Origin of the sequence: Vibrio sp. 10N.261.52.C2, from assembly GCF_041471425.1 — a bacterium.
GTDB lineage: Bacteria > Pseudomonadota > Gammaproteobacteria > Enterobacterales > Vibrionaceae > Vibrio > Vibrio crassostreae_C.
In genome coordinates this window covers 1-57671 of the sequence record NZ_JBFROH010000030.1, presented here as the reverse complement: position 1 = coordinate 57671, position 57671 = coordinate 1, and the positions used below count along the sequence as shown (strand labels likewise).

The following is a 57671-nucleotide window of genomic DNA, read 5'->3' as shown; positions in this document are numbered from 1 at the left end:
GCAACAACAGTTGCACTGATGCCTGCAGCACTAGCGATTGGCGTAGCACCACTAACAGCCGTTGCTTCTTTTGCTGCGGTAAGTGCGCTGTTCGTACTTCCAACTTACCCTACGCTACTAGCAGCGGTTGAGATGGATGACACAGGCTCAACGCGTATCGGTAACTACGTATTCAACCACCCATTCTTCATTCCAGGTGTGGTAACAATCAGTACTGCGGTAGCACTCGGCTTCGCATTCGGCGGTCTGTTTATCTAACATTCGCTGGTGATTGAACATTTAAAAGGAAGCTTCGGCTTCCTTTTTTGTTTTCTGCTCAATGTGTTATTTGATACGCATCAAATAACCATTATAAACTTTAAAAACCGCCTAAAAATAAAGTTTGAATAAAATTCCAAGATTATTCTGCCTAATCATAAACAACACCTACCAAATCAATCTCCTTCCACTTCCAGTTAATCCAAAACGAATATTAATCCAAGCTAACTAACCAAAAAACCTTGACGATTTTCTGCCATTTTTCAGCCCTTTTATTAGCCATTATTTTTGTGAACAGCACCAAACTTAAATACCGGAGTAAGGAATAAAATAACCGCAGCTAAATTAAATCTAACTTCATTTGGATTAGTAAATATAAAAACAACCTTAATTTAAAGTCAGCAACTTTATATCGTTGAGTGCTTTATAAGTGTCCGTGTATTTACAATCTATAAATCATTAGTCGCTAATTCACATCACTTCTATTTAAGATGATGTAAGGAGATAGCCATGACAACTCAAACGATACCAAGCGAGAAAAAAAAGGGCGGCTTCTTTGCCAACTTTAAATTCCCTTCTGCCTACACCATTCTATTTATTCTGATTGCGTTCGTCGCACTGCTTACCTGGATTGTTCCAGCAGGCCAATACGACCGTGCAATGAATGAAGAGCTAGGCCGAGAAGTACCCGTAACCGGAACCTATCAAGCGGTAGAAGGTAACCCTCAAGGCGTGATTGATGTACTGCTCGCGCCTATTGACGGCTTCTATGACCACAATAGCTATGAAGCGGCGGCTATCGACGTTTCGCTGTTCATCTTAATCATTGGTGGCTTCTTAGGGCTAGTAACCAAAACGGGTGCCATTGATGCCGGTATCGAGCGCGTCACCGCCCGCTTAGAAGGGCGAGAAGAGTTGATGATACCAATACTGATGGCGCTATTTGCCGCAGGTGGTACCGTCTACGGCATGGCGGAAGAATCACTGCCCTTCTATACATTGCTAGTGCCGGTAATGATGGCAGCTCGCTTTGACCCTCTTGTTGCCGCTGCGACCGTACTGCTTGGTGCAGGTATTGGGGTGCTGGGTTCAACGATTAACCCATTCGCAACCGTGATCGCTGCCAACGCCTCTGGTATTCCATTTACAGACGGTATCGTGTTGCGCATTGCGATGTTGATTATTGGTTGGGGTATTTGTGTTGTCTACGTAATGCGTTACGCAAGAATGGTTCAAGCCGATCCAACAACATCAATTGTCTACGACAAATACGAAGAGAACAAAGCGCACTTCTTAGGTAATGCGAGCGGCGAAAAACTTGAATTCACCGCGACTCGCAAACTGATTCTGACCATTTTTGGTGGCTCGTTCGCTGTAATGATTTATGGTGTATCCGTTGCTGGATGGTGGATGGCTGAGATCTCAGCGATGTTCTTAGCAGCAACCATCATCGTTGGTATTGTGGCTCGCATGAGCGAAGAAGAGTTTACCACCAGCTTCATTGATGGTGCCCGCGACCTACTTGGCGTTGCGCTCATCATAGGTATTGCACGTGGTATCGTAGTGGTGATGGACCGCGGTATGATCACCGATACCATTCTCTTCTCAGCAGAACAGATGGTAACGGGGCTTTCTTCGGTTATCTTCATTAACGTGATGTTCTTCTTAGAGATTCTACTGTCGTTCTTAGTGCCATCGACCTCTGGCTTAGCGGTACTGACCATGCCAATCATGGCACCACTGGCCGACTTTGCTGGCGTAGGTCGTGACTTGGTTATCACTGCGTACCAATCTGCATCTGGCTTGGTGAACCTAATCACCCCAACCTCCGCGGTGGTGATGGGTGGTTTGGCGATTGCTCGTGTCCCTTACGTGCGCTGGGTTAAATGGGTGATGCCACTAGTCGGTATATTGATGGTGTTCTGCATTGTTGTACTGAGTATTGGTGCGCTGATCTAACTAACAGCACTTCACTCCTTTCTCATCCAAAGCCGCTTCTCACAGCGGCTTTTTTATTGTTCCCTCTCAATGTAACCCTCTGCCACTGAAACAGCTCCTCAAAGCCATACACGCGATATTCAAGGTTCTTCTGTTCGTAGCCAAGCTCAACCAAACTCAAAGCACTCGCAATAGAAGAATCAATCCTACTTTTAAACATCTAATTTTCTTGATGAAATAACACTCTATTTTCAACCATGATGTTTAAACAAATAGTTAGTCACTTATTAGCGTTAATTATATTTAAAGTAATTAATAACCTAATAAACAGACGAGGATTAATGCCCTTTTCTATCAAAAAACACACTTAAACAGCCGATTTTAAAATGTGATCGCAACAGCTTTATTCGCATTTACTTTGTTAATAAACAATTAATTCCACATCCAAAATTAAATATCTAAATAAAAACACTGCATACTTCCAAGCTAAGTACACTCTTATCAATAAAACTATTCTGCATATAATCTCTCGTAAATTAGATTCTAGTAAGTTTCGTCAAAAAAGCGTGCATAAAGTTCCCTAACTGCTAACTATTTAGAATGTATTATTCATAACTGAAAGTGCATAAAGTTTGTTAAAACCCTTAATTTTAAAGGGCTGCGGGATAAAAAACGATTTGTGATAGATCTCTAAGAATACCTGACTAGCAGGCGTAATATTAATTCCAGACAAGAGATATGAATAAATAATTCATTCTTCTCAACTGAAAATAAATAATTACTCTTAGCGATAAAAGTAATTCAAATATATAAGAGAGAGACGATCATGAGTAAGTTCTATGTAGGTTCTGAAATAGGTCAATTACGCCGCGTTCTAGTTCACCGTCCAAGACGCGCACTGACTCACCTAACACCCTCTAACTGTCACGATTTACTATTTGATGACGTACTGGCTGTTGAACGTGCTGGTAAAGAGCATGACGCATTTACTCAAACGCTGCGTGATCAAGGTGTTGAAGTTCTTCTTCTTACTGACCTACTAGCAGACACGCTAGCAGTGCCAGAAGCGAAAGATTGGCTTTTGAATCATCAAGTTTCTGATTACCGCTTAGGCAAAACCTTTGCTAACGATGTGCGCTGCTACTTGGGCGACTTACCAAACCTAGAACTAGCAAAAATCCTAACGGGTGGTCTGTCTTACGCTGAGATGCCAATGAAATCATCTTCAATGATGCAAGGCATGCACGCACCAACCGACTTCATTATCGAACCGCTACCAAACCACCTATTTACTCGTGACACATCTTGCTGGGTATACGGTGGCGTATCCATCAACCCGATGGCGAAACCTGCTCGTCAACGTGAAACCAACCACGTTCGCGCTATTTACCGCTGGCACCCAACATTTGCTGGCCAAGACTTCATTAAGTACTTCGGCGATGAAGAAAACATCAGCTACGACAACTCAACCATTGAAGGCGGTGACGTTCTTGTAATCGGTCGCGGTACGGTTCTTATCGGTATGTCTGAGCGTACAACAGCACAAGGTGTTGAGCACTTAGCATCTAGCCTATTCAAACACGGTCAAGCGAAACAAGTTATCGCAATGCAGCTACCAAAACACCGCTCTTGCATGCACTTAGACACCGTTATGACGCACATGAACGAAGATACGTTCTCTGTTTACCCGGAAGTGGTGAGTAAAGACGTACAGTGCTGGAACCTAACTGGTGATGAGTCTGGCGCAGTGAAAGTGAAAGAAGAAGGCTACTTCGTAACAGCTATCGAAAAAGCACTTGGCGTAGACAAGCTAAACCTAATCACGACCGGTGGTGACAACTTCCATGCAGAACGTGAACAGTGGAACGATGCAAACAACGTTCTAACGGTTAAACCTGGCGTTGTGATTGGCTACGAAGGCAACACCTACACCAATGAAAAATACGATAAAGCAGGCATCACAGTTCTTCCTATCCCTGGAGATGAACTTGGCCGCGGTCGCGGTGGCGCACGCTGCATGAGCTGCCCAATTGAGCGTGATGGTATCTAATCACTAAGACGAAAACGGCCAAGTTGAATGATCTTAAATAATCTCAGCTTGGCCAAAATGAGAGAACACAATTATGACTAAGCAAACTGTTGTTGTTGCACTCGGCGGTAATGCCCTACTTCGTCGCGGTGAGCCGTTAGAAGCCGATGTTCAACGCCGTAATATTGAAACAGCGGTTAAAACCATCTCTGAAATCGCGAAAGTGTACAACGTGGTTCTAGTACATGGTAATGGCCCACAAGTTGGTTTACTGGCTCTGCAAGGTTTGGAATACAAAAAAGTAAACCCGTATCCGCTAGATGTATTGGGCAGTGAGACTCAAGGCATGATCGGCTACATGCTGATGCAAGAGTTCAAGAACTATCTACCTAACCGCAACATCTCGTGCATGTTGACGCAAATGACCGTTGATCCAAACGATCCTGCATTCGCCGATCCAACGAAGCCGATTGGCCCGATCTACGAAGAAGCGGAAGCGCGTGAATTGGCGGAGAAATTCCACTGGATCGTCAAACCAGATGGCCAACACTTCCGTCGCGTTGTGCCAAGCCCACGCCCTACTGGCATTGTTGAGCACGAAGCGATCACCCAACTTATCGATGCAGGCCACCTAGTGATTTGTACTGGCGGCGGTGGCATCCCAGTGAAAAAAGAGAACGGCAAATTAGTGGGTGTTGAAGCGGTTATCGACAAAGACATGTCAGCGGCTTTCTTAGCGAAACAACTGGATGCGGATGCACTGCTTATTTTGACCGACGCGGACGCTGTTTACCTTGATTGGGGCAAACCGACTCAACACGCACTGCGCAGCACCACACCAAGTGAACTGGCGAAATTCGAATTTGATGCAGGCTCTATGGGACCAAAAATTGAAGCATCGTGCGAATTCATTCAGCAAGGCGGCAAAGTCGTCGGTATTGGTGCACTCGAAGATGGTTTGCAAATCCTGCAAGGCTTGGCAGGCACCAACATCACCAAAGATTAATCTACTCGCGAGCTTTTCAAACCTTGCGAGAAAACTGAATCGCCGTTTGAACTGAAATTAATACACAAAAATTGAATCGCGCTTTCTTGAATTTTCTTTCCCTGTAACAAGAAAGCGCCTAAATCTAAGAAGGAATACATCATGGCTTTTAACCTACGCAATCGTAACTTCCTAAAGCTACTAGATTTCACTCCACGCGAAATTCAACACTTGTTAGATCTTTCTATGGAGCTAAAAAAAGCGAAGTACAACGGTTACGAACAGCCAACACTGACTGGCAAAAACATTGCGCTTATCTTTGAGAAAACCTCAACTCGTACTCGCTGTGCATTCGAAGTAGCGGCATTCGACCAAGGCGCTCGCGTGTCTTACTTAGGCCCATCTGGCTCTCAAATTGGCCACAAAGAATCAATGAAAGATACCGCTCGCGTTCTTGGCCGTATGTACGATGGCATTGAATACCGCGGCTTCGGTCAAGAAATCGTTGAAGAGCTCGGCGCTTACGCTGGAGTTCCAGTATGGAATGGTCTGACTGACGAATTCCACCCTACACAAATTCTTGCTGACTTCCTAACCATGACGGAATACGGCCGTGGTAAACAACTGCATGAAATCAGCTTTGCTTACCTAGGTGATGCTCGCAACAACATGGGTAACTCTCTAATGGTTGGCGCTGCGAAAATGGGTATGGACATTCGCCTTGTTGCTCCAAAACAATTCTGGCCACAAGAAGAGCTACTGGCTCAATGTCGTGAAATCGCAGAGCACACAGGTGGCAAAATTACACTGACTGAAGATGTTCAAGAAGGCGTGCAAGGTTGTGACTTCCTGTACACCGACGTTTGGGTATCTATGGGCGAAGCGAAAGAAGCATGGGCTGAGCGTATCAACCTAATGATGCCTTACCAAGTGAACATGGAAATGCTGAAAGCAACGGGTAACCCACATGTGAAATTCATGCACTGTCTGCCAGCTTTCCATGGCGAAGATACCACGGTAGGCAAACAACTTGCGGCTGAATATCCACAGCTAAAAGACGGTGTGGAAGTGACTGATGAGGTAGTTGAGTCTGAATACTCTATCGTGTTCGATGAAGCTGAAAACCGCATGCACACCATCAAAGCAGTAATGGTTGCAACACTAGGCAGTTAATTACCTAAACAGCTAAGAATCGAAACAACTAAGAAGTTAAGCACTCACTTGTTCGCGAGACATTGACAAGTTAAGTGTAATGACAGGGAAATGCGGGCGGCGAACTTGGGATTTAGCCCTTGGATAAAGCCCGCATTTTTTTTCATGTACTTGAGGGCATTATCGCCCCAAAAACCCTGAGATTTTCTGTTTCAACAAGGGCTTAAATCAAAGCAAAATGTAGAGGTTATTTCGCATAAAAATCCATTAAATGAATACTTTACAGAAAGTATTGCATGCCGTTTTTATCTGAGTATAATCCTCCGCAATTTGTCTTAAGAGAGCAAAAAATGAACTGCAATTCTGTCGCACATGATTGTCAAACTACACGCCAAAGAGTGGCGGTGGTGTCATTTTTATTTTGCTCTATTGATCGTTTCGAAGCCTCCTATTTTTAGGGGGCTTTTTTTTGTCCGCAATTTGACTGTATGCATAGAAGGAAGACCCGTTATGTCGCATTCGTTATTTAACAAGCACATCATCTCCATACCTGAGCTCACTCGTAATGAACTGGAGCTTATCGTCGACACAGCAGCAAGACTCAAGGCCGAGCCAAACCCAGAGTTGCTGAAAAATAAAGTCGTTGCGAGCTGCTTCTTTGAGCCTTCAACTCGAACTCGCCTTTCATTTGAGACCGCCGTCCAGCGCCTTGGTGGCACGGTCATTGGCTTTGATAATGGCGGTAACACCTCACTGGCGAAGAAAGGCGAAACACTTGCCGATTCAGTGCAGGTTATTTCATCCTACGTCGATGCCTTTGTAATGCGTCACCCACAAGAAGGGGCAGCACGTTTAGCGTCTGAATTTTCTAACGGTGTGCCGGTAGTAAACGGCGGCGACGGTGCTAACCAGCACCCGACGCAAACCTTGCTGGACCTGTTCTCGATTTACGAAACACAAGGCACGCTCGATAACCTCAATGTGGCGTTCGTCGGCGACCTAAAATATGGCCGTACCGTGCACTCATTGACCCAAGCACTATCGAAATTCAATAACGTGCGTTTCTTCTTTATCGCGCCAGAAGTCTTAGAGATGCCAGATTACATCTGTGAAGAATTGGAAGAGATGGGCATCCAATACAGCACTCACAGCAGCATTGAAGAAGTCGTGCCGGAACTGGATGTTCTGTACATGACTCGCGTGCAGAAAGAGCGCTTTGATGCGTCGGAATACGCACACATGAAATCGGCTTACATCCTCACCGCCGATACATTGAAAGACGCTCGTCAAAACATGAAGGTACTTCACCCGCTGCCACGCGTCGACGAAATCACCACCGACGTTGATAAAACGCCACACGCTTACTACTTCGAACAAGCTGAAAACGGTGTATACGCTCGCGAAGCCCTATTGGCCCTAGTTCTTAACGACACTTTATAAGCAGGAGAAACAGTCATGGTTAAACAAACTCAGCTACAAGTAGAAGCGATCCGTAACGGCAGCGTGATTGACCACATCCCTGCTCACCTTGGTATCAAAATCCTTAAACTGTTTAAGCTACACAAGACAGAACAGCGCATCACTATGGGCTTAAACCTGCCATCATCGGCACTTGGCCATAAAGATCTAATCAAGATTGAGAACATCTTCCTGACCAAGGAACAAGCAAACCAATTGGCTCTTTATGCTCCGCAGGCAACGGTCAATCAGATTGAAGAGTATAAAGTGGTTAACAAGCTAACCCTTGTGCTGCCAGAGCAAATCCACAGTGTCTACTCTTGCCCGAATAGCAACTGTATTTCGCACGGTGAACCTGTCGAAAGCAGCTTTAAAGTGCAGCTAAAACAGGAAAACGTGCAGCTAAAATGTCACTACTGTGAAAAAGTATTCTCTCGCGAGATCATGAGTGAAATTCGCTAACCCTTAGCGCCATTATCACGGTCTCCAAAGCACCCTAATACCGATGGATATTTATGCCAAACTTGGAATAAATATCCATTCAACAAAAGAATAAAACTCCAAAATAAAAGCAATTAACTAGAATTTTATTTGGTGATCCCCTTCAAAAAGATAACTATCCTTTAGTGGTAGACTCAATGGGTAGACGATCATACATCACGCATACCTTCCCTCTTTATTTCGGGATTCATCGGTAAGCCCTATTTAACAATCGTACTCTACGGCTTTGGGAGTACGCTCGGCGCTATGGACAAGCGATAACCACATGTTGACCTTAAGGAGTTGTTCATGAACCCAATCACTGAGCACGGTTGCTTGTATTCAGCTGAAGATAAAACACTGACTGCAGCGTGCAAACGCTTACTACAACAACAAAGCTTCTCGACCCAAAATCAACTGCGAGAGAAACTCGTCGATATTGGCTATACCGGTATCAGCCAATCGACCGTATCTCGTATTTTGTCACAGCTTGGTGTTGTCAAAATTCAGAATGCTTGCGGTAAAAAGGTTTACTGCATCACGGTTGAAAGTGCACCGGTTCGTGTCGATGCATCCATCTCATCGCAAATCGAATTCATCACTCATAACCAAGCGATGGTCATCGTAAAAACTCATCCAGGTTGTGCACAACTAGTCGCAAGATTAGTTGATATCGACCCACACACTGAGATTATCGGCACCGTTGGCGGTAATGATACCGTGCTTATCATTCCAAAAGATACGATGAATATTGATGCTTGCGAACAAGTCGTAAAAGCACGCTTGGGTGTTGCTTAAATGTCCCTTTTACAAGGGCAAGTCACTCAAGTTGAATTGCAGCTCCCCGCTCGATTACCCAATAAAATCGCTATCCCGCCTTAGGGGATATTTGTTTGCCGATGAAACTAATAGCAAACTATTACGGTCTGATTGAGTTAAGATACCTTCAACTCCATTTTGATGACTAAATAGTATGCGACGACTTGCCACATTACTTTTTGTTTGTGTTTCCCTATTCACCCAGCCTGCGTGGGCGCTATTTGGGAACGACAACGCCGAGCCAAGCTTCGGAGGCAATAACAATGGTTTTGTCCCTGTAGACCAAGCTTTCCCTTTCAATTACTACCAGCAAGACGACAAAGTCCTTCTCGACTGGCAAGTAAAAGAGGGCTACTACCTCTATCAACATAGCCTCTCGTTCACTGGCCAAAATCTCGCTATCGGCAATGTTGAAATGGAAGATGGCCAACCACACCAAGATGAATTCTTCGGTGAGGTGAGCATTTATACTCAGCCGTTATTCGTGCAAGTTCCGCTACAGAGTTACCAAAATGGCTCACAGCTGATCGTTAAGTATCAAGGTTGTGCAGATGCTGGTTTCTGCTACCCACCAGAAACTCGAGTAATCGACATTGAACCGTTTACTTCGACAAGTCCTGGGGATATAAAAAGCAGTGATGTGCAAAACAGTGGTGATGCCCAAAACAGCAGTGCCTCACAAGGTTCATCTGCTGCAGCTGGTGAAGCGGACAATTCAGTACAACCCTCTTCTCCTACAGCTGACACAGCAAGTAATACCACTCAACAAACCAATGCTCCCGTTTCAAAAGAAGCAGGCTTAGCCGATAAGCTAGGTGACAGTTGGTGGACTCCATTATTATTCTTAGCACTCGGTGTTGGCTTAGCCTTTACGCCGTGTGTTCTGCCTATGTATCCGATTCTAACGGGTATCGTATTGGGTGGCGGCAAGCTCAGCCAAGGTCGTGCGCTGATGTTGTCGTTCATCTACGTGCAAGGCATGGCGTTAACCTACACCTTATTAGGTTTAGTGGTTGCTTCAGCAGGCATGCAGTTCCAAGCGGCCATGCAACACCCTTACGTACTGATCGCGCTGAGTGTTCTGTTCGTGACGTTGGCGATGTCGATGTTCGGCGTTTATAACCTACAACTTCCAAGCAGCATCCAAACTTGGCTTAACAATCAAAGTAACAAACAACAAGGTGGCAATACTTTGGGCGTGTTCGCGATGGGCGCTATCTCGGGCTTGGTGTGTTCACCTTGTACCACAGCGCCACTGTCCGGTGCGCTGCTGTATGTCGCTCAAAGTGGTGACCTATTAACGGGTGCGATTGCTCTGTATGCGTTAGCGATCGGTATGGGTATCCCACTGATCTTAGTTGCGGTATTTGGTAATAAGCTGCTGCCAAAAGCAGGCAGCTGGATGGACAAGGTGAAGATCGTATTCGGCTTTATCTTGCTGGCAGCACCTATCTTCCTGTTAGAGCGCATCATTCCTGAATTGTGGGCAACCGTGCTTTGGTCTGGCCTTGGCTTCATCGCCTTTGGTTGGCTGTACCATAGCAAGAATGCACTGCCATTCGGCGGCTGGAAGCAGAGTGCGGTAGGCATCATCGCGATGCTTGGCTTGTTTGCTTCGGCACAGCCTGCATTGAACTATTGGTTTGCGGAGAAGAGCGTAACGGTAGAACAACAGCACATCCAATTTGCACGCATCAACACGGTTGAAGAGCTAGAAATCCAGCTCATCGAAGCGAAGAAACTCGGTAAGCCTGTGATGCTCGACTTCTACGCCGATTGGTGTGTGGCGTGTAAAGAGTTCGAGAAGTACACCTTCCATCAAGCTGATGTGGAAAACAAGCTTTCTGACTTTGTACTGCTACAAGCCGATGTAACGAGAAACATGCCTCAAGACATTGAACTGCTTAAACAATTACAGGTACTTGGCTTACCGACGATTGAGTTCTGGGATGGCGAGGGTAACCATGTTCCAAATGCTCGTGTAACCGGTTTTATGCCTGCCGATGTATTCTTAAAACACATGCAAAACCACCAGCTATAACGGCAATATTCACCGGAATATCTGCCTAAACGAAAGCCGCACCGCCCCTCCGTAACGAGATGGCAGTGCGGCTTTTTTGCTATTCAGAGTAACGCTTTCTTATTCCGGGGATAAAAGTCGATATGGTTCAGACTTTTAATGCATAGATATTGTCCACATACTCAATCAGGATGATAATAAATATTAACTAAATTGTTAAAAGTATGAACGTCATGGACTCGACCTATACCATCATCATTGCTGATGACCACCCTCTCTTTCGCAACGCCCTGTTTCAGTCAGTTCATATGGCGATCAGTGGTGCGAACCTGCTTGAGGCCGATTCTCTCGATGCCTTACTGACTCTGCTAAAGAAAGAAGGCGAGCCGGATCTATTACTGCTCGATCTGAAAATGCCGGGCGCCAATGGCATGTCAGGCTTAATTCAACTGCGCGCTGAATACCCAGATCTACCGATTGTGGTGGTTTCTGCCAGTGAAGATGCCAGCGTGGTCACTCAGGTGAAGAGCCACGGTGCGTTTGGCTTTATTCCTAAGTCGAGTGATATGCGTGAGTTGGTGAGTGCACTGAATCAAGTGCTGAATGGCGACCCGTTCTTCCCTGAAGGGCTTATCACCAATAATGCAGCGTGTAGCGACCTTGCAGAAAAGATTTCCACACTGACGCCTCAGCAATACAAGGTATTAGGGATGCTTTCTGACGGCTTGCTTAACAAGCAAATCGCGTATGAATTGAATGTTTCGGAAGCGACCATCAAAGCACATATGACGGCCATCTTCCGTAAACTGGATGTGAAAAATCGTACTCAAGCGGTTATCTTGCTACAAGAAGTCCACAATTAAGCTTCACTGATATCCTCTTCTAAAGTCGTCTTAGGTAAACATAAACCCAACCTGACGACTTTATGATCATCTATCTCTGCAACCACCCAAGTGATGTCATGCCACTCAAAGCTATCACCCAATACAGAGTGTGCGCCAAGCTCTTGAGCAACCAATTGTTTTAGCGTCATTTCTCGCTCTTCTTCCGAGCCAAGTTCAATACCATAACAATCACTCACTGCCGCAACTGATAGCTCAACATCCAAGAAGAAGTCACCAAAGAATCGTGCCGCCTCTTCTGCTAGAGGCGCCTCACTGAACAACGAACTTAAGCTGTCCAAATCTTTGTCTTGACCAAGCACACATAAGATATCGTTCGCCTCTAACACGGTGCTGCCTGATGGGTGAAGCAAGGCATCCTTTCTAAACAGTGCAGTAATTCGCGTTCCTTCCGGCATAGACAAACGCTTTAGTGGTTCGCCCACACACCACTTCTCTTCTTTCAGCTTGTAGACAAATATCTCCCACTCACTAGCAGGGTAAATTTCAATGCCAGTACGAGAAATCGGTGTTGGCGTCGGTGGTAAAGTCACTTGAGCCAATCTCGCGACTTTCATCAAGCTGCCGCCTTGAACAATCAGCGACACCATAACCACGAAGAACGCGATGTTGAAGTAAAGCTGAGCATTAGGCAGGCCAGCCATCATCGGGAACACCGCCAGAATGATCGGTACCGCGCCGCGTAGACCGACCCAAGAAACAAACCAACGTTCCTTGGTGGTAAAGCTTCTGAACGGCAGCAAACCCAACCAAACCGACAGCGGACGAGCAAACAAAATCATACCGAAGGCCAGTGCCAGCGCAGGCAGAGCAATGTCCATCAACGTTGATGGCGTCACCAATAAACCCAATACCAAGAACATAACGATCTGGCTTAGCCACGTCATGCCATCAAGAACATTAAGAATCGAGTGTCGCGAGCGCGTCGGACGATTACCAATGAACAAGCCCACTAGGTAAATCGATAAAATGCCGCTGCCGCCAAGCATGTTAGAGAACGCAAACAGAGCTACGCCCCCACTGAGTACCAGAATGGAATAAAGGCCATCAGCCAATTGTACTCGATTGATTAAGCTCCATAGAACCCAGCCGCCGCCAATACCAACAAGAGTACCGATACCAAACTGCATCGCAAAACTTTGCAGTAGGAAGTTCATTTCCATCTCAGCGTCAGGGTTACCTAACAGCGCAATTAAGGTCACCGTCAGGAAGACCGCCATTGGGTCGTTAGTGCCCGATTCGATCTCTAGGGTTGAGCCAACACGCTCATTGAGACTCTGTCCTTTCAGCAAAGAGAATACCGCTGCCGCATCGGTTGAACCAACAATCGCCCCGACCAAGATGCCCTGCATTAATGACAAGTCAAACAGCCAAGCCGCCATTAATCCGGTTAAGGTTGCTGTACATGCGACACCTATCGTCGCCAGCGAGAGCGAAGGCCAGAAAGCGACCTTGAAGCTCGCCACCTTGGTTCGCATACCGCCATCCAACAGAATCACGGCAAGCGCAAGGTTACTCACCAAGTAGGTCAGTGAGTAATCATCGAAATGAATATTACCGGGTCCATCTTCACCCGCTAACATACCAACGAATAAAAAGATCAAAAGAATCGGAACGCCCAATCGTGAGGACACTTGTGAGAAAAGCACACTGATGGCGATGAGCACCGCACCAGTTAAAAATAAGTGGTTGATAGTTATTGCGTCCAATTCGTTCCCCCAAAGAATAAAACTCAAGATATAAGCATGTTGATCTTCTGCCGTTTAGCAAGGCACGGTCGGTGAAAGTGCCGTTGTTACTATAACAAACTTATGTTTCGCTTCGTGTCATAAGCAGGGCTAAATACCGTTTCTCGGTCATTTAGTTGTTAAATTTTATGACTCGCAGTCTAATTCATCCCTTTTTGTTAGACCTTTGGCTAATTTAACAACATTGTAACATCACATTTTTCTATGGTTATGTCTCCTAGCTCCCATATTTCAGTACATTAGCGCTAATACCATCCCGACTAAAGTTGCACAGATCCCTTGACTTATCCTTGCTACATTCTAAATCGTAACATTACGTTAACACGCTATTTTACAAAACGGTTTCACAAAAACAGTTTCTACGAAAACGGAATAAAGGAGAAGGCAATGGCGTTCGAATCTACGGAACATGCTCAAGCCTACTGGAAGGAAAACTTGGGAATTATGGGAACACTGCTCGCGGTCTGGTTTGCGGTGTCTTACGGCGCTGGCATCTTATTTGTGGATGCCCTCAATACCGTTCAGTTTGGCGGGTTCAAGCTAGGATTTTGGTTCGCTCAGCAAGGTTCGATATACACCTTCGTGGCGCTGATATTTATTTACGTTGTCCGCATGAATGCGCTCGACAAAAAATACAACGTACAGGAAGACTAGAGGCTAGAACATGGATATTCAAACTTGGACGTTTATTCTCGTCGGTATTACTTTCGCGGTATATATCGGCATCGCAATCTGGGCTCGTGCAGGGTCTACTAGTGAGTTCTACGTTGCTGGCGGTGGTGTACACCCAGTAGCAAACGGCATGGCGACCGCCGCTGACTGGATGTCGGCAGCATCATTCATCTCAATGGCAGGTATCATCTCATTCGTTGGTTACGACGGTGCGGTTTACCTAATGGGTTGGACAGGTGGTTATGTACTACTTGCGCTATGTTTAGCACCTTACCTACGTAAGTTCGGTCAGTTTACGGTTCCTGATTTCATCGGTGAGCGTTACTACTCGAAAACGGCACGTATGGTAGCGGTATTCTGTGCAATCTTCGTATCGTTTACGTACGTTGCAGGCCAGATGCGTGGTGTGGGCGTTGTATTCTCTCGTTTCCTAGAAGTTGATATTAACCTAGGCATCATCATTGGTATGGGTATTGTGTTCTTCTACGCAGTACTAGGTGGCATGAAAGGCATCACTTATACGCAGGTAGCTCAATTCTGTGTCCTCATTTTCGCCTTCCTTGTTCCAGCAATCTTTACCTCAATCATGATGACAGGTAACCCACTTCCACAAGTTGGTATGGGCTCTACGCTATCAGGCACAGATGTTTACCTTCTTGATAAACTGGATGGACTGACCGAAGAACTCGGATTTACCGCCTATACCGAAGGTAACAAGAGCATGGTAGATGTATTCTTCATCTGTGCGGCTCTAATGGTCGGTACTGCGGGTCTTCCACACGTAATCATTCGTTTCTTCACGGTACCAAAAGTACGTGATGCTCGTATCTCAGCGGGTTGGGCACTACTGTTCATCTCATTGCTATACACAACAGCACCAGGCGTTGCAGCATTCGCTCGTGTAAACATGATCGAAACAATCAACGGCCCTGACATGCAAGGTGTCGCTGCAGCGGACGCACCAAGCTGGTACAAAAACTGGGAAAGCACTGGCCTAGTAGGTTGGGAAGATAAGAACGGCGATGGCAAAATGTTCTACTCGGGCGATGAGCGCAACGAGATGAAGATTAACCGTGACATCATCGTACTGGCTTCTCCAGAGCTAGCGAAACTACCAAACTGGGTTGTAGCACTGCTTGCAGCCGGTGGCCTAGCAGCCGCACTATCAACAGCCGCGGGTCTACTATTGGTCATCTCAACGTCGATTTCACATGACTTGTTGAAGAAAGGCTTCAGACCAAACATGACCGACAAGCAGGAGCTGTTAGCCGCTCGTCTGGCAGCCATGGTCGCGATTGTCGGTGCCGGTTACTTAGGTATTAACCCACCAGGCTTTGTAGCACAGGTAGTAGCGTTTGCCTTCGGCTTAGCCGCAGCATCCTTCTTCCCAGCGATTATCCTAGGTATCTTCTACAAGAAGATGAACAAGGAAGGCGCAATTGCAGGTATGTTGTCAGGTATTGCCTTCACAGCAAGCTACATCATCTACTTCAAGTTCATTAACCCAGCAGCAAGCACACCTGAAAACTGGTGGTTTGGTATCAGCCCAGAAGGCATCGGTACGCTAGGTATGTGTCTAAACTTCGTAGTATCGATTGCTGTAAACAAAGTAACTGCTGAAGTACCACAAGATGTACAAGATATGGTTGAGAACATCCGTTACCCGAAAGGTGCAGGTGAAGCTCACGACCACTAAGCACGACCATTAAACAAAGATGTTTAGCAAAAAATGAATCAGTACTTACATTGTAGGGATTAGGTACTGACTCCAGAAAGCCGATACTTCGTGTATCGGCTTTTTCTTTTTCTGCTCACTTTATAAAAAGATAAACAAAGGGTTGTTTTTAAAATTTTATTTGATAATAATTATCATTAACATCCAATAAAGAGATGCAAATGATGATGAAAGAGCAGCAGGTTCTCTATTCGAGATTTTACAAAGCACAGGATCGCTTTGCTTCATTAGAACAAGTTCAAGGCCATGAGCCGTTTGTAATTCGAGAGTATATCGAGTGTGCACTGACGCTTTCGGCTTACTATGAAAAGCATGCCGCTCAAGAAAACATCTTGTTGTGCGAGCTGTATCTACGCCAAGTTTTCTTTCATTTGATTGAAGCGATTGAGTCTCCTCAGCGCAGTTTCGCCTTTCGTCATATCTGCCTAGACTCTATTCACTCACCACTATTTTATTTGAAGCGCCACTACTGCCAGCAACCTCAAGGCCAAGCGCGTTTTTTGAATCTCAGCCAAACACTAAAACAAGTCCAAGCCCCACTTGGCTAACAAGGATAGAACATGACCCTACAATTTCGGATTGAAAAAGACAGCATGGGCGAAGTGAAAGTCCCTGCCGATGCGCTATACCAAGCACAAACTCAGCGTGCAGCGGATAACTTCGCGTTTAGCTCTCACAAGATGCCGACCAGTTTTATTCAAGCACTGGCGTTAATTAAACAGGCAGCGGCAGATACCAATGCTCAGTTAGGTCTACTGGAAGGTGATATTGCCAACGCGATAGCCGAAGCCAGCCAAGAGATCATTGAGGGTAAACACCTCGATCAATTCCCTATCGATGTCTACCAAACCGGTTCAGGTACCAGTTCCAACATGAATGCCAATGAAGTGATTGCTACGCTTGCCTCAAGAAGCTTGCAAGGCGACGTGAACCCCAATGATCACGTCAACATGGGCCAAAGCAGTAACGATGTGGTGCCAACCGCAATTCAAGTGAGCGTTGCTTTGATGGCTGAAAATAAGCTATTACCTGCATTAACTCACCTTTCTGAAGCACTCACCATCAAACAACAGGAACTTGCGGAGGTCGTGAAGACCGGCCGCACTCATCTAATGGATGCGATGCCAATGACCTTTGCTCAAGAGCTAGGTGGTTGGAAATTTCAGATAGAACACGCTAAGCAAGCAATAGAGAACACCCTGCCCGCTATCAAGGCTTTAGCACAAGGTGGTACTGCGGTTGGAACAGGGATCAATGCTGACCCACGCTTTGCCGATAAGTTTGCGAGTAACCTGTCTCAATCGACAAAGATCAGTTTTAGCTCGAGTGAAAACTTCTTTTTTAGCCTCAGCAGTCAAGACGCGATCGTTGCGCTGTCAGGTCAGCTCAAAACGGCAGCAGTTGCGATCATGAAGATCTCAAACGATCTTCGCTGGATGAACTCTGGGCCGTTGGCTGGCTTAGGGGAAATTGAATTACAGGCTCTACAACCAGGCTCATCGATCATGCCTGGCAAGGTAAATCCTGTGATTCCAGAAGCTGCAGCTATGGCGGCGGCGCAAGTCATTGGCAACGACACCACCATTACCGTAGCCGGACAATCAGGTAACTTCCAACTTAATGTGATGCTGCCAGTGATTGCTCATAACGTGTTGGAAAGTATTGAGTTATTGGCAAACAGCTCAGTCGCTTTAGCGGACAAAGCCATCGCGACCTTCACGGTACGCCAAGACAATCTCGATTTGGCACTGTCAAAGAACCCAATCCTAGTGACCGCACTTAACCCTGTGATTGGCTACTTGAAGGCGGCTGATATTGCCAAGAAAGCTTACAAAGAAGGCTTACCAATTCTGGATGTCGCAGAAAGAGAAACCGATCTTAGCCGAGAAGAACTCAGCAAGCTTCTTGACCCAACCGCTCTCACTCAAGGTGGTATCGCAGGTTAAAATCAGTAACTCATAACAAGTCTATCGGATCAAAAAAGGCCTCATCTGAGGCCTTTTTAGTCGCTAGTAGTTAATTGAAAATAGTTAATTAAATTAACTCACTCGATTCAAGACCGCTCTTAACTTAAGTGGCTTCACTGGCTTGGCAATAAAGCGAAAGCTGTTGGCCTTTATCGCTGCCAACATGTCATCGGTTCTATCGGCACTAATGATGACCCCTTCAAAAGAGTCTCCGAGGCGCAAGCGACACTGCTGCAGGACTTCGAGACCCGTTCTGCCATTATCTAAACGGTAATCAGAGAAAATCACATCAGGTAGCCAACCCTCATCTAGGCACTGCAAGCTTTCGACCAAATCAACCGCCGTCTTAACCTCACAGCCCCAACGTCCGATCAGGTTTTCCATACCGACTAAGATTTCTCGTTCATTATCGACACACAATATCTTGAGATGTTCGATGTCGCTGGTCGCCATTGGCGTCGAAGCTTGCACAACTGGAGCCACTTTTTCCGCTCTAGCTAAGGTGATGGAAAAGACACTGCCTTGCCCCGGCCATGAGCGCATCGAAATTTGATGGCCAAGCACATGAGCAATACCTTTCGAGATAGCCAGCCCTAACCCCAATCCTTGATCGGCTCGTACTTGGCTGCCACGAGTAAACTCTTCAAAGATTTCTTGTTGCTTGTCTTCATCGATACCGGTTCCATTATCCCACACATCAATTCGAACCTGTCCATTCACTCTTCTCGCACCCAGTACCACTTTCCCTTCCGGGTTATAGCGGAACGCATTGGTCAAAAAGTTCTGAATCACACGCCTCAACAGCTTAGGGTCTGAATGAATGAACAATGACGACGGAATCATCTTAAACTCAATTTTCTGTTGTCTCGCTAGAGCGCTAAATTCCGCGTTCAAATTGGTTAATACGTCATGCACGGCAATCGCGTGAATGTTGGTTTCTAACTTTCCGGACTCCAATCGAGAGATATCTAGCAAGTCACCAATCAAATCTTCTGCGGCGCCAAGTGCACTCTCGATGTGAGATGACAATTGCTTCACCTCTTGCTCTTTTGCCACCTCAGACAGTGACGAAGCAAATAGACGTGCGGCATTGAGCGGCTGCATCAAATCGTGGCTTACCGCGGCTAGAAAACGACTCTTAGATTGTGATTCTTGATCCGAAATCTGCGTGGCTTTTACCAAGCGATGGTTCAGTTTTTCGAGTTCTTGAGTTCGCTCATGCACTCTCGATTCCAAACTTTCGTTGGCATCTTTTAGCGCTTGCTCTGCTTGTCGGAATACCGTGATGTCGGTAAAGCTCATCACAAAACCACCACTTGGCATTGGGTTACCTTGCACCTCAATCACTCGACCATCAGGACGAATACGAGAAGAGGTGTGTCGTGTTCCTTGCTCAAGGTGATAAACACGACGGCGAACGTGATCTTCTGGGTCACCCGGGCCACACAAACCTTGTTCAGCATTATGACGAATCACATCTGAAATGGGTCGACCAACCTGAATCAAGCCAGCAGGGAACTCAAACAGTTCTAAGTAACGTTGATTCCACGCCACCAGCCTCATTTGTTTGTCGATTACTGCGATGCCTTGGCCAATATGTTCAATCGCGCCTTGCAGTAAACCACGGCTGAAGTCGTACAGTTCCGAAGCTTCATCCACGATGGTCGCGACTTCTTCAAGCTGCATGTTTCTTCCCTGTAAAGCGGAAGTAAGTACTAACTTAGCAGACGAAGCACCGAATACTCCGGCGAGCACGCGCTCTGCGTGTCGAATCAGACTTGCAGGCGCTTGTTGATTAGGAAGCAGCGGCTGACCGTGTTGTTGCCAATAGCTGTGTAAGGCACTTTTCGCACGTTTGCGACCCACAAAACGCGACGCCAGCATCTCTAATTCAGCGACCGTCACTCGGTTCTGGTAAAGGCTGATATTCTCGTTTTCAGGCAGCGGCGTGCCAACAAATGCTGCTGATTGTAAGCGCTCACTTAGGCTTGGCCTGGTCGACATCGAAACTACGGCATAGCACAAGGTATTAAGTACAATACTCAGCACAATGCCCCAGTTTGAACTGCTGATATTCCAGCTACTGAGCAGTTCTGGCGGCGTGATAATCCACAGTAAAAGGTTACTTTCACTGTCGCCAGCCAACATGCTGGTTTGGCTCATCAAGGTAATCAGCCAAATCAACGAGCCCACCATTAAGCCGACATACACGCCCTTGCGGTTACCCGGGCGCCAGTACAAACCACCAATAAGTGCTGGCGCGAATTGAGCAATCGCAGCAAAGGAAAGAAAGCCAATCGCTGACAGTGAATGGATGGTATCGAGCGCCTGATAAAACAGCCAAGCACCCAGTAACAGCAGTAAAATTAGCCCGCGGCGAATCACCAATAGCAGGCCAGAAAAGTGTCGATGGGTTCTTTGAGTTAGGCGCATACGGCGCAGTAACAATGGCATCACTAAATCATTCGACACCATGATCGCCAAGGCGATGGTCGACACTATCACCATGCCACTTGCCGCAGACGTACCACCAAGGAAAGCCAGCAAGGCAATGTGATTAGCGCCTTCTGACATTGGCACACTGATCACATAGGTATCCGCTGGCATACCAGTAAGTAGTCCTTGTCCTGCCCAAGCAATTGGCAGCACGAACAGTCCCATCAAAATCAGGTAAAGCGGAAACAACCAACGAGCGGTATGCAGGTCTTGAGGACGTTCGTTCTCTACCACCATGGTATGGAACTGGCGTGGCAGACAGACAATCGCCAACATGGTTAAAACGGTATGAATAATTAAGGTCGGAATATTGGGTGATTCGTAGGTGGAAGCCGCCACATCAAGCAAGTCGATTTTGTCACTGCTCACCGCCAGGTACATGATGAACAAGCCAACAATCAAAAATGCCGCGAGCTTAACGATGGATTCAAACGCTACAGCCATCATCATGCCACGGTGGTGTTCAGTGTTATCGATGTGTCGCGTGCCAAACAACATCGTAAAAATGGCCAATGCACCGACCACAAACCAAGAGACGTGATAGTCCTGATAACCAAAATCAGTGGCTAGGTTTGGCGCAACAATATCCAACCCCATGGTAATACCGCGCAATTGCAGCGCGATATAGGGAAGAATACCAACCACAGCGATAATGGTCACCGCCACCGCTAAGCCTTGAGATTTTCCATAACGAGCCGCGATAAAGTCAGCAATAGAGGTGATGTGTTCACGCTTCGCGATGAGGATCAGCCGAGCTAAGATCCGCCATCCCAACGTGAAAACCAAAATAGGGGCGAGGTAGATGGGCAAGAAGGACCATGGGTTATTGCTCGCTTGCCCGACCGTTCCATAGAAGGTCCAAGAGGTACAATACACGGCAATCGAAAGGCTATAGATCCACGGGCGCCAACGCGATAGCCAACGAACCTGCCTGTCTCCATACCAAGCGATCAGAAATAACACGCCCAAGTAGGCTAAAGAGACTGGAATTACTATCCATCCTTGCATTGAAAACCCTTTTTTCATCCATAAAAAAACCTCTCCATAAGGGAGAGGTTTCATTTAACTAAGGATGGGTGATTAACTCAATCGCATCGCTTAAATTCTGTGCTTTAGACTCTAATTATCAGCATTTGCTGTGAGATTCTGACTGTTCCGAATCTGATTGATTAATCTCAACCACTGAACTTCTTTCATCCAACTTAATGAACAGAGCAAGTGCACCCATTGCAGCCATGCCCCAGAAGATGTTTGCGCCCCAAAGCTCATAACCCCAACCACTTAAGGTGGTCATCAGTGCAATAAAGGCACCTAATGGAATCGCGTTATACAGGGCTTGTAGCGCAACCATCTTGTTTTGTTCTTCAGATTGGATGTATTGAATCGCGGCGATGTGTGCCATGGCAAAGGTCACGCCATGCAGTAGCTGCACCATAACCAGTGCGAAAATCGCTGTCGTTGATGCGGTAATACCCCAACGCGCCATCACCCCAATAGCCGCGACGACAAACAAAGTACGCAGTGACCAGCCTGAGAATAATCGCTTACTCAGAGCAAATACGGCCACTTCAGCAACAACACCTAAACTCCACAAGTAACCGATGATAGCTTCTGAGTGACCCGCTTCTTTCCAATAAATCGCACTAAAACTGTAGTAAGCCGCATGACTACCTTGCAGCAGCGCCATCAAGGCTAAAAACTTTACCACTGACGACTCACGCAGCAGTTCACCTAGTTTTGGTCGCGCCGCTTGTTGCTCAGATTGCGTTACTGGCATCACGTTAGGATTTCTCATCGCCAGAATTAATGACAACAACACGCCCGCAAGTGCAGTATACAAAATCATGTCGGTGCCAAATTGTGCCACCAAATAGCCAACAACCGTTGAACCTGCGATAAAGGCAATTGAGCCCCAAAGGCGAGTTCGGCCGTAGTCGAGCATTTTCAAACGACTGTAATGGTTAGCCATCGCATCAGAAAGAGGAATGATCGGCCCACAACAGAGGTTAAACAGTACCGTTGCCAACAACATCAGTATAAAACTGCCACCGGTGAAGAAGTGGAAACCGACAAACAGCAGCGCAGCGAAACTCAAACAGCGTAGCGCTGGCATCAAGTGTTCCACTTTATGGATACGCGGCGTAATCACTAAGTTGGCCACACAACGAGTTGCAAAGCCGATACCAATCAATACGCCAATATCACCAGCAGACACGCCTTGGTCTTCAAACCACAACGCCCAAAATGGCAAATACACGCCATACGCAAAAAAGAAACCAAGAAAATACTGAGAGATCCAGCCATAGGGTGAAGGGCTAAACATAAATGACCTATAAAGTGTGCGGAAAAAGGCAGCACCAATTATGCCTATCTCGCATACGATGAAAAAGGGAATTATTACTGGGATAGTATTCCCATATTCAATGGGTCTGGATATCGCATTTCAACAAGAGATTTCACGCTCATCAATACTCATACTCGCATTTAGACTAAAGTCGTCTGGAGCTTCGCTGGTATTTTGTCAGACTGATTAAAGACTCCCATTTCTTCTTGTGATGCTTATGCCTGACAAATTTAATATGCAGCACCCGCCCTTCGATAGCCTGTCCGACGCCGAACAGTTGAAGCTTCGCTCTTCATTAGACGTGGTGTATTACCGCTCTCAAGAAGTGATACTGGAAGCTGAAAGGCCGAGCCGACACCTGCATATTTTGATCAAAGGAGCTGTTGAAGAGCGCGCGAGCAGTGATGGTGAGATTTACGCACACTATGCCAATGACGATATTTTTGATGTCCGCAGCCAGTTTGAACCCCACACCAAACACCAATATATCGCACTCGAAGATACATTAAGTTATCTGCTGCCCACCGATATTTTTCTTGAGCTTTACCACGCCAATGGCCAATTCGCTGCCTACTTTGATAGCAACCTATCAACACGAAAAGCTTTGATAGAAGCCGCCCAGCAGCAACAGAATCTTGCCGAGTTTATATTAACCAAAGTGGATGACTCTATCTATCACCCACCACTGATACTTGAACCAAACCAACCGATCAACCAAGTCACTCAAACCCTTAAAGAACAAGGGTTAGACTCGGCCCTAGTCCATTTGGAACATAATGATCCAAAAGCTTTTGGATCATCATGTTCCTTGCCGTATGGAATCGTCACTCGAACCAATTTATTGCATGCTGTGATGCTCGATAATTTCACACTGGATGCGCCTGTCGGTGAGATCGCAACGTTTCCGGTGATGCACGTGAACCAAGGCGATTTCTTATTTAACGCCATGATTACCATGACCAGAAATCGAGTAAAAAGGTTGATGGTTTGTGATGGTAAAAATGCGGTCGGCATGGTGGATATGACACAGATTCTCAGTGCATTCTCCACACACTCCCACGTTCTTACTTTGCGTATTGCGCGCGCCACCAGCGTTGAAGAATTGGCAATGGCATCCAACAAACAACGTCAACTGGTCGAGAGCTTGCTCAGTAATGGGATTCGCACACGCTTTATCATGGAGCTGATTTCTGCGGTCAACGAACAGATCATAGAGAAGGCTTTTGAGTTGGTGATCCCACCTGCACTGCATAATCATTGCTGCCTAATCGTGCTGGGTTCTGAGGGGCGTGGAGAGCAAATTCTCAAAACCGATCAAGACAACGCTCTGATTATTCAAGATGGTTTGGAATGGCATCAATGCCAAAGTGCCATGAACGACCTCACCCATACCCTTCAACAATTGGGTTACCCACTGTGCCTGGGCAACGTAATGGTCAACAATCCGAAATGGGTGCATTCAGAACAAGAGTGGAAACAAACCCTCACCCATTGGGTAAAAAAAGCCACGTCAGACACCGTGATGGATATCGCGATCATGGCAGATGCACACGCAGTAGCGGGGAATAGAGAGTTATTAAAACCTGTAAAGCAGCACCTCAGTGATTTAATGCTCGGACAAGAATTGATTCTGACGGAGTTCTGCCGCCCGGCGCTGAACTTCTCAGTTCCCCTGACCCTGTTTGGTAATGTGAAGCAATCTAAGTCCGGACTCGATATCAAACAAGGCGGTATTTTCCCTATCGTGCATGGTGTGAGAGCGCTTTGCCTAGAACATGGTGTCACGGTCAACAACACCTTCGAACGCATTGAGCAGCTGGTCAGCAAGAAAGTATTAGAGCAAAGTACTGCCGATAATCTCAGTGAAGCACTCAAGCAATTCTTTAAGTGGCGCTTAGCCCAAAGGCTTTCTCAGCAGCACAGCAGCAACAAGATTAACGTCAAACTGATGGAACGAGCAGACAGGGATCTGCTTCGTCATAGCCTGCACGTGGTGAAGAAATTCAAGCAATGGCTCGGCTACCACTATCAGATACGGGATTAGGCATTGAACGATGAATAGGTTGGTTCGCTATTACTGGCATCACAAGCTCAAAGGCTCCCTCTATCAGCCTCTGTTTACCGCGCCTATTGATCATGAATATGTATCGCTCGATTGTGAAACCACCAGCCTAGATCCCAATCAGGCAGAATTAGTTACCATTGCCGCGACCAAGATCATCGGTAACCGAATCATTACCAGCCAACCTTTTGAAGTCCGGTTGCGCGCCCCCCAATCGCTCGATTGCAATTCAATAAAAATCCACCGTATCCGTCATCAAGATCTAAAGCACGGCATCGAAGAAAAACAGGCTTTAATCGAGCTACTGAACTTCATTGGAAATCGTCCTTTAGTCGGCTATCACATCCGCTATGATAAAAAAATTCTCGACCGCGCCTGTTTAAAACAGCTTGGATTTCCACTGCCTAACCGATTAGTCGAAGTGAGCCAACTCTATCAAGACAAACTCGAAAGACAGCTGCCCAATGCCTATTTTGATCTCAGTATGGACGCCATCTGTCGCCAACTCGATTTACCTATCCCGGTCAATAAACATGATGCATTACAAGACGCTATCTCCGCTGCGCTGATCTTTGTGCGCCTGAAACATGGTGACCTTCCCCGTTTCAACTCTTCTTATTCTTAATTCAACCACTGGCGCTTCACATAGAGAGCAACATCTCAAAATTGAACTTAACTCGCTATTTTGTAAGTGAAAAGCAGCGTCTCATCCTAAAGTCTAATTGTGGAAATCGCCGTCCTAGCCGAGAGTGATAACACAAAGACGGTTCTGTAATAGACCTAGAAACTGAACACAAAGGAAGTTGCCAGTTCATTAGGAATGTAGGCACAAGGAGAGATGCAATGAGTGAAGCCCACGTTTATCCGGTAAAAGAAAATATTAAATCAACCACACACGCGGATAATGACACTTACCTAGCCATGTACCAGCAATCTGTTTCTGACCCTGAAGGCTTTTGGGGTGAACACGGAAAAATCGTTGATTGGATCAAACCTTTCACACAAGTAAAAAACACCTCTTTCGACCCTGGCCACATTGATATTCGCTGGTTTGAAGATGGCACGCTTAACGTTTCGGCTAACTGTATCGACCGCCACCTTGCTGAGCGCGGTGATGAAGTCGCTATCATCTGGGAAGGCGATGACCCGGCAGATGATAAAACTCTAACTTTTAATGAACTGCATAAAGAAGTGTGCCTGTTTTCGAATGCTCTAAAAGAGCAAGGCGTGCGCAAAGGTGATGTGGTTTGTTTATACATGCCAATGGTGCCAGAAGCGGCAGTAGCCATGCTGGCGTGTACCCGTATCGGTGCGGTTCACACAGTCGTATTTGGTGGTTTCTCACCAGAAGCACTGTCTGGTCGTATTATCGATTCAAATTCTAAAGTCGTTATCACTGCCGATGAAGGCGTGCGTGGCGGCCGTGCTGTTCCACTGAAAAAGAATGTCGATGAAGCACTGACGAACCCTGAAGTGAAAAACATCGAGAAGGTTGTTGTATTCAAACGCACTGGCGGTGATGTGGCATGGCACGAACATCGCGATGTGTGGTGGCACGATGCTATTGCTAATGTATCTGCAGATTGCCCACCAGAAGAGATGAATGCAGAAGATCCACTATTCATCCTTTATACGTCAGGCTCAACAGGTAAACCTAAAGGCGTTATGCACACCACAGGTGGCTACCTTGTTTATGCTGCGATGACCTTCAAATACGTATTCGATTACCAAGAAGGCGAGACTTTCTGGTGTACAGCCGATGTGGGTTGGATTACCGGTCACACATATCTTGTTTACGGACCGCTTGCTAATGGCGCAAAAACGATTCTGTTTGAAGGCGTGCCAAATTACCCGAACACCAGCCGCATGAGCGAAGTGGTCGATAAGCACCAAGTTAATATTCTTTATACGGCGCCAACGGCTATTCGTGCATTGATGGCGAAAGGCAATGAAGCCGTTGAAGGTACTTCTCGTGACAGCCTAAGAATCATGGGCTCAGTGGGTGAACCTATCAACCCAGAGGCGTGGGAGTGGTACTACAAAACAATCGGTAATGAGCAATCTCCAATTGTTGATACATGGTGGCAAACAGAAACGGGCGGTATCTTGATTGCACCGCTACCAGGCGCAACAGACCTGAAACCGGGCTCTGCAACTCGTCCATTCTTCGGTGTGCAACCGGCACTGGTTGATAACATGGGTAACATCATTGAGGGTGCAACAGACGGCAACCTAGTGATTCTTGACTCTTGGCCAGGCCAAATGCGTACCGTTCATGGCGATCATGACCGCTTCGAACAGACTTACTTCTCGACCTTTAAAGGCATGTACTTCACCAGTGACGGCGCTCGTCGTGATGAAGACGGTTACTACTGGATTACGGGGCGTGTCGATGATGTACTTAACGTATCAGGTCACCGTATGGGTACTGCTGAGATTGAATCGGCTCTAGTCGCGTTCGATAAGATTGCAGAAGCCGCGATTGTGGGCATCCCTCATGATATTAAAGGCCAAGCGATTTACGCTTACATCACGCTGAATGATGGTGAGTTCCCAACCGCAGAGCTTCATAAAGAAGTAAAAGACTGGGTACGTAAAGAGATTGGCCCAATTGCAACGCCAGATGTACTGCACTGGACCGACTCTCTACCAAAAACTCGTTCGGGTAAAATCATGCGTCGTATCCTGCGTAAAATCGCGACTGGCGATACAGGTAACCTAGGTGATACCTCGACACTGGCCGACCCAAGTGTGGTTGATAAGCTGATTGCCGAGAAAGCAGAACTGGCATAAGCAACCAGTCACAGCAGCTAATCACTGTTTAAAACAGCACTTTCTAAACCGTCACCTATGTGGCGGTTTTTTTTATGGCTGATCTTGATCTCAAATATCCCGCCCCAAATTAAGGCTAAGACGCTTTTTTGTTAAGTTGGTAACAATTCCAAGCTGTATCAATAGGAGATTAGACCAGTAAATTGCTGCGATTTGCGCTGAATTAGCTATAATCTGGTTCTAATTTTTAAATTTGGGTTTTTCTCACTGGAAATTAACCGCAAATTTTCAATAAAATGGCAACATTCACGTTCGTAAACACGATAAAGGAAGATAGCCCCACGATGTCTACAAAGTTTCGCATTCTAGTTTTAAATGGCCCAAACCTTAACCTGTTAGGCCTTAGAGAGCCCGCACACTACGGTTCTCAAACACTTGACCAGATTATTAGCTCACTGACCGAGCAAGCGAAAGCACACGATGTTGAGCTATCTCACTTACAGTCAAATCGTGAGTACGAACTGATTGAAGCTATCCATAGTGCTTATCAAAATGTTGATTTTATTATTATCAACCCAGCAGCCTTTACACATACCAGTGTGGCACTGCGTGATGCACTACTTGGCGTTGCCATACCATTTATTGAGGTTCATCTATCGAATGTTCACGCGCGTGAACCATTCCGTCACCACTCTTACCTATCTGATAAAGCAGAAGGTGTGATTTGTGGCTTAGGTGCCCAAGGTTATCAATTTGCTTTGACCGCTGCGCTCAGCAAGCTCAACTCAAAGTAAACATAAACAACGAACTATTACTAACCTACTCAGTCATAGAGTAAGTTCAATTAACAGATAAAGAGAAAGAAACAATGGATATTCGCAAAATCAAAAAGCTAATCGAATTGGTTGAAGAGTCTGGTATTTCTGAGCTAGAAATCTCTGAAGGTGAAGAGTCAGTACGAATCAGTCGTAACAGCACTGCACCTGTAGCACCTGTTCAATATGCAGCTGCTCCAGCACCTGTAGCGGCAGCAGCTCCTGCGGCGGCACCTGTAGCAGCAGAAGCAGCAGCTCCTGCAGTTCCAGCTGGTCACCAAGTTCTTTCTCCAATGGTTGGTACTTTCTACGGCGCTCCAAGCCCAGACGCAAAACCATTCGTTAAAGTTGGTCAATCTGTAACTGCTGGCGAAACGCTATGTATCGTTGAAGCAATGAAAATGATGAACCAAATCGAAGCTGATAAATCTGGTGTTGTAACAGCTATCCTAGTTGAAGACGGTCAACCAGTAGAATTCGACCAAGCTCTAGTAATTATCGAATAATAGAGAGCACTCATTATGTTAGATAAATTAGTAATCGCGAACCGTGGTGAGATTGCACTACGTATTCTGCGTGCATGTAAAGAGCTTGGCATTAAAACGGTAGCGGTTCACTCAACTGCTGACCGTGACCTTAAGCACGTACTGCTTGCAGACGAAACCATTTGTATCGGTCCAGCTCGTGGTATCGATAGCTACCTAAACATCCCTCGTATCATCAGCGCAGCTGAAGTTACAGGTGCAGTAGCTGTTCACCCTGGCTACGGCTTCCTATCTGAAAATGCAGACTTTGCAGAACAGGTAGAGCGCAGTGGCTTTATCTTCGTTGGCCCTAAAGCTGAAACCATTCGCATGATGGGTGACAAAGTGTCAGCTATCACGTCAATGAAGAAAGCTGGCGTACCTTGTGTACCAGGTTCTGACGGCCCTCTTAACGACGACGAAGCAAAAAACAAAGCGCACGCTAAACGCATTGGCTTCCCAGTTATCATCAAGGCATCTGGCGGCGGCGGCGGTCGTGGTATGCGTGTTGTTCGTTCTGAAGCAGAATTAACAGAAGCTATCGCGATGACTCGTGCTGAAGCAAAAGCATGTTTCAACAACGACATGGTTTACATGGAGAAATTCCTAGAAAACCCACGTCACATTGAAGTACAAGTGCTTGCAGATGGCCAAGGTAATGCTATCCACCTAGGTGAGCGTGACTGTTCAATGCAACGTCGTCACCAGAAAGTTGTGGAAGAAGCGCCAGCTCCAGGTATCACTGAAGAGATGCGTAAGTACATTGGCGAACGTTGTACTCGTGCATGTATTGAGATCGGTTACCGCGGTGCAGGTACATTTGAATTCCTATACGAGAACGGTGAATTCTACTTCATCGAAATGAACACTCGTATCCAGGTTGAACACACGATTACTGAAATGGTAACGGGTATCGACCTAGTGAAAGAACAGCTACGTATTGCAGCTGGTCAGCCTCTATCATTCACTCAGGATGACATTAAGCTGCGTGGCCACTCAATCGAATGTCGTATCAATGCTGAAGATCCAGTTCGTTTCCTACCTTCACCAGGTAAGATTGAACGTTTCCACGCACCAGGCGGCATGGGCGTACGTTGGGAATCTCACATCTACACGGGTTACACAGTGCCACCACACTACGATTCAATGATTGGTAAGCTGATCACTTACGGTGAGAACCGTGATGTTGCTATCGCTCGTATGAAGAACGCATTGGGTGAAATGATTGTTGAAGGTATTAACGTTAATACTGAGCTTCAACTGTCTATTATGAACGACGAAAACTTCCAACACGGTGGTGCAAACATCCACTACCTTGAGAAGAAACTTGGTTTGTCATAATCCGTTCGTTTAAGAACAGTCAAAATGCTCACTTCGGTGAGCATTTTTGTTTTTGAACCGCCGAAAAAATCAATCTTTAATCCCCATTATATTCCGTGGGGTTTTGGTGAATTTGCTCATATTTTCTGCTAGAATCGCCATCCAATTTTTCTCATATAGAAGATGCAGCCATGCCTTGGATTCAAATCAAGCTTAATGCTACCAATGAAAATGCCGAACAAATCGGCGACATGTTAATGGAAGAGACTGGTGCTCTTTCTGTAACTTTCCTGGATGCACAAGATACCCCTGTATTTGAGCCTCTGCCAGGCGAAACTCGCCTTTGGGGTGATACTGACATTCTCGCGCTTTACGACGCTGAGACTGATACTGGTGTCGTTCTAGCGCAGATTAAAGCAAGCAACATGTTCCCTGCAGACTTTGCTCATAAAGTAGAGCAAATTGAAGACAAGGATTGGGAGCGTGAATGGATGGACAACTTCCACCCAATGAAGTTTGGTGAGCGTTTATGGATCTGCCCTAGCTGGCGCGATATCCCTGAACCTGACGCTGTTAACGTAATGCTAGACCCTGGCCTTGCATTTGGTACAGGTACTCACCCGACAACGGCATTGTGTCTTGAGTGGCTTGAAGGCTTAGACCTTGCAGGCAAAACCGTGATCGACTTCGGTTGTGGCTCAGGCATCCTAGCGATCGCTGCGATCAAACTAGGCGCAGCAAAAGTTATCGGGATCGACATTGATCCTCAAGCTCTGCTTGCATCAAAAGACAACGCACAACGCAATGGCGTTGCTGAGCAACTAGAGGTGTTCTTGCCACAAGATCAACCGGAAGGTTTGCTAGCAGACGTTGTTGTTGCCAACATTCTTGCGGGTCCATTACGCGACCTTTCTGGCATCATCAAGGGCCTAGTTAAGCCAAATGGTGTACTTGCGATGTCGGGTGTTTTAGATACACAAGCAGAAGATGTTGCCACTTATTATCGTGATGAGCTTCACATTGATCCGATCATCGAACAACAAGAATGGTGTCGAATCTCAGGTCGCAAGCAAGGCTAGACAAGACTTTGGGCGCTAATTGACTGAAATTTAAACAAATTACAAAAACAAATTGTAAATGCTCAAATATTAGTCTTTTCACGCAGCGAAAAAATGCGTAAAATGCGCGCCCTTGCTGGTACAGAACTGTGATGACATTTTTGAAAATCGGAAATTATCAACTTAAGAACAATCTAATCGTCGCTCCTATGGCTGGCGTAACGGATAGACCATTCCGTGAGTTGTGTCTTCGCTACGGGGCGGGGATGGCAGTCAGTGAAATGATGTCCTCCAATCCGAAAGTTTGGAAAACGTCAAAGTCTCAGCAGCGTATGGTACATGAAGGCGAATCGGGCATTCGTTCAGTACAAATCGCTGGTGCAGATCCACAGCTTATGGCCGAGGCTGCTCAATTTAATGTCGATAACGGTGCGCAAATCATCGATATCAACATGGGTTGTCCAGCCAAAAAAGTGAATAAGAAGCTTGCGGGCTCAGCCTTACTGCAGCATCCAGAACTCATTGAAGACATTCTGAAAGCGGTGGTAAATGCTGTCGACGTTCCAGTAACGTTGAAAACGCGCACAGGCTGGGATACAGACAATAGAAACTGTGTCCAAATCGCGAAAATAGCCGAAGACTGCGGCATACAAGCTCTTGCGCTCCATGGAAGAACTCGCGCTTGTATGTACAAAGGTGAGGCAGAATACAAACACATTAAAGCAGCGAAACAAGCAGTATCTATTCCGGTTATCGCTAACGGTGATATCGATAGTCCGGAAAAAGCGAAGTTTGTGCTGGAGTACACCGGCGCTGATGCTTTAATGATAGGTCGACCTGCCCAAGGACGTCCTTGGATTTTTAACGAAATCCTACACTATTTGGAAAACGGCACCACGATGGACCCACTCCCGATTTCGGAAGTGAAAGACATCATGCTTGGTCATGTGCACGCTCTACATGAATTTTATGGAGAGTTTTTAGGCCCTCGCATCGCTCGTAAGCATGTGGGTTGGTATCTAAAAGAACATGAACAAGCGAGTGAGTTTCGCCGTACCTTCAACGCATTCGAAGCAGGTGATCTGCAGCTTGAAGCGCTAGAAGGTTTTTTTGATAACGTTGCACCATAATTACGAGAAGAGCTAGACCGAATATGTTCGAACAAAATCTGACTTCAGAAGCATTGACAGTAACTACAGTTACATCACAAGACCAAATCACGCAGAAGCCACTACGTGACTCAGTTAAAGCATCATTGAAAAATTACCTTGCTCAATTAAACGGTCAAGAAGTCAGCGAGTTATACGAATTAGTATTAGCTGAAGTTGAACAGCCACTACTAGACACTATCATGCAGTACACTCGCGGTAACCAAACTCGCGCAGCAACCATGATGGGTATTAACCGCGGTACTCTTCGCAAGAAACTTAAAAAATACGGCATGAACTAATCGTTCTTTCGTAATTTATTGAATTGAAAGCCAAGCTCATTGTTGAGTTTGGCTTTTTTTTGGCTTGTCGATCCGTGATAGTGGCTGATTACTCTCCAGTGCGACAACAGCGCCCTTTGTCGACGTTTGCGGAATCCAAGGCTGCCAGAATCGAACAATGGCTTGCATCGTCGTCTACGTGGCCGCAACACGCATCATTAATCTTCTTAAGTGCGGTGCGAATCTTAGTTAACTCAGTGATCTTCTCATCAATCATCTCTAATTTTGCTGAGGTAATCGACTTCACTTCAGCGCAACTGTGCTGTGTGGCCTCGAGGCGAATCTCAAGCAATTCTTTAATCTCGTCCAAACTCAGCCCCAACGCTTTAGATTTGAGAATAAACGTCACCTGTTTCTGGTTATTTTCATCATATAGGCGATAACCCGAGTCACTGCGACTGGCTGGCGCGATCAGGTTATTCTTCTCATAAAATCGCAAGGTATCGGCTGTCACACCGCATCGCTTCGCTAATTCACCGATCTGAAACATGTTTTTTCCTACTGTTTCGTCCATTCCACAATTAACCTTATCGTTACTTTTCAGGCTGAAATGGCACTTTTCATAATTAATTTTGAGATGCCAAACGATTGCGCGAGCTTTTTTGTAATAAATTAGTTAGAATCTGCGCCATCAAATTTGGAGTTGGTTATCTTATAGCTTAATCATAAGACTAACCCAAAAGGTCTTTACCAAAACTGGCCAATATTTTATCTCTTACTGGTATCTAAGATAATCCACGCTAAGAAGATAGAAACAAGTTCTTTTTTGGCAAATATCTTTATTTTAACCCCATGAATTTGAGGAAGATGGAAGCATGAATAACGCTCGTCCAATTCGCCGCGCTCTAATCAGCGTATCAGACAAAACTGGTATCGTTGAATTTGCACAAGCTCTTGCTAACCGTGGTGTAGATATCCTATCTACCGGTGGCACTGCTCGCCTGCTTGCTGAAAAAGGCATCTCTGTTACAGAAGTATCTGACTACACTGGTTTCCCAGAAATGATGGATGGCCGTGTTAAGACTCTGCACCCAAAAGTTCATGGTGGTGTTCTAGGCCGTCGTGGCCAAGATGATGACGTGATGGAAACTCACGGTATCAACCCTATCGATATGGTTGTTGTAAACCTATACCCATTCGCAGAAACCGTTGCTAAAGAAGGTTGTACCCTTGCTGATGCTGTTGAGAACATCGACATCGGCGGCCCTACAATGGTTCGCTCTGCAGCGAAAAACCACAAAGACGTAACGATCGTTGTTAACGCACACGACTACGAGCGCGTTGTCGCTGAAATGGACACGAACGATAAATCTCTAACACTAGAGACTCGCTTCGACCTCGCTATCGCAGCATTCGAGCACACCGCTTCTTACGACGGCATGATCGCAAACTACTTCGGCACTATGGTTCCATCTTACGGTGAGAACAAAGAAGGTGACGAACCTTCTCCTGAAAACAAGAGCAAATTCCCTCGCACGTTCAACCAACAGTTCGAGAAAAAGCAAGACATGCGCTACGGTGAGAACAGCCACCAGGCAGCCGCATTCTACGTTGAAGCAAACCCTGAAGAAGCATCAGTTTCTACAGCTCGCCAGATTCAAGGTAAAGCCCTTTCTTACAACAACATCGCTGACACCGACGCAGCACTTGAGTGTGTGAAAGAGTTCGACCAGCCAGCATGTGTGATCGTTAAGCACGCTAACCCATGTGGTGTTGCACTAGGTGAAGACATCCTAGAAGCTTACGACCGTGCATTCAAAACAGACCCAACTTCTGCATTTGGCGGCATCATCGCTTTCAACCGTGAGCTAGACGCTGCAACAGCAACGGCTATCACTGAGCGTCAATTCGTTGAAGTTATCATTGCACCATCAGTTTCTGCTGAAGCAGTAGCAATCGTAGCGGCTAAGAAAAACCTTCGCCTACTTGAGTGTGGTGAGTGGACAACGAAGACAACTGGCTTTGACGTTAAACGCGTTAACGGTGGTTTGCTAGTTCAAGACCGCGACCAAGGCATGGTGTCTGAAGATGACCTTAAAGTGGTTTCTAAGCGCCAACCTACAGCTGAAGAATTGAAAGATGCTCTATTCTGCTGGAAAGTAGCGAAATACGTTAAATCTAACGCTATCGTTTACTCGAAAGGCGACATGACAATTGGTGTTGGCGCTGGCCAAATGAGCCGCGTTTACTCTGCGAAAATCGCAGGCATCAAAGCTGCAGACGAAGGTCTACAGGTTGAAGGCTGTGTGATGGCATCAGATGCATTCTTCCCATTCCGTGACGGTATCGATGCGGCTGCAGAGGCTGGCATCAAGTGTGTTATCCAACCGGGCGGCTCTATGCGTGATGACGAAGTTATCGCAGCAGCAGACGAACACGGCATGGCGATGATCTTTACGGGCATGCGTCACTTCCGCCACTAGAAAGAAAAGATACGAGAGCGCTTCGCTACGGGAAACGAGAACGCTGCGCTCCGAGATGAGCAACACTATCATTTAGTGTTGCTCAGACATTTTTTAGTTCTACTACTATCAATTTTGATTGAAGGTTTAAAACATGAATGTATTGATTATTGGTGCTGGCGGTCGTGAGCATGCACTAGGTTGGAAAGCAGCACAAAACCCAAACGTTGAAACAGTATTCATCGCTCCAGGTAACGCAGGTACTGCACTTGAGCCAAAACTAGAGAACGTAAACATCGGCGTTGAAGACATCGCTGGTTTAGTCGCGTTTGCTCAAGATAAAAAAATCGAACTGACTATCGTGGGCCCTGAAGCACCATTGGTTATCGGTGTGGTTGATGCATTCCGCGAAGTAGGTTTGCCAATCTTCGGCCCTACTCAAGCTGCAGCACAGCTTGAAGGCTCTAAAGCATTCACTAAAGACTTCCTAGCTCGTCATGATATCCCAACAGGTTACTACTCAAACTTCACTGAGATTGAGCCAGCTATCGCTTACGTTCGCGAGCAAGGCGCTCCTATCGTAGTGAAAGCTGACGGTCTTGCGGCAGGTAAAGGCGTTATCGTTGCGATGACCCTTGAAGAAGCAGAAGACGCAATCAAAGACATGCTAGCGGGCAACGCCTTTGGCGAAGCAGGCAGCCGCGTTGTTATCGAAGAGTTCCTCGAAGGCGAAGAAGCAAGCTTCATCGTAATGGTTGACGGCTCTAGCGTGCTTCCTATGGCCACCAGCCAAGATCACAAACGTGTTGGCGACAAAGACACTGGGCCAAACACGGGCGGCATGGGTGCTTACTCTCCTGCGCCGGTTGTAACTCCAGAAATCCACAACCGTATCCTTGAGGAAGTTATCTACCCAACGGTACGTGGTATGGACGCAGAAGGCGCACCTTACACAGGTTTCCTTTACGCTGGCCTAATGATCGATGCTGACGGCACACCTAAAGTTATCGAATACAACTGCCGCTTTGGCGACCCTGAAACGCAACCTATCATGATGCGTATGGAGTCAGACCTTGTTGAACTTTGCCTAATGGCTATCGACGAGAAGCTCGACGAAGCAGAATCGAAGTGGGATCCACGCGCTTCTATCGGTGTTGTTCTTGCGGCTGGCGGTTACCCTGCTGACTACGCAAAAGGTGACGTTATTTCACTACCAACAAGCGAAGTTGAAGGCCAAAAGGTTTTCCACGCGGGTACGACAAATAATGAAGCTGGCGACGTTGTGACAAACGGCGGTCGTGTACTTTGTGCAACAGCACTGGGCAATACGGTTTCTGAGGCTCAAGAGCGCGCTTACGCGTTGACGAAGCAAGTTAGCTGGAATGGTATGTTCCACCGCAATGATATTGGTTACCGTGCGATTGCGCGCGAACAAGAGCAGTAAACAATCTTGTTGCTCGCTTACTTTCCAATAACAGTAAGCAAATGACAGCAAGTGAATAACAGAAAAAGGCGCCTCAATAGGCGCCTTTTATTATCTCATTTACACAAGAATCTGTATTTGTACAGACAAATAGGCACTTGGCCTACAGTAGGCCAAATACTCTCAATCCTTTGATTACTCGCTATTCTTTCAACAATGATGGCCTAACGACACAATCATGGCTGTCTTCAGCCAGCATCAGTAACTCTTCCACGCTCATCTTACCCAGTGAATCACTGCCAAGAAACGCCGCATAGCTTTCCACAGACGCCAATCGGTCAATCACGAAGCCTGGCAAGGTCTGGTTAAATTCAATGCGATCAAACTCACCACCAGCGCACGTTTTAAAAGAGCTGCCATTCCAGTAACCCTGAATCAGCCTAAGCCCTTCATCATGCTGCTTCGTTGTGGTCTCTAGAACCGACGTCGCTTCTTTCTGATAGTTTTCAAGCTGCTTGGCTTGGATAGGTAAGATTTTGCTATCAATACGATACTGTTGATACACAGCTTCGCCTGACTTATTGAAACGCACATGGACTCGATAGGGAACCAGCTCATTAGAAGAATTACGCTGCTCGCCTTCACGAATGAATTCACGAAGCACGCCTTCTGACCAAGCATAATCAGTTTGGTACCAGCCGTAATCGCCGACAGTGACGTAGTCAGCTGAAGTATGAGGTTGTGTTAGCTTGTTTGTAACCCAGTAGAAACTCGTCGCGTCGCCCATGACTTGGCCGCCAGTGTGAGTTTCAAATTGCTCTAGGTTTTTGCGAGGGCTTGTTGAAGAACAGCCAATAAGAAATGTAGATAATAGTGAAACGAGAAGAAATGCTTTTTTCATAAAAACCTGTACCGAGGTGGAATACGACTACCTCGGTACAGTTTAGATTATTTCACTGAATCTTTCAGCGCTTTACCTGCAACAAATGCTGGAACATTTGCAGCAGCGATTTGGATCTCATCACCAGTTTTTGGGTTACGACCAGTGCGAGCTGCACGGTGGTTTACTTTAAAAGTACCAAAACCAATTAGCTGAACTTGATCGCCATCTTTAAGAGCATCTGTAACACCGCCAAGAGTCGCTTCTAGAGCAGCTTTAGCTTGTGCTTTAGAAAGGTCCGCTTTTTCAGCAATAAAGTCGATTAATTGAGTCTTGTTCATTTTAGGTTTCCCTTCTTTGTATTTTTGAATTCAATTCACTCTAAAACATAAATGCCCCATCTGGCAAAGGTTTGTCGTCGATCTTTAGCTCTAATGCCGTAGTTTTAGCCATAATATGAGTAATAACTCACAATTTGTTACTGATTTTATTAAGCAAGCCCTTGTTTAAAAGGGGCTGAGAGCAAAATTAATGATGACCTAGCCACTACTTTTTCACTATAATCCACGCTGAATCGCTGCTAAAGCGTACAATTTAATTTAAGGGCAAACATGCTGCTGCTATCTATTTACGTCTCCATTGCTATTGGAGTTTCTTTCATTTGTTCTGTTTTGGAAGCTGTACTTTTGAGTATTAGTCCGAGCTACATTGCTCAACTAAAACAAAATGGGCACCCTGCAGCAGAGTCTTTAGACAAACTGAAAACAGATATTGACCGCCCGCTTGCGTCAATTTTAACGCTCAACACCATCGCCCATACTATCGGAGCTGCGACAGCAGGTGCACAAGCGGCTGTCGTTTTTGGTAGCCAATGGTTAGGTGTCTTCTCTGCCGTGCTAACGCTAGGTATCTTGGTATTATCTGAGATTGTTCCAAAAACCATTGGTGCAACCTACTGGCGTCAACTTGCCCCTGCTTCGGCAAGCGTGCTGCGCTGGATGGTGTTCTTCCTAACACCGTTTGTCTGGTTCTCAGAACAGATCACCAAACGTCTTGCTCGTGGCCACCAAGCACCAAAAATGCGTGATGAGCTATCTGCAATGGCGATTTTGGCAAAAGAGAGCGGCGAGTTTGCAGAAGGCGAATCAAAAATCCTGAGCAACCTACTGGGTATTCAAGATGTACCCGTGACTCAAATAATGACGCCGCGCCCAGTGGTATTCCGTGTTGATGCGGAAATGAGTGTCAATACCTTCCTAGAACAACATAAAGACACGCCATTCTCACGCCCGCTGGTTTACAGCGAGCAGAGTGACAACATCATCGGTTTTGTTCACCGGTTAGAGCTGTTTAGATTGCAGCAAGCCGGTTGTGGTGAGAAAGCTCTGGGTGAAGTAATGCGCCCTATCCACGTGTTGCTGAACAACATGGGCTTGGCTAAAGCCTTTGACCAGATGATGGCAAACCGCCTGCAACTGTCTTTAGTTGTGGACGAATACGGCACTATTCAGGGCATCATCACCCTAGAAGACATCTTTGAGCACCTAGTGGGCGAAGAGATTGTCGATGAAGCGGATAAGACGACTGATATGCAAGAACTGGCGTTCCAACGCTGGGAGAAGTGGAAAGAGACACACGGTGTTATCGAAAACCGCGATGACGAGGACGAGCTAGAGGAAGAAACTCCAGCAGACAACGACTCTTCAGATGCAAAATCAACGAATGACGACGACGCATCAAAAGACAAAGTGCAGAACGAAGACAAAAAAGACGCTTAATCTCAATTTGATACCGTCAGATACCACAAAGGCTCCCTAGGGAGCCTTTGTTTTTATTCGTACCTTGGTGCAATTGCGAATTATAGCGCAACACCAATGTTACTGACTGGGTCTTCACGCAGTTCGTGGCGTAGGTCTTTGATCAACTCTAAGTCACGCTCAGTCGTTTCACGTAAAGGTCGGAAAATGGCCCACTGAACGTCCCACTCTTCACATACCGCTTCGTTTTCTTTCTGGTTTTCGTTCGTCACTTCTTCAGCGCCTTGAGCAAACTCAAGCTCAGCAACCGTCTTCACCGATTGTTGACTCACTTTAATTACCGCTTCCAACATATGTTCACGGTCAAGAAGACCATGAATTAGCGTTGCTAGGCCTTGGCATGCGTCCATTGCTGGGTAAACACCATAAAAATCAAAATCATCACCGCTAGGGAATAGCTCTTCAACCTTCTCAAGTTGACGCTCAAAGTTCACCTTTGCTGTTTTAACCGTCAGGATTTCCCAAATGCTATCCAAAACATCACGATAGATTCGAGCTTCCGCAAATTCTGTATTCTCACAAAACATGGCATAGTTAGGGTACATACGCTCACATAGACACGCCATAAAGGTAATTTGTTGCCAAGGTTCTAACTTTTCAAGACGAACCTGCAGTGGATTCTGAAGCATAGTCACTCAATAATTGCAGAAAAAGACAGCGAAAGTGTACTTGATAAACCCTGGGGGGAAAAGGTAAGCCGATGAACAATTTTACGAATAAGCTCTATATTCTTACTGAGCATGACGATACCTATACGCAACTGATTCTAAACCAGGATTTACCCGACCTAGAAATCACTCAAAACCCCGAATCAGCACAGATTGTCTTGGCGTCACCACCTCTAATCGCAGAACGCCTCGGCGAGTTTAAAGAGCTAGACTGGGTACAGAGTACCTATGCCGGAATCAATAAACTCACTCAGCCAGATCTGCGTCAGGACTATACGCTAACCAACGTCAAAGGCATCTTTGGTCCGGCTATCGCAGAATACGTATTGGGTTACACAATCAGTCACTGTAGACACTTCCCTCATTACCACCAGCATCAACAACAACGAAACTGGCAGCCACAGCTTTATACTAGCCTAACTGACAAAACTATGGTGATTTTAGGAACAGGTTCAATCGGCAGTCATTTGGCAAAAACCGCGGCGGCTTTTGGTATTCATACCATAGGTGTCAACCGTACGGGTATCCCATCCAAACAAGAAACCTTTAAAGAGACTTTCCACATCAATGAGATAGAGGCTGCCCTTAAGCAGGCCGATATTGTGGTCAACACCTTGCCATCAACCGCTGAAACCTATCAGCTGTTGAACCAAACCACGTTAGGTTACTGCTCTAATGTGTTGCTGTTTAATGTCGGTCGAGGGGAAAGTATCGACAATAAAGCCTTGTTGCTCGCCATAAAAAACAGATGGGTAGAACACGCATTTTTAGATGTGTTTGAAAGTGAACCCCTCTCTCAGGAACATCCTTTCTGGAAACTACCGCAAGTCACCATCACTCCACACATCGCTGCACTCAGTGAGCCAAGACAAGTAGTCGAGATCTTCGCAGAGAATTACAAACAGTGGCGAGATGGCTTTACACTTAATCATGTCATCGATTTTGATAAAGGTTACTGATGTCCTCTTCGTTACTTAAAGAGATTCGACAATGCCGAGCTTGTGAGCCTCACCTATCACACGGTGCCAACCCGGTGATTCAAGCGCATCCAAACGCGCGCTTGCTGATAATAGGTCAAGCGCCGGGTATCAAGGTGCATGAGTCGTCGATCCCTTGGAATGACGCCAGTGGCGAACGATTAAGAGGATGGTTAGGGATAGATAGCGATACTTTTTACGACGAGCAAAAAGTCGCGATTGTGCCTATGGGGTTTTGTTATCCGGGGAAAGGGAAAAGTGGTGATCTCCCACCACGCAAAGAGTGCGCGGAGCTTTGGCACAACAAAGTGCTGCAATCTCTACCCAATGTTCAAATGACACTGCTGATTGGCCAGTACGCACAAAACCATTACCTAACAAACAAAACCACCAGCACATTGACCGAAACCGTGCGTGATTGGCAAAGGTGGGCGCCTGAGTTTTTGCCATTACCCCACCCTTCGCCACGCAATAATATCTGGCTCAAGAAGAACCCTTGGTTTGAAAATGAAGTCATTCCTTATATCAGGAAACACATCTCAGAGCATTTGGCCTACCATGATCCAAATGCCTGATTAACTGCACACAATAAGATTAAACCGCCATCAAATGCCAATTTCAGACAATAAAAAAGCGCTGTTGGTTTCCCAACAGCGCTTTCAATAATCTTACTCAGAATTACTTGTGGTAAGGCTTAGACAATTCGTGAACAGCGTCAACGAATACACCAGCGTTCTCTGGCGGTACATCTAAGTGGATACCGTGGCCTAGGTTAAATACATGACCTGTACCACCGTCGCCGAAGCCTTCAAGGATGCTGCCCACTTCTTCGCGAATACGTTCAGGCTGAGCGTAAAGCATTGAAGGATCCATGTTACCTTGCAGAGCAACTTTGTCGCCGATGCGAGCTTTTGCATCTGCGATGTTGATTGTCCAGTCTAGACCAACCGCATCACAACCTGTTGCTGCGATAGACTCAAGCCACATGCCACCGTTCTTAGTGAACAGAGTAACCGGTACTCGACGACCTTCGTTTTCACGGATTAGGCCATCAACGATTTTGTGCATGTATTGCAGTGAGAATAGGTTGTAGTCACGAGGGGTCAGTACACCACCCCATGTATCAAATACCATTACCGATTGAGCACCCGCTTTAATTTGCGCGTTCAGGTATTCGATAACACTGTCAGCTAGCTTGTCTAGAAGCAGGTGCAGCGTTTGTGGTTCTGCGTACATCATCTTCTTGATCTTAGTGAATGCTTTAGAGCTTCCACCTTCAACCATGTATGTCGCTAGAGTCCATGGGCTACCAGAGAAACCAATCAGTGGCACTTCGCCTTTCAGGTCTTTACGGATCTGACGAACGGCATTCATTACGTATTGAAGCTCGCCTTCTGGATCAGGTAGGCCAATCTTCTCTACGTCAGCTTTACACGTGATAGGACGCTCAAACTTAGGACCTTCACCTGTTTCAAAGTACAAACCTAAGCCCATTGCATCAGGGATAGTTAGGATGTCTGAGAACAAGATTGCCGCATCAAGCGGGAAACGACGTAAAGGTTGAAGTGTTACTTCTGATGCCAGTTCCGCGTTTTTGCACAAAGACATGAAATCGCCCGCTTCAGCGCGCGTTGCTTTGTATTCAGGAAGATAGCGGCCAGCTTGGCGCATCATCCATACCGGTGTGTAATCAACAGGCTGTTTTAAAAGTGCGCGTAAATAGCGATCGTTTTTTAATTCGGTCATTCCGTTAAATTCCAATTCAATCTTGTCTAGTTTTGATGGCAAGTATTCTAACACTGATTGAAGGGTAAAAGCTGTGTGCTTTGCAACCTAGATCAAGTTATTAACTTTTAAATCAATGCTTAATTTGCACCCAATTACGGGAGCATGTTAAAAATTTGTTCGCTAGCGAAAATTACAATTATAATATCTGAGTAGTCACTACTCAGCATCTCATAACGACATCTTACTTACCCCCTCCACTTGTGGAGGGTTTTTTTTAGCTTTTGATCACCCATAGGCCAAATACTATCACAGGCAAATTAGTGCTCTAGTATCTGCTCAGTCACACCATCTTTCATCACGTCATCAACGGTTTTCTCAATCAACTGTCTCGCAATGGTTCCAACAGGAGCAACATCAGGCAGGCTTGTTACGTCAAACCATTGAGCATCCGATAGCTCGCTGTAGTCAGGCTTGAGCGTACCACCAGCATAATCTGCGAGAAAGCCCATCATCATACTCGATGGAAACGCCCATGGCTGGCTGCCAAAATAACGAATATTATCGACATCGATACCCGTTTCTTCTTTGACTTCTCTTGCCACACACTGCTCTAAGGTCTCTCCGACCTCTAGGAAGCCCGCTATCACGGTATACATACCTGTCTTATGTCTTGGGTGCTGCGCAAGCAATATCTTGTTGTCGTTTCGTACAGCGACAATGATGCACGGGAAGATACGAGGATAATGAAGTGTGCGGCAATCTCCACACTGCATCGCCACCTGGTTATGGTTGAGATGATTTCGACCACCACACTGAGGGCAAAAACGCATACTTTGAGTCATATGCCCATATTGGATGGCTTTGCTTGCAGTCAAGAAACTCACTTCAGGCCAGTGCAGTAACTCTCTTAGGCTGACCATGCTCAGCTCATTCTCCACATCACAATCGTTGAGCCAATACACCTTGCGACCTTGATGCTGACCAATACAGATTGCATGCTCCACACTCAGCCCAAGCTCTTCAGCAGAGCCAAACGGAAACTGATCATTATTAACCCAAATATCACTACCAGAAACGACGCACCAATAAGCTTGCTCTGTCATTTTGTTATCACTTTTTTTTAACATCCCTATGCCTCATTGCTTGCAGTTCGTTCATTTTACTGGCAATCTAATTTCATACTAGAGTTGTAGCAGAGAATATTTCAAGCTATTAATTTTAGTAGCTACCAATAAAACGGACCCTGCTTAGGCAATTACTTGATCACAAGGTTGTGATCAGATCATGAGGACATGGTCATGCTAAATAAATTCAAACAAATACAAGAACAATGGGGTGGCTCTAATGAGGTCATCGATCATTGGCTCGAAACTCGACAGTCTCTAATCGTTGAGTATTGTAAGCTAGGTGCCCTGCAGCCAGCTAGCAACGGGCAATCAAACGTTGTTGAACTCCCTTCCCCTAAAGAAATAAGCTCATTCTGTGATCATGTTGTCGATTATATCTCAGAGGGTCATTTTAAGATCTACGATATGGTCATGAAAAAATGGCAAGCAACAGGCTTTAAAACCAATGACGAGATTGATACAACTTACGCGAAGATCGTACTTACAACCGAGCCGCTTCTAGAATTCAATGATAAGTACGTTAAAGTAAATGCAGACGATGAGTTGCCTAACTTCGAAGGAGATATGTCCAAAATAGGTGAACTACTCGAACTACGTTTTGAAGTAGAAGATAATCTTATCCAGCTTATTGCAGACAGTTTAGCGATTCCACCAGGCGCTTAGTTAGCCGAATCCTTAATAAGCTTGCCTCTGTGCAAGCTTTTTGTTTTGTCTGTAAGGTTATCCAAACTACCCAGAACCTTTCAGACAGAGCTTACTCGCTCGCCCTGACCTTTAGCCATAAGCATATGGTTACAGCCCTAATCAGCCTAATCATCTCTACCCTTTATCTTACTGGCCTCAAAGAGCACTCTTCAGGACATAAATCCAACCTCACCAGCTAGATAAGCACACCTATCACTTTATAAGTCATAGCTAAATACCAATACGCCAGATACAAAAAAGGCACCCGAAGGTGCCTTTTTCTTATCTCTTAGAGACTACTCGTAGAGCTTACTCTTCTGAAGAGAAACCAGCGTTTAGAAGTGCTGCTAGATTGTCAGTAGCTTGTTCAGCTGAAGGACCTTCTTGCTCTTCTTCACGTTGTTTTTGACGCTCTTGGTGGTATGCGAAACCAGTACCAGCTGGGATCAGACGACCAACAATTACGTTCTCTTTCAGACCGCGAAGGTCATCACGCTTACCAGAAACCGCAGCTTCTGTTAGTACGCGAGTCGTTTCTTGGAACGATGCAGCTGAGATGAATGACTCAGTTGCAAGAGATGCTTTAGTAATACCTAGTAGATCACGTTCGAAACGTACTAGTTCTTTACCTTCAGCTTCTAGCTTACGGTTAGCAATCTTAACATTGTGGTACTCAACTTGTTCGCCAGGTAGGAACGGAGAGTCACCAGAATGAGTGATTGTACACTTACGTAGCATTTGACGAACGATAGTCTCGATGTGCTTATCGTTAATCTTTACGCCTTGTAAGCGGTAAACTTCTTGAACTTCGTTCGCGATGTACTGAGTTACTGCGTGGATACCACGTAGACGCAGGATATCGTGTGGAGTTTCAGGACCGTCGGCGATTACATCACCACGTTCAATCTTCTCACCTTCGAACACGTTCAATTGACGATGCTTAGGAATCATCTCTTCGTAAGCGTCACCGCCTTCACGAGTGATTACTAGACGACGCTTACCTTTCGTTTCTTTACCGAAAGACACAGTACCTGTGTGCTCAGCAAGGATCGCAGGCTCTTTAGGCTTACGAGCTTCGAATAGGTCAGCTACGCGTGGTAGACCACCGGTGATATCTTTGTTTCCGCTCGATTTTTGAGGGATACGAGATAGTGTGTCACCGATGCCAACTTCAGCGCCATCTTCGATGTTTACAATCGCTTTGCCAGGTAGGAAGTAGTGAGCTGGCATATCAGTACCAGGGATCATTACGTCGTTACCTTGCTCATCAACAAGTTTGATAGCTGGACGCATATCTTTACCTGCTGCTGGGCGAGCTGCTGCGTCTGTAACTTCACTTGAAGAAAGACCCGTTAGATCGTCAGTTTGACGAGAAACTGTAATACCATCGATCATATCTACGAATTGGATACGACCTGCCACTTCAGTGATGATTGGCATGGTATGCGCTTCCCAGTTAGCTACAACTTCACCAGCAGTAACTGCTGCGTTGTCGCCTTTGGTTAGCATCGAACCGTAAGGAAGTTTGTGCTTCTCTTTAGTACGGCCGAATTCATCAATAATCGTCATCTCAGATGCACGAGAAGTGATAACCAGTTTCTTATCTTTGTTAACTACGAACTTAGCATTGTGAAGTTTCACAGTACCTGTTGTCTTAGCTTGGATGCTGTTCTCTGCTGCTGCAGTAGATGCCGCACCACCGATGTGGAACGTACGCATCGTTAGCTGTGTACCCGGTTCACCGATAGATTGTGCAGCGATAACACCAACTGCTTCACCTTGGTTCACTAGGTGACCACGTGCTAGGTCACGACCGTAACACTGTGCACAACAACCGAAGTCTGCATCACAGGTAACAACAGAGCGCACTTTCATGCTATCTACTGAGTTGTCTTCCATGATTTGACACCACTTCTCATCAATCAGAGTATTACGTGGAATCAGTACATCTTCAGTACCAGGCTTAAGAACGTCTTCAGCTACTACACGACCTAGAGCAAGCTCAGAAAGTGCAACTTTAACGTCACCACCTTCGATGTGAGGCATCATGTCGATACCTTCATGCGTGCCACAGTCATGTTCGTGTACTACAACGTCTTGAGCAACGTCTACTAGACGACGAGTTAGGTAACCCGAGTTTGCTGTTTTCAGTGCTGTATCCGCAAGACCCTTACGAGCACCGTGCGTTGAGATAAAGTACTGAAGGACGTTTAGACCTTCTTTAAAGTTCGCTGTGATCGGCGTTTCGATGATTGAACCATCTGGACGCGCCATCAGACCACGCATGCCTGCTAGCTGACGAATCTGAGCTGCAGAACCACGTGCGCCCGAGTCGGCCATCATGTAGATGCTGTTGAACGATTCTTGCTGTTCTTCTTCGCCGTCACGGTTGATAACTGTTTCAGAAGATAGGTTATCCATCATTGCTTTCGCAACGCGGTCATTCGTAGATGCCCAGATATCGATAACTTTGTTGTAACGCTCACCCGCAGTAACAAGACCAGATTGGAATTGCTCTTGGATTTCGCGAACTTCTTCTTCAGCAGATTCAATTTCATCGTATTTCGCTTGAGGTACAACCATATCGTCGATACCTACAGAAACACCAGAAAGTGCAGCGTATGCAAAACCTGCGTACATGATTTGGTCAGCAAATACTACTGTATCTTTTAGACCAAGCTTACGGTAACACTCGTTAAGAAGAGTAGAGATCTGCTTCTTACCTAACTTTTGGTTAACGATGCTGTACGGTAGGCCAGCTGGAACGATTTGCCATAGCATTGCACGGCCGACAGTTGTATCAACCATCTTCGTTTCAGTAGTGCTGTTACCATCTTCGTCTACTACAGTTTCGGTGATACGTACTTTAACGCGAGCGTGTAGCTCAGCAGTCTTAGTACGGTATGCCTTTTCAGCCTCAGCAGGGCCAGCAAGGTACATACCTTCGCCTTTCACGTTGATCTTGTCACGTGTCATGTAGTAAAGACCCAATACAACGTCCTGAGAAGGTACGATGATCGGATCACCTGACGCTGGCGACAGAATGTTATTCGTCGACATCATCAGTGTACGTGCTTCAAGCTGTGCTTCTAGAGTTAGAGGCACGTGTACCGCCATTTGGTCACCATCGAAGTCGGCGTTGTATGCCGCACACACTAGTGGGTGAAGCTGAATCGCTTTACCTTCGATTAGTACTGGTTCAAACGCTTGGATACCTAGACGGTGAAGTGTAGGTGCACGGTTAAGCAGTACTGGGTGTTCGCGGATTACTTCGTCCAGGATATCCCAAACGATAGCTTCTTCGCGCTCTACCATCTTCTTAGCAGCTTTGATTGTCGTAGCCATGCCACGAGTTTCTAGCTTGCTGTAGATGAACGGCTTAAATAGCTCAAGTGCCATCTTCTTAGGAAGACCACACTGATGTAGACGAAGGTATGGACCTACTGTGATTACAGAACGGCCAGAGTAGTCTACACGTTTACCTAGAAGGTTCTGACGGAAACGACCTTGTTTACCCTTGATCATATCAGCAAGAGATTTCAGAGGACGCTTGTTAGAACCAGTGATAGCACGACCACGACGACCGTTATCTAGAAGTGCATCAACAGACTCTTGCAGCATACGCTTTTCGTTACGTACGATGATGTCCGGAGCAGCTAGCTCTAGAAGGCGCTTCAAACGGTTGTTACGGTTAATCACACGACGGTAAAGGTCGTTCAGATCTGAAGTCGCAAAACGACCGCCATCTAGTGGTACTAGAGGACGTAGATCTGGCGGCAGAACCGGAAGTACAGTCAGAATCATCCATTGCGGATCGTTACCCGATGCAATGAACGCTTCAACTAGCTTCAGGCGCTTAGTAACTTTTTTACGCTTAGTTTCTGAGTTAGTCGTTTCTAACTCTTCGCGCATTTCTTCCACTTCTTGATGAAGGTCCATTGTTGCAAGCAGATCTTTGATCGCTTCAGCACCCATCTTAGCAGTAAATTCGTCACCCCACTCTTCTAGACGATCCAGATACTCTTCTTCAGTAAGCATCTGAGATTTTTCTAGATCAGTCATACCTGGTTCAGTTACTACGTACATCTCGAAGTAAAGAACACGTTCGATATCACGTAGAGGGATATCCATTAGTAGACCGATACGAGACGGCAGTGATTTTAGGAACCAGATGTGAGCAACTGGTGAAGCTAGCTCGATGTGGCCCATGCGGTCACGACGAACTTTAGTTTGTGTAACTTCAACGCCACACTTCTCACAGATAACACCACGGTGCTTCAGGCGCTTGTATTTGCCACAAAGACATTCGTAGTCTTTAACTGGACCAAAAATACGTGCACAGAACAGACCATCACGTTCAGGTTTGAACGTACGATAGTTAATTGTTTCCGGCTTTTTAACTTCACCAAAAGACCATGAACGGATCATGTCTGGTGAAGATAGACCGATTTTGATTGCATCAAATTCTTCGGTCTTATGCTGTGCTTTTAGAAAGTTTAATAAGTCTTTCACATTCAGCTCCTGTAAGGAGTTAAAGGAGCTCACTGCTGTAGCAAGCTCCCTTTTACCAAATAATCCTATCTTCTTTTAAAAAGAAGGAGGGATTACTCTTCGTCTTCTAGCTCGATGTTGATACCTAGCGAGCGAATCTCTTTCAACAGTACGTTGAACGACTCAGGCATACCAGGTTCCATGCTATGGTTACCGTCTACGATGTTCTTATACATCTTAGTACGGCCGTTAACGTCATCTGACTTAACTGTTAGCATTTCTTGTAGAGTATATGCAGCACCGTATGCTTCTAGTGCCCATACTTCCATCTCACCGAAACGCTGACCACCGAACTGAGCTTTACCACCAAGTGGTTGCTGAGTTACTAGGCTGTAAGAACCAGTTGAACGCGCATGCATCTTGTCATCAACCAAGTGGTTCAGTTTCAGCATGTACATGTAACCAACAGTTACAGGACGCTCAAACGAATCACCAGTACGACCATCAAACAGTTTAAGCTGACCAGATTCTGGCAGATCACCCAGTTTAAGTAGTTCTTTGATTAGAGACTCAGAAGCACCGTCGAACACAGGAGTAGCAATCGGTAGACCGCCACGTAGGTTCTTGATCAGTGTACGAACTTGATCATCAGACAGTTCAGCAATATCAACTTTCTGACGAGTATCACCAAGATCGTAAACCTTCTGTAGGAACTCACGGAACTTATGCAGTTCTTGTTGTTCCTTAACCATTTGGTTGATCTTGTCACCGATACCTTTCGCAGCCAAACCTAAGTGAACTTCTAGGATCTGACCGATGTTCATACGCGATGGTACACCCAGCGGGTTAAGTACGATGTCTACAGGCTGACCTTTCTCATCGTATGGCATGTCTTCAACAGGGTTAATCTTAGAGATTACACCTTTGTTACCGTGACGACCGGCCATCTTATCACCAGGCTGGATACGACGTTTAACCGCTAGGTAAACTTTAACAATCTTAAGAACGCCAGGCGCTAGATCATCACCTTGAGTGATTTTACGACGCTTAGTTTCAAACTTCTTATCGAAGTCTGCTTTTAGCTCATCCCACTGCTCAGCAAGTTGCTCAAGCTGTGTTTGTAGCGCATCGTCTTCTAGAACTTGCTCTAGCCATTGCTTACGACCGATAGTATCAAGCTTAGCTTCAGAGTAACCACCTGACAGAAGTACAGCTTTAACACGGTTAAGAAGGCCACCCTCAAGAATTTGGAACTCTTCAGTTAGGTCTTTCTTAGCTTCTTTAAGCTGCATCTGTTCGATTTCAAGTGCACGCTTGTCTTTCTCTACGCCATCGCGAGTGAAGACTTGTACATCGATGATAGTACCCGAAACAGAGTTTGGTACACGTAGAGAAGTATCTTTAACATCAGATGCTTTCTCACCGAAGATAGCACGTAGTAGCTTCTCTTCAGGAGTCAGTTGAGTTTCACCTTTAGGGGTTACTTTACCAACTAGGATGTCGCCACCCTTAACTTCAGCACCAATGTAAACGATACCTGACTCGTCTAGTTTAGACAGAGCAGACTCACCTACGTTTGGAATATCAGCTGTGATCTCTTCAGAACCCAGCTTAGTATCACGAGCCACACAAGATAGTTCTTGGATGTGGATTGTCGTGAAACGGTCTTCTTGAACTACGCGCTCAGATACTAAGATCGAGTCTTCGAAGTTGTAACCGTTCCAAGGCATGAATGCGATACGCATGTTTTGGCCAAGAGCTAGTTCACCAAGGTCTGTTGAAGGACCATCAGCAAGAACATCGCCACGTGCAACTGGTTCACCAGGAAGTACAGTTGGACGTTGGTTAATACATGTGTTTTGGTTCGAACGCGTGTACTTAGTTAGGTTGTAGATATCGATACCAGCTTCGCCAGGTACCAATTCATCTTCGTTAACCTTAACTACGATACGAGAAGCGTCTACAGACTGAACTTGACCACCACGTTTAGCAACCGCTGTAACACCAGAGTCAACTGCGATGTTACGTTCGATACCAGTACCTACTAGAGGCTTATCAGCCTTAAGTGTTGGTACAGCTTGACGTTGCATGTTGGCACCCATCAATGCACGGTTCGCATCATCGTGTTCTAGGAACGGGATAAGCGAAGCAGCGATAGATACTACTTGGTTTGTCGCAACGTCCATGTAGTCAACGTGATCGCGTGGGTGAAGACCAGATTCACCTTTTTGACGAGCTGTGATTAGCTCATCTGCAAACGTACCTTCTTCAGTAAGAATGGTGTTTGCTTGCGCGATTACGAATTGACCTTCCTGGATTGCAGACAGGTAATCAACTTCTTCTGTTACTACACCATCTACTACACGACGGTACGGAGTTTCTAGGAAACCGTAATCGTTACAACGTGCAAACGCAGATAGTGAGTTAATTAGACCGATGTTTGGACCTTCAGGCGTTTCGATCGGACATAGACGACCGTAGTGAGTTACGTGAACGTCACGTACTTCGAAGCCTGCGCGCTCACGAGTAAGACCACCAGGACCTAAAGCAGAGATACGACGTTTGTGCGTAACTTCTGACAATGGGTTGTTTTGGTCCATGAACTGTGAAAGCTGTGAAGAGCCAAAGAATTCTTTAACTGCAGCAGAGATCGGCTTAGCGTTGATAAGATCTTGAGGCATGATTGCATCAAGGTCACCAAGGCTTAGGCGCTCTTTAACGGCACGTTCTACACGAACTAGACCAACACGGAATTGGTTTTCTGCCATTTCACCTACAGAACGGATACGACGGTTGCCAAGGTGGTCGATATCGTCCACTTCACCAATACCGTTACGGATACCAATCAGTTTCTTCATCACTTCGATGATGTCTGATTCATCCAGAGTACCGCGCTCTTCTTCTTCTTCACGCTCGATAGAGCTGTTGAACTTCATACGGCCTACAGTTGATAGGTCGTAACGTTCTTCAGAGAAGAATAGGCTTTCGAATAGAGACTCTGCAGCTTCTTTCGTTGGTGGCTCGCCAGGACGCATCATGCGGTAGATTTCTACCAATGCAGAGATGCGATCTACTGTGCTATCTGCACGTAGAGTGTCTGACATGAATGGACCGTGATCTAGGTCATTCGTGAACAGAGTTTGTAGAGCCTTGTGGCCTGCTTGAGACAGGTTAGCAAGAGCTTCTAGGCTAATCTCTTGGTTCGCGCCAACGATGATCTCGCCAGTTGCTTCGTTGATGTAATCTTTAGATGCAACTTTACCAACGATGTACTCTACTGGTACTTCGATGTGCTCAACGCCATCTTTTTCAAGTTGACGGATATGGCGAGCAGTAACACGACGACCAGTCTCAACGTAAGTTTTACCGTTTGCTTCGATGTCGAATGACGCAGTTTCACCACGTAGACGATCAGGAACCAACTCCATAAGAAGAGTTTGGTCTTTAACTTCGAAGTTCACCTTGTCGAAGAACAGATCTAGGATCTCTTCAGTCGATTTACCAAGTGCACGAAGAATAATCGATGCTGGTAGCTTACGACGACGGTCGATACGTACGAATAAGTTATCCTTAGGATCGAACTCAAAGTCTAACCATGAGCCACGGTAAGGAATTACACGTGCGTTATAAAGAACTTTACCTGATGAGTGGGTCTTACCCTTATCACTGTCGAAGAACACGCCTGGGCTTCGGTGCAGCTGGGATACGATAACCCTCTCGGTACCATTAATTACGAAAGTACCATTGTCTGTCATAAGCGGAATTTCGCCCATGTAGACTTCTTGTTCTTTAATGTCTTTTACAGTACCTGCTGGTGCATCTCGATCAAAGATAACTAGACGTAGTTTTACGCGTAGTGGCTTTGAGTAAGTAACACCGCGGATTTGACATTCTTTAACGTCAAAAACTGGCTCACCAAGACGGTAGCTAACGTATTGCAGCTCAGAATTGCCGTTGTAGCTCTGAATTGGAAATACAGAACGGAAAGCAGCTTCAAGACCGTATTGACCTTCTGGATCCTGTTCGATGAATTTGTCGAAAGAATCAAGCTGGATCGATAACAGGTATGGAATGTCCAAAACTTGTGGACGAGTACCAAAATCCTTACGGATGCGCTTTTTCTCGGTATAAGAGTAAACCATGGGGTTCCTCAGCTCGCTGATAAGTGACCCAAACCACCCAAAACACTCTTCAGAGGGGGTGGTGACAAACAGCTGTTTAGTGGTAGTGAACAATCATTTCGAAAAAATGACTGTTTTTTTGCTCGGATTATGACGGTTAAACAGCGGAAATTTCGTCATAGCCCTACAGCGCAAAAAGGCCGGTGGTTAATAAACCACCAGCCATTAGCCTTGCGGCTATGAAATTAAGTAATAATTACTTGATTTCAACAGAAGCGCCAGCTTCTTCTAGCTGTGCTTTAAGAGCTTCAGCTTCAGCTTTGTCAACGCCTTCTTTAAGCGCTGCAGGAGCTGAGTCTACAAGACCTTTAGCTTCTTTAAGACCTAGGCCAGTTGCGCCACGTACAGCTTTGATAACTTGTACTTTGTTAGCGCCAGCAGCAGTTAGGATAACGTCGAATTCAGTTTGCTCAGCAGCAGCGTCGCCGCCAGCTGCGCCACCAGCTACAACTGCAGCTGCAGCTGAAACGCCGAATTTCTCTTCCATAGCTTCGATAAGCTCAACAACTTGCATTACAGACATTTCTGCAACTGCGTCTAGGATTTGCTCGTTAGTAATAGACATAACAATTCTCTTTTAAGTCAACAATAAGTTTAATTTGCAACCAGTGAAAAGCAAGGCTTAAGCCGCTGCTTCTTCTTTTTGGTCACGTAGTGCAGCGATAGTACGAACCAGCTTGCCAGCAGAAGCTTCTTTCATGCACATCATTAGGCGTGCGATAGCTTCGTCGTAAGTTGGTAGTGTCGCTAGTACTTCAGCATCAGTAACTGCGCCTTCAAATGCAGCAGCTTTGATCTCGAAATCTTTGTTCTCTTTAGCGAAGTCTTTGAAAAGACGCGCTGCAGCACCTGGGTGCTCGTTAGAGAACGCGATCAGAGTTGGACCAGTGAAAGTGTCTACTAGACACTCGTAGTCTGTACCCTGAACCGCACGGCGTGCTAGTGTGTTACGAACAACTTTCATGTAAACACCCGCTTCGCGAGCTTGTTTACGTAGAGAAGTCATTGCGCCAACTTCAACGCCACGAGAATCAGCTACAACTGCAGAAAGTGCACCACTGGCAGCTTCGTTGACTTCAGCAACAATTGCTTTTTTGTCTTGAAGATTTAAAGCCATTTGGATTAACCTCTGGTTGTGATTACAGCACCCAATACAAAATGTATTGAGCGTTTACGATGTTATTTAAAAATGAATAAATCCACTTCAAACCACAACATCGCCTACGTAGGTTTTATTAAGCTATCAATAATCTAATGAAAATCGACAGCGCCTACGGTCTTGGGATAGATGATTTCAAATTGCTTTAAAACCACCCAACCACAAATATTAGGCGCAGAAGTATACACTAAATCTGCGCCTAAGCAAATTAGTTTGCTTGAGTATCAAGACTAGCTTGATCAACAGCAACACCAGCACCCATCGTAGTAGAGATGCTTACTTTCTTCAGGTAAGAACCCTTAGCTGAAGAAGGCTTAGCTTTCTTAAGAGCAACTAGAAGAGCTTCTAGGTTCTCTTGAAGCTGGCTAGCTTCGAAAGATGCTTTACCGATAGTAGTGTGGATGATGCCGTTCTTGTCGTTACGGTAACGAACCTGACCAGCTTTAGCGTTCTTAACCGCTTCAGCAACGTTAGGAGTTACAGTACCAACTTTAGGGTTTGGCATAAGGCCGCGTGGACCTAGGATTGTACCTAGTTGACCAACAACACGCATTGCATCTGGAGAAGCAACAACTACGTCGAAGTTCATTTCGCCTTTTTTCACTTGCTCAGCAAGATCTTCCATACCAACGATATCTGCGCCAGCAGCTTTAGCAGCTTCTGCGTTTGCACCTTGAGTGAAAACAGCAACGCGGATGTCACGGCCAGTACCGTGAGGTAGCACTGTTGCGCCACGAACGTTTTGGTCAGATTTACGAGCATCGATGCCTAGGTTAACAGCAACATCTACAGACTCAACGAATTTAGCAGTCGCTAGTTCTTTAAGAAGAGCAACAGCTTCGCTGATTTCGTATTCTTTAGTTGAGTCAACTTTGTCGCGGATTACGCGCATACGCTTAGTAAGTTTAGCCATGATCTTATCCCTCTACCACTAGGCCCATTGAACGAGCAGTACCAGCAATAGAACGTTTCATTGCTTCGATGTCAGCACCAGTCATATCAGCAGCTTTAGTTTCTGCGATTTCCTGAACTTGAGCGTCAGTAACAGTACCAACTTTCTCAGTGTTTGGACGACCTGAACCAGACTTAACGCCAGCAGCTTTCTTAAGAAGAACAGCAGCAGGTGGAGTCTTAGTTACGAACGTGAAAGAACGGTCGTTGTAAACAGTAATAACTACTGGAGTAGGTAGACCTTTCTCAACAGATTCTGTTTTTGCGTTGAACGCTTTACAGAATTCCATGATGTTCACGCCGTGTTGACCTAGAGCAGGACCAACCGGTGGACTTGGGTTTGCCATACCAGCTGCAACTTGCAGTTTGATATAAGCTTCAACTTTCTTAGCCATGATATTTCCTAATATTTTGGGTACATGCGCTAGCCGCCAGGCGAGCTCCCCATAAATTCAATTAACTCTTTTTCACTTCCACAGAAGCAAAAAGGCGCGAAATTATAATCATAATTCGCGCCTTTAACAACCCTAAAAAGGTGATTTTTTATACTCTTTAATTTTAAACAGCTTATGAACTATTTATCCACAGCTTGTTCAAAATTTAGAGTTTTAGTCCAGTTTTTCAACCTGACCAAATTCAAGCTCAACCGGTGTTGCACGACCAAAGATCGATACAGATACCTTAATGCGGCTTTTCTCGTAATCTACTTCTTCAACAGTACCGTTGAAGTCAGCAAATGGACCATCGTTCACACGAACCACTTCACCCGCTTCGAACATTGTCTTAGGACGTGGAGACTCGCTCGCTTTCTCTAGACGGTTCAAGATAGCATCAGCTTCTTTATCAGTGATTGGTGCAGGACGATCAGAGGTACCACCAATGAAGCCCATAACACGCGGAATGCTGCGTACTAAGTGCCATGATTCATCATTCATGATCATTTGAACTAATACGTAGCCAGGGAAGAATTTACGTTCACTTTTACGGCGTTGGCCTGCACGCATTTCCACTACTTCTTCAGTAGGTACTAGCACATCGCCAAATAGTTCTTCCATGTTGTGCATTTTAATATGCTCGCGTAGCGACTGTGCAACACGACCTTCAAAGCCAGAAAAGGCTTGAACTACATACCAACGTTTTTTTGGAGCTTCACTCATGAATCAGAACCCTCTACACCCCAGTTGCTAGAGAAACTAGACGGACCATAATGCCGTCAATTCCCCAAAGCACTAGAGACATAACAATACATACAGCTAAAACGATCAATGTAGTTTGCATAGTTTCTTGGCGAGTAGGCCAAACAACTTTACGAATCTCCATACGAGATTCTTTTGCAAAATCGATCGCAGCTTTACCTTTAGTTGTTGTTGCTGCAACGCCTAGTGCGGCAGCAATCAGCACAACTACACCTGCAGCGCGAATTACAACAGACAATTCACCATACAGGTAATTACCCACAACAGCAGCAGCCAACAGAACAAAAGCGACAATCCACTTCATTGTATCTGCTGCACCTGAGCTATCAGGAGTTTCAGCGTTTGCTTTCATAAAACCAACCTGTGATAAGTCTTAAATATAGACGACAATAACCCCGCTGTTGCAGGGCACATTCCTTTGCGTTGCAAAACAACACATCTAACAGTCATTTTAGTCAAAAAGACCGTTTAATTCTTTGCTAAGAGCAAAAATCGATGTCAAAACATCCAACTCTTTTTTTAGCGCAGAAAAAGGGCATCAAATGATGCCCTTTTTACTAGTGGTTCGTCAAATCTTATGCAAAGATTTTAGCTACAACACCAGCACCAACTGTACGGCCACCTTCGCGGATTGCGAAACGTAGACCTTCATCCATTGCGATTGGAGCGATTAGCTCAACAGTCATTTGAACGTTGTCACCTGGCATTACCATTTCTACGCCTTCTGGTAGAGTGATATCGCCTGTTACGTCAGTTGTACGGAAGTAGAACTGTGGACGGTAACCTTTGAAGAAAGGAGTGTGACGGCCGCCTTCGTCTTTAGAAAGTACGTATACTTCAGACTCAAACTTAGTGTGTGGGTTGATAGAACCTTTCGCAGAAAGTACTTGACCACGTTCAACGTCATCACGCTTAGTACCACGTAGAAGTGCACCAACGTTCTC

Annotated in this window: 47 protein-coding genes (1 of these 47 running past the window's edge); 29 read left to right on the top strand and 18 right to left on the bottom strand. The window is 45.8% G+C overall.

Annotated elements, in window-relative coordinates; all coding sequences use genetic code 11:
• The 10 genes from AB4307_RS11820 to AB4307_RS11775 form a co-directional block, all read left to right on the top strand.
• On the top strand, positions 1-258 hold the end of the coding sequence (locus tag AB4307_RS11820; protein WP_017061168.1) for an anaerobic C4-dicarboxylate transporter. The gene continues 1050 nt to the left of window position 1, outside the view; only the last 258 of its 1308 coding nucleotides appear in the window; the start codon falls outside the window, past its left edge; the stop codon is at positions 256-258.
• A gap of 510 nt (positions 259-768) precedes the next feature.
• Positions 769-2217 (top strand): YfcC family protein, encoded by a 1449-nt coding sequence (locus AB4307_RS11815; protein WP_017068849.1) that lies wholly within the window; start codon positions 769-771, stop codon positions 2215-2217.
• Between the two features lie 805 nt (positions 2218-3022).
• Positions 3023-4246, top strand: a complete 1224-nt coding sequence (gene arcA / locus AB4307_RS11810) for an arginine deiminase (RefSeq protein WP_017062724.1) — start codon at positions 3023-3025, stop codon at positions 4244-4246.
• Positions 4247-4319: 73 nt separating this feature from the next.
• Positions 4320-5231, top strand: a complete 912-nt coding sequence (gene arcC / locus AB4307_RS11805) for a carbamate kinase (protein WP_017062723.1) — start codon at positions 4320-4322, stop codon at positions 5229-5231.
• A 141-nt stretch (positions 5232-5372) separates the two neighbouring features.
• Positions 5373-6383 (top strand): ornithine carbamoyltransferase, encoded by a 1011-nt coding sequence (locus AB4307_RS11800; protein WP_017062722.1) that lies wholly within the window; start codon positions 5373-5375, stop codon positions 6381-6383.
• Between the two features lie 489 nt (positions 6384-6872).
• A complete protein-coding gene (gene pyrB / locus AB4307_RS11795) occupies positions 6873-7802 on the top strand; it encodes an aspartate carbamoyltransferase (protein WP_372128621.1) in 930 nt (309 codons plus the stop codon).
• Between the two features lie 15 nt (positions 7803-7817).
• Entirely contained in the window at positions 7818-8282 is a 465-nt protein-coding gene (gene pyrI / locus AB4307_RS11790) for an aspartate carbamoyltransferase regulatory subunit (RefSeq protein WP_017062720.1), read from the top strand.
• Positions 8283-8609: 327 nt separating this feature from the next.
• Positions 8610-9098: an arginine repressor gene (locus AB4307_RS11785; protein ID WP_017063664.1), complete on the top strand. Its 489-nt coding sequence runs from the start codon at positions 8610-8612 to the stop codon at positions 9096-9098.
• Positions 9099-9273: 175 nt separating this feature from the next.
• The gene (locus AB4307_RS11780) at positions 9274-11160 is read left to right on the top strand and encodes a protein-disulfide reductase DsbD (RefSeq protein WP_372128620.1); all 1887 of its coding nucleotides are present in this window, start codon (positions 9274-9276) and stop codon (positions 11158-11160) included.
• 212 nt (positions 11161-11372) lie between these two features.
• Entirely contained in the window at positions 11373-12002 is a 630-nt protein-coding gene (locus AB4307_RS11775; protein ID WP_017062717.1) for a response regulator, read from the top strand.
• On the opposite strand, the gene AB4307_RS11770 is transcribed toward AB4307_RS11775, so the two are convergent.
• Positions 11999-13750 (bottom strand): potassium/proton antiporter, encoded by a 1752-nt coding sequence (locus tag AB4307_RS11770; RefSeq protein ID WP_372128619.1) that lies wholly within the window; start codon positions 13748-13750, stop codon positions 11999-12001. The two genes, AB4307_RS11775 and AB4307_RS11770, sit on opposite strands and share 4 nt — an antisense overlap.
• Positions 13751-14176: 426 nt before the next feature.
• Here AB4307_RS11770 and AB4307_RS11765 point away from each other — a divergent pair, with 426 nt between their 5' ends.
• The 4 genes from AB4307_RS11765 (at position 14177) to AB4307_RS11750 (ending at position 18142) form a co-directional block, all read left to right on the top strand.
• Positions 14177-14443, top strand: coding sequence for a DUF4212 domain-containing protein (locus AB4307_RS11765; RefSeq protein WP_010435433.1), 267 nt, complete (start codon positions 14177-14179; stop codon positions 14441-14443).
• Between the two features lie 10 nt (positions 14444-14453).
• Positions 14454-16157 carry a sodium:solute symporter family protein gene (locus AB4307_RS11760; RefSeq protein WP_017062715.1) on the top strand — a complete coding sequence of 568 codons (1704 nt, stop codon included), beginning with the start codon at positions 14454-14456 and terminating at the stop codon, positions 16155-16157.
• 200 nt (positions 16158-16357) lie between these two features.
• Entirely contained in the window at positions 16358-16744 is a 387-nt protein-coding gene (locus tag AB4307_RS11755) for a hypothetical protein (protein WP_017068852.1), read from the top strand.
• Between the two features lie 12 nt (positions 16745-16756).
• Positions 16757-18142, top strand: coding sequence for a class II fumarate hydratase (locus AB4307_RS11750; protein ID WP_372128618.1), 1386 nt, complete (start codon positions 16757-16759; stop codon positions 18140-18142).
• A gap of 93 nt (positions 18143-18235) precedes the next feature.
• Here the strand turns inward: AB4307_RS11750 and AB4307_RS11745 are convergent, their stop codons facing one another.
• Positions 18236-21667, bottom strand: a complete 3432-nt coding sequence (locus tag AB4307_RS11745; protein WP_372128617.1) for a hybrid sensor histidine kinase/response regulator — start codon at positions 21665-21667, stop codon at positions 18236-18238.
• 118 nt (positions 21668-21785) lie between these two features.
• Positions 21786-22982 (bottom strand): 3-phenylpropionate MFS transporter, encoded by a 1197-nt coding sequence (locus tag AB4307_RS11740; RefSeq protein ID WP_017062710.1) that lies wholly within the window; start codon positions 22980-22982, stop codon positions 21786-21788.
• A 232-nt stretch (positions 22983-23214) separates the two neighbouring features.
• Here AB4307_RS11740 and AB4307_RS11735 point away from each other — a divergent pair, with 232 nt between their 5' ends.
• The 9 genes from AB4307_RS11735 to fis all read left to right on the top strand — a co-directional run bounded on the left by AB4307_RS11735 (position 23215) and on the right by fis (position 33004).
• Positions 23215-25047 carry a DUF294 nucleotidyltransferase-like domain-containing protein gene (locus AB4307_RS11735; protein ID WP_136979845.1) on the top strand — a complete coding sequence of 611 codons (1833 nt, stop codon included), beginning with the start codon at positions 23215-23217 and terminating at the stop codon, positions 25045-25047.
• Positions 25048-25057: 10 nt separating this feature from the next.
• Positions 25058-25690, top strand: a complete 633-nt coding sequence (locus AB4307_RS11730; protein WP_017062708.1) for a 3'-5' exonuclease — start codon at positions 25058-25060, stop codon at positions 25688-25690.
• A 218-nt stretch (positions 25691-25908) separates the two neighbouring features.
• Positions 25909-27858, top strand: a complete 1950-nt coding sequence (gene acs, locus AB4307_RS11725) for an acetate--CoA ligase (protein WP_009844693.1) — start codon at positions 25909-25911, stop codon at positions 27856-27858.
• 323 nt (positions 27859-28181) lie between these two features.
• Complete coding sequence (gene aroQ, locus AB4307_RS11720; protein ID WP_010435475.1) at positions 28182-28631, top strand: type II 3-dehydroquinate dehydratase; 450 nt, start codon at positions 28182-28184, stop codon at positions 28629-28631.
• Positions 28632-28705: 74 nt separating this feature from the next.
• On the top strand, positions 28706-29158 hold the full coding sequence (accB, locus tag AB4307_RS11715) for an acetyl-CoA carboxylase biotin carboxyl carrier protein (protein ID WP_017062707.1): 453 nt from the start codon (positions 28706-28708) through the stop codon (positions 29156-29158).
• A 15-nt stretch (positions 29159-29173) separates the two neighbouring features.
• The gene (accC, locus tag AB4307_RS11710) at positions 29174-30517 is read left to right on the top strand and encodes an acetyl-CoA carboxylase biotin carboxylase subunit (RefSeq protein ID WP_102320311.1); all 1344 of its coding nucleotides are present in this window, start codon (positions 29174-29176) and stop codon (positions 30515-30517) included.
• 170 nt (positions 30518-30687) lie between these two features.
• Complete coding sequence (gene prmA / locus AB4307_RS11705) at positions 30688-31575, top strand: 50S ribosomal protein L11 methyltransferase (RefSeq protein WP_017055901.1); 888 nt, start codon at positions 30688-30690, stop codon at positions 31573-31575.
• Between the two features lie 140 nt (positions 31576-31715).
• Positions 31716-32684, top strand: a complete 969-nt coding sequence (gene dusB, locus AB4307_RS11700) for a tRNA dihydrouridine synthase DusB (protein ID WP_032546269.1) — start codon at positions 31716-31718, stop codon at positions 32682-32684.
• Between the two features lie 23 nt (positions 32685-32707).
• A complete protein-coding gene (gene fis, locus AB4307_RS11695) occupies positions 32708-33004 on the top strand; it encodes a DNA-binding transcriptional regulator Fis (RefSeq protein WP_004729744.1) in 297 nt (98 codons plus the stop codon).
• 88 nt (positions 33005-33092) lie between these two features.
• Here fis and zntR read toward each other — a convergent pair whose 3' ends face one another.
• On the bottom strand, positions 33093-33533 hold the full coding sequence (gene zntR / locus AB4307_RS11690) for a Zn(2+)-responsive transcriptional regulator (protein WP_017062704.1): 441 nt from the start codon (positions 33531-33533) through the stop codon (positions 33093-33095).
• A gap of 325 nt (positions 33534-33858) precedes the next feature.
• Between zntR and purH the strand changes: the two genes are divergently transcribed.
• Both purH and purD read left to right on the top strand, forming a co-directional pair.
• On the top strand, positions 33859-35466 hold the full coding sequence (gene purH, locus AB4307_RS11685; RefSeq protein ID WP_017062703.1) for a bifunctional phosphoribosylaminoimidazolecarboxamide formyltransferase/IMP cyclohydrolase: 1608 nt from the start codon (positions 33859-33861) through the stop codon (positions 35464-35466).
• Positions 35467-35599: 133 nt separating this feature from the next.
• Positions 35600-36889, top strand: coding sequence for a phosphoribosylamine--glycine ligase (gene purD / locus AB4307_RS11680; RefSeq protein WP_017062702.1), 1290 nt, complete (start codon positions 35600-35602; stop codon positions 36887-36889).
• Between the two features lie 181 nt (positions 36890-37070).
• Here purD and AB4307_RS11675 read toward each other — a convergent pair whose 3' ends face one another.
• Together AB4307_RS11675 and hupA are read right to left on the bottom strand one after the other, a co-directional pair.
• The gene (locus AB4307_RS11675; RefSeq protein WP_017063655.1) at positions 37071-37769 is read right to left on the bottom strand and encodes a DUF1481 domain-containing protein; all 699 of its coding nucleotides are present in this window, start codon (positions 37767-37769) and stop codon (positions 37071-37073) included.
• A gap of 47 nt (positions 37770-37816) precedes the next feature.
• Positions 37817-38089, bottom strand: coding sequence for a nucleoid-associated protein HU-alpha (gene hupA / locus AB4307_RS11670; protein WP_004729753.1), 273 nt, complete (start codon positions 38087-38089; stop codon positions 37817-37819).
• Between the two features lie 270 nt (positions 38090-38359).
• On the opposite strand from hupA, the gene AB4307_RS11665 reads away from it, so the two are divergent.
• A complete protein-coding gene (locus AB4307_RS11665; protein WP_017068860.1) occupies positions 38360-39526 on the top strand; it encodes a CNNM domain-containing protein in 1167 nt (388 codons plus the stop codon).
• 80 nt (positions 39527-39606) lie between these two features.
• Here AB4307_RS11665 and AB4307_RS11660 read toward each other — a convergent pair whose 3' ends face one another.
• A complete protein-coding gene (locus AB4307_RS11660; RefSeq protein ID WP_017062699.1) occupies positions 39607-40194 on the bottom strand; it encodes a YjaG family protein in 588 nt (195 codons plus the stop codon).
• Between the two features lie 71 nt (positions 40195-40265).
• Between AB4307_RS11660 and AB4307_RS11655 the strand changes: the two genes are divergently transcribed.
• Positions 40266-41192 (top strand): D-2-hydroxyacid dehydrogenase, encoded by a 927-nt coding sequence (locus AB4307_RS11655; protein WP_050647076.1) that lies wholly within the window; start codon positions 40266-40268, stop codon positions 41190-41192.
• Positions 41192-41785: a uracil-DNA glycosylase family protein gene (locus AB4307_RS11650; RefSeq protein WP_372103960.1), complete on the top strand. Its 594-nt coding sequence runs from the start codon at positions 41192-41194 to the stop codon at positions 41783-41785. The genes AB4307_RS11655 and AB4307_RS11650 overlap by 1 nt, the downstream gene beginning before the upstream one ends.
• A 103-nt stretch (positions 41786-41888) precedes the next feature.
• On the opposite strand, the gene hemE is transcribed toward AB4307_RS11650, so the two are convergent.
• The gene (hemE, locus tag AB4307_RS11645; protein ID WP_017060530.1) at positions 41889-42956 is read right to left on the bottom strand and encodes a uroporphyrinogen decarboxylase; all 1068 of its coding nucleotides are present in this window, start codon (positions 42954-42956) and stop codon (positions 41889-41891) included.
• Between the two features lie 299 nt (positions 42957-43255).
• Positions 43256-44065, bottom strand: coding sequence for an NAD(+) diphosphatase (gene nudC / locus AB4307_RS11640; protein WP_017060529.1), 810 nt, complete (start codon positions 44063-44065; stop codon positions 43256-43258).
• Positions 44066-44230: 165 nt separating this feature from the next.
• On the opposite strand from nudC, the gene AB4307_RS11635 reads away from it, so the two are divergent.
• Complete coding sequence (locus AB4307_RS11635; protein ID WP_032545724.1) at positions 44231-44728, top strand: Rsd/AlgQ family anti-sigma factor; 498 nt, start codon at positions 44231-44233, stop codon at positions 44726-44728.
• Positions 44729-45058: 330 nt separating this feature from the next.
• Here the strand turns inward: AB4307_RS11635 and rpoC are convergent, their stop codons facing one another.
• The 9 genes from rpoC to AB4307_RS11590 form a co-directional block, all read right to left on the bottom strand.
• Complete coding sequence (rpoC, locus tag AB4307_RS11630) at positions 45059-49261, bottom strand: DNA-directed RNA polymerase subunit beta' (RefSeq protein WP_017060527.1); 4203 nt, start codon at positions 49259-49261, stop codon at positions 45059-45061.
• 92 nt (positions 49262-49353) lie between these two features.
• Entirely contained in the window at positions 49354-53382 is a 4029-nt protein-coding gene (gene rpoB, locus AB4307_RS11625; protein ID WP_017060526.1) for a DNA-directed RNA polymerase subunit beta, read from the bottom strand.
• Between the two features lie 235 nt (positions 53383-53617).
• Positions 53618-53986, bottom strand: coding sequence for a 50S ribosomal protein L7/L12 (rplL, locus tag AB4307_RS11620; RefSeq protein WP_017060525.1), 369 nt, complete (start codon positions 53984-53986; stop codon positions 53618-53620).
• Positions 53987-54043: 57 nt separating this feature from the next.
• A complete protein-coding gene (gene rplJ, locus AB4307_RS11615; RefSeq protein ID WP_017060524.1) occupies positions 54044-54538 on the bottom strand; it encodes a 50S ribosomal protein L10 in 495 nt (164 codons plus the stop codon).
• Between the two features lie 250 nt (positions 54539-54788).
• Positions 54789-55493 carry a 50S ribosomal protein L1 gene (gene rplA, locus AB4307_RS11610; protein ID WP_017060523.1) on the bottom strand — a complete coding sequence of 235 codons (705 nt, stop codon included), beginning with the start codon at positions 55491-55493 and terminating at the stop codon, positions 54789-54791.
• Between the two features lie 4 nt (positions 55494-55497).
• Complete coding sequence (gene rplK, locus AB4307_RS11605; protein ID WP_010435555.1) at positions 55498-55926, bottom strand: 50S ribosomal protein L11; 429 nt, start codon at positions 55924-55926, stop codon at positions 55498-55500.
• A 213-nt stretch (positions 55927-56139) separates the two neighbouring features.
• Complete coding sequence (nusG, locus tag AB4307_RS11600) at positions 56140-56688, bottom strand: transcription termination/antitermination protein NusG (protein ID WP_010435556.1); 549 nt, start codon at positions 56686-56688, stop codon at positions 56140-56142.
• A 13-nt stretch (positions 56689-56701) separates the two neighbouring features.
• Positions 56702-57079, bottom strand: coding sequence for a preprotein translocase subunit SecE (gene secE, locus AB4307_RS11595; RefSeq protein WP_010435558.1), 378 nt, complete (start codon positions 57077-57079; stop codon positions 56702-56704).
• Positions 57080-57302: 223 nt separating this feature from the next.
• Positions 57303-57671: EF-Tu C-terminal domain-related protein (locus AB4307_RS11590; protein WP_446677992.1), on the bottom strand; the 369-nt coding region annotated here is incomplete at its 5' end.

Excerpts from the sequence above, each read along its gene's own strand:
- AB4307_RS11735 (WP_136979845.1), top strand. The coding sequence starts at position 23,215 with ATGCTTATGCCTGACAAATTTAATATGCAGCACCCGCCCTTCGATAGC.
- AB4307_RS11780 (WP_372128620.1), top strand. The coding sequence starts at position 9,274 with ATGCGACGACTTGCCACATTACTTTTTGTTTGTGTTTCCCTATTCACC.
- AB4307_RS11655 (WP_050647076.1), top strand. The coding sequence starts at position 40,266 with ATGAACAATTTTACGAATAAGCTCTATATTCTTACTGAGCATGACGAT.
- hupA (WP_004729753.1), bottom strand. The coding sequence starts at position 38,089 with ATGAACAAGACTCAATTAATCGACTTTATTGCTGAAAAAGCGGACCTT.
- aroQ (WP_010435475.1), top strand. The coding sequence starts at position 28,182 with ATGTCTACAAAGTTTCGCATTCTAGTTTTAAATGGCCCAAACCTTAAC.
- zntR (WP_017062704.1), bottom strand. The coding sequence starts at position 33,533 with ATGTTTCAGATCGGTGAATTAGCGAAGCGATGCGGTGTGACAGCCGAT.
- hemE (WP_017060530.1), bottom strand. The coding sequence starts at position 42,956 with ATGACCGAATTAAAAAACGATCGCTATTTACGCGCACTTTTAAAACAG.
- pyrB (WP_372128621.1), top strand. The coding sequence starts at position 6,873 with ATGTCGCATTCGTTATTTAACAAGCACATCATCTCCATACCTGAGCTC.
- AB4307_RS11800 (WP_017062722.1), top strand. The coding sequence starts at position 5,373 with ATGGCTTTTAACCTACGCAATCGTAACTTCCTAAAGCTACTAGATTTC.
- pyrI (WP_017062720.1), top strand. The coding sequence starts at position 7,818 with ATGGTTAAACAAACTCAGCTACAAGTAGAAGCGATCCGTAACGGCAGC.
- AB4307_RS11745 (WP_372128617.1), bottom strand. The coding sequence starts at position 21,667 with ATGCAAGGATGGATAGTAATTCCAGTCTCTTTAGCCTACTTGGGCGTG.
- AB4307_RS11750 (WP_372128618.1), top strand. The coding sequence starts at position 16,757 with ATGACCCTACAATTTCGGATTGAAAAAGACAGCATGGGCGAAGTGAAA.
- AB4307_RS11785 (WP_017063664.1), top strand. The coding sequence starts at position 8,610 with ATGAACCCAATCACTGAGCACGGTTGCTTGTATTCAGCTGAAGATAAA.
- AB4307_RS11765 (WP_010435433.1), top strand. The coding sequence starts at position 14,177 with ATGGCGTTCGAATCTACGGAACATGCTCAAGCCTACTGGAAGGAAAAC.
- acs (WP_009844693.1), top strand. The coding sequence starts at position 25,909 with ATGAGTGAAGCCCACGTTTATCCGGTAAAAGAAAATATTAAATCAACC.
- AB4307_RS11650 (WP_372103960.1), top strand. The coding sequence starts at position 41,192 with ATGTCCTCTTCGTTACTTAAAGAGATTCGACAATGCCGAGCTTGTGAG.
- AB4307_RS11760 (WP_017062715.1), top strand. The coding sequence starts at position 14,454 with ATGGATATTCAAACTTGGACGTTTATTCTCGTCGGTATTACTTTCGCG.
- arcC (WP_017062723.1), top strand. The coding sequence starts at position 4,320 with ATGACTAAGCAAACTGTTGTTGTTGCACTCGGCGGTAATGCCCTACTT.
- accC (WP_102320311.1), top strand. The coding sequence starts at position 29,174 with ATGTTAGATAAATTAGTAATCGCGAACCGTGGTGAGATTGCACTACGT.
- AB4307_RS11740 (WP_017062710.1), bottom strand. The coding sequence starts at position 22,982 with ATGTTTAGCCCTTCACCCTATGGCTGGATCTCTCAGTATTTTCTTGGT.
- rplL (WP_017060525.1), bottom strand. The coding sequence starts at position 53,986 with ATGTCTATTACTAACGAGCAAATCCTAGACGCAGTTGCAGAAATGTCT.
- AB4307_RS11755 (WP_017068852.1), top strand. The coding sequence starts at position 16,358 with ATGATGATGAAAGAGCAGCAGGTTCTCTATTCGAGATTTTACAAAGCA.
- rplK (WP_010435555.1), bottom strand. The coding sequence starts at position 55,926 with ATGGCTAAGAAAGTTGAAGCTTATATCAAACTGCAAGTTGCAGCTGGT.
- fis (WP_004729744.1), top strand. The coding sequence starts at position 32,708 with ATGTTCGAACAAAATCTGACTTCAGAAGCATTGACAGTAACTACAGTT.
- AB4307_RS11815 (WP_017068849.1), top strand. The coding sequence starts at position 769 with ATGACAACTCAAACGATACCAAGCGAGAAAAAAAAGGGCGGCTTCTTT.
- AB4307_RS11730 (WP_017062708.1), top strand. The coding sequence starts at position 25,058 with ATGAATAGGTTGGTTCGCTATTACTGGCATCACAAGCTCAAAGGCTCC.
- rplA (WP_017060523.1), bottom strand. The coding sequence starts at position 55,493 with ATGGCTAAACTTACTAAGCGTATGCGCGTAATCCGCGACAAAGTTGAC.
- AB4307_RS11775 (WP_017062717.1), top strand. The coding sequence starts at position 11,373 with ATGGACTCGACCTATACCATCATCATTGCTGATGACCACCCTCTCTTT.
- secE (WP_010435558.1), bottom strand. The coding sequence starts at position 57,079 with ATGAAAGCAAACGCTGAAACTCCTGATAGCTCAGGTGCAGCAGATACA.
- nusG (WP_010435556.1), bottom strand. The coding sequence starts at position 56,688 with ATGAGTGAAGCTCCAAAAAAACGTTGGTATGTAGTTCAAGCCTTTTCT.
- accB (WP_017062707.1), top strand. The coding sequence starts at position 28,706 with ATGGATATTCGCAAAATCAAAAAGCTAATCGAATTGGTTGAAGAGTCT.
- nudC (WP_017060529.1), bottom strand. The coding sequence starts at position 44,065 with ATGTTAAAAAAAAGTGATAACAAAATGACAGAGCAAGCTTATTGGTGC.
- arcA (WP_017062724.1), top strand. The coding sequence starts at position 3,023 with ATGAGTAAGTTCTATGTAGGTTCTGAAATAGGTCAATTACGCCGCGTT.
- AB4307_RS11675 (WP_017063655.1), bottom strand. The coding sequence starts at position 37,769 with ATGAAAAAAGCATTTCTTCTCGTTTCACTATTATCTACATTTCTTATT.
- purH (WP_017062703.1), top strand. The coding sequence starts at position 33,859 with ATGAATAACGCTCGTCCAATTCGCCGCGCTCTAATCAGCGTATCAGAC.
- prmA (WP_017055901.1), top strand. The coding sequence starts at position 30,688 with ATGCCTTGGATTCAAATCAAGCTTAATGCTACCAATGAAAATGCCGAA.
- rpoB (WP_017060526.1), bottom strand. The coding sequence starts at position 53,382 with ATGGTTTACTCTTATACCGAGAAAAAGCGCATCCGTAAGGATTTTGGT.
- AB4307_RS11665 (WP_017068860.1), top strand. The coding sequence starts at position 38,360 with ATGCTGCTGCTATCTATTTACGTCTCCATTGCTATTGGAGTTTCTTTC.
- purD (WP_017062702.1), top strand. The coding sequence starts at position 35,600 with ATGAATGTATTGATTATTGGTGCTGGCGGTCGTGAGCATGCACTAGGT.
- AB4307_RS11660 (WP_017062699.1), bottom strand. The coding sequence starts at position 40,194 with ATGCTTCAGAATCCACTGCAGGTTCGTCTTGAAAAGTTAGAACCTTGG.
- AB4307_RS11635 (WP_032545724.1), top strand. The coding sequence starts at position 44,231 with ATGGTCATGCTAAATAAATTCAAACAAATACAAGAACAATGGGGTGGC.
- rplJ (WP_017060524.1), bottom strand. The coding sequence starts at position 54,538 with ATGGCTTTAAATCTTCAAGACAAAAAAGCAATTGTTGCTGAAGTCAAC.